The 57,671-nt window shown below is 56.0% G+C and carries 53 protein-coding genes, 1 rRNA gene and 1 pseudogene (1 of these 55 running past the window's edge); 22 read left to right on the plus strand and 33 right to left on the minus strand.

Annotated features, from left to right (window positions below; translation table 11 throughout):
* Positions 1–5 precede the first annotated feature (5 nt).
* Positions 6–121, plus strand: a 5S ribosomal RNA gene (rrf, locus tag ACOTXC_RS17725).
* A 99-nt stretch (positions 122–220) separates the two neighbouring features.
* Here the strand turns inward: rrf and mobB are convergent.
* On the minus strand, positions 221–724 hold the full coding sequence (gene mobB, locus ACOTXC_RS17730; protein ID WP_022649861.1) for a molybdopterin-guanine dinucleotide biosynthesis protein MobB: 504 nt from the start codon (positions 722–724) through the stop codon (positions 221–223).
* Positions 721–1,305, minus strand: a complete 585-nt coding sequence (gene mobA, locus ACOTXC_RS17735; RefSeq protein WP_022649860.1) for a molybdenum cofactor guanylyltransferase MobA — start codon at positions 1,303–1,305, stop codon at positions 721–723. The genes mobB and mobA overlap by 4 nt, the downstream gene beginning before the upstream one ends.
* 68 nt (positions 1,306–1,373) lie before the next feature.
* Between mobA and ACOTXC_RS17740 the strand changes: the two genes are divergently transcribed.
* The 3 genes from ACOTXC_RS17740 to dsbA all read left to right on the plus strand — a co-directional run bounded on the left by ACOTXC_RS17740 (position 1,374) and on the right by dsbA (position 3,356).
* Positions 1,374–1,643 carry a YihD family protein gene (locus tag ACOTXC_RS17740; protein WP_003861904.1) on the plus strand — a complete coding sequence of 90 codons (270 nt, stop codon included), beginning with the start codon at positions 1,374–1,376 and terminating at the stop codon, positions 1,641–1,643.
* 75 nt (positions 1,644–1,718) lie between these two features.
* Entirely contained in the window at positions 1,719–2,705 is a 987-nt protein-coding gene (locus ACOTXC_RS17745) for a serine/threonine protein kinase (RefSeq protein WP_421767866.1), read from the plus strand.
* A 27-nt stretch (positions 2,706–2,732) separates the two neighbouring features.
* A complete protein-coding gene (dsbA, locus tag ACOTXC_RS17750; RefSeq protein WP_022649858.1) occupies positions 2,733–3,356 on the plus strand; it encodes a thiol:disulfide interchange protein DsbA in 624 nt (207 codons plus the stop codon).
* 21 nt (positions 3,357–3,377) lie between these two features.
* Here the strand turns inward: dsbA and ACOTXC_RS17755 are convergent, their stop codons facing one another.
* A complete protein-coding gene (locus ACOTXC_RS17755) occupies positions 3,378–4,286 on the minus strand; it encodes an acyltransferase (protein WP_022649857.1) in 909 nt (302 codons plus the stop codon).
* A 439-nt stretch (positions 4,287–4,725) separates the two neighbouring features.
* On the opposite strand from ACOTXC_RS17755, the gene polA reads away from it, so the two are divergent.
* Positions 4,726–7,518, plus strand: coding sequence for a DNA polymerase I (polA, locus tag ACOTXC_RS17760; RefSeq protein WP_045308732.1), 2,793 nt, complete (start codon positions 4,726–4,728; stop codon positions 7,516–7,518).
* 311 nt (positions 7,519–7,829) lie between these two features.
* On the opposite strand, the gene yihA is transcribed toward polA, so the two are convergent.
* Entirely contained in the window at positions 7,830–8,459 is a 630-nt protein-coding gene (gene yihA, locus ACOTXC_RS17765; protein ID WP_003861913.1) for a ribosome biogenesis GTP-binding protein YihA/YsxC, read from the minus strand.
* 580 nt (positions 8,460–9,039) lie between these two features.
* Between yihA and yihI the strand changes: the two genes are divergently transcribed.
* Positions 9,040–9,555 (plus strand): Der GTPase-activating protein YihI, encoded by a 516-nt coding sequence (yihI, locus tag ACOTXC_RS17770; RefSeq protein WP_022649854.1) that lies wholly within the window; start codon positions 9,040–9,042, stop codon positions 9,553–9,555.
* Positions 9,556–9,743: 188 nt separating this feature from the next.
* Entirely contained in the window at positions 9,744–11,117 is a 1,374-nt protein-coding gene (gene hemN / locus ACOTXC_RS17775) for an oxygen-independent coproporphyrinogen III oxidase (RefSeq protein ID WP_108367991.1), read from the plus strand.
* Between the two features lie 100 nt (positions 11,118–11,217).
* Here the strand turns inward: hemN and ACOTXC_RS17780 are convergent, their stop codons facing one another.
* The 4 genes from ACOTXC_RS17780 to glnA form a co-directional block, all read right to left on the minus strand.
* Positions 11,218–11,328 carry a YshB family small membrane protein gene (locus tag ACOTXC_RS17780; protein WP_017382667.1) on the minus strand — a complete coding sequence of 37 codons (111 nt, stop codon included), beginning with the start codon at positions 11,326–11,328 and terminating at the stop codon, positions 11,218–11,220.
* Between the two features lie 111 nt (positions 11,329–11,439).
* The gene (gene glnG / locus ACOTXC_RS17785) at positions 11,440–12,852 is read right to left on the minus strand and encodes a nitrogen regulation protein NR(I) (protein ID WP_022649852.1); all 1,413 of its coding nucleotides are present in this window, start codon (positions 12,850–12,852) and stop codon (positions 11,440–11,442) included.
* Positions 12,853–12,863: 11 nt separating this feature from the next.
* Positions 12,864–13,913 (minus strand): nitrogen regulation protein NR(II), encoded by a 1,050-nt coding sequence (gene glnL / locus ACOTXC_RS17790; RefSeq protein ID WP_003861923.1) that lies wholly within the window; start codon positions 13,911–13,913, stop codon positions 12,864–12,866.
* 167 nt (positions 13,914–14,080) lie between these two features.
* Complete coding sequence (glnA, locus tag ACOTXC_RS17795; protein ID WP_003861925.1) at positions 14,081–15,490, minus strand: glutamate--ammonia ligase; 1,410 nt, start codon at positions 15,488–15,490, stop codon at positions 14,081–14,083.
* A 377-nt stretch (positions 15,491–15,867) separates the two neighbouring features.
* Here glnA and typA point away from each other — a divergent pair, with 377 nt between their 5' ends.
* Entirely contained in the window at positions 15,868–17,691 is a 1,824-nt protein-coding gene (gene typA / locus ACOTXC_RS17800) for a ribosome-dependent GTPase TypA (RefSeq protein ID WP_022649851.1), read from the plus strand.
* 79 nt (positions 17,692–17,770) lie between these two features.
* Here typA and ompL read toward each other — a convergent pair whose 3' ends face one another.
* From ompL to yihU, 7 genes are all read right to left on the minus strand, one after another.
* Positions 17,771–18,457, minus strand: coding sequence for a porin OmpL (gene ompL, locus ACOTXC_RS17805; protein WP_421767867.1), 687 nt, complete (start codon positions 18,455–18,457; stop codon positions 17,771–17,773).
* Between the two features lie 74 nt (positions 18,458–18,531).
* Positions 18,532–19,956, minus strand: coding sequence for an MFS transporter (locus ACOTXC_RS17810; protein WP_022649849.1), 1,425 nt, complete (start codon positions 19,954–19,956; stop codon positions 18,532–18,534).
* A 43-nt stretch (positions 19,957–19,999) separates the two neighbouring features.
* A complete protein-coding gene (locus ACOTXC_RS17815) occupies positions 20,000–21,382 on the minus strand; it encodes an MFS transporter (RefSeq protein ID WP_022649848.1) in 1,383 nt (460 codons plus the stop codon).
* Between the two features lie 45 nt (positions 21,383–21,427).
* Complete coding sequence (locus tag ACOTXC_RS17820; RefSeq protein ID WP_421767868.1) at positions 21,428–23,452, minus strand: alpha-glucosidase; 2,025 nt, start codon at positions 23,450–23,452, stop codon at positions 21,428–21,430.
* A gap of 16 nt (positions 23,453–23,468) precedes the next feature.
* A complete protein-coding gene (yihS, locus tag ACOTXC_RS17825; protein ID WP_022649846.1) occupies positions 23,469–24,710 on the minus strand; it encodes a sulfoquinovose isomerase in 1,242 nt (413 codons plus the stop codon).
* 14 nt (positions 24,711–24,724) lie between these two features.
* Positions 24,725–25,600, minus strand: a complete 876-nt coding sequence (gene yihT, locus ACOTXC_RS17830; protein ID WP_048966002.1) for a sulfofructosephosphate aldolase — start codon at positions 25,598–25,600, stop codon at positions 24,725–24,727.
* A 17-nt stretch (positions 25,601–25,617) separates the two neighbouring features.
* Complete coding sequence (gene yihU / locus ACOTXC_RS17835) at positions 25,618–26,508, minus strand: sulfolactaldehyde 3-reductase (RefSeq protein ID WP_022649844.1); 891 nt, start codon at positions 26,506–26,508, stop codon at positions 25,618–25,620.
* A gap of 155 nt (positions 26,509–26,663) precedes the next feature.
* Between yihU and ACOTXC_RS17840 the strand changes: the two genes are divergently transcribed.
* The 8 genes from ACOTXC_RS17840 to nadS all read left to right on the plus strand — a co-directional run bounded on the left by ACOTXC_RS17840 (position 26,664) and on the right by nadS (position 32,159).
* Positions 26,664–27,560, plus strand: a complete 897-nt coding sequence (locus tag ACOTXC_RS17840; RefSeq protein WP_063163772.1) for a sugar kinase — start codon at positions 26,664–26,666, stop codon at positions 27,558–27,560.
* Between the two features lie 34 nt (positions 27,561–27,594).
* Positions 27,595–28,395, plus strand: coding sequence for a DeoR/GlpR family DNA-binding transcription regulator (locus ACOTXC_RS17845; protein ID WP_022649842.1), 801 nt, complete (start codon positions 27,595–27,597; stop codon positions 28,393–28,395).
* A gap of 118 nt (positions 28,396–28,513) precedes the next feature.
* Positions 28,514–29,113: a glucose-1-phosphatase gene (yihX, locus tag ACOTXC_RS17850; protein WP_003861947.1), complete on the plus strand. Its 600-nt coding sequence runs from the start codon at positions 28,514–28,516 to the stop codon at positions 29,111–29,113.
* A complete protein-coding gene (locus ACOTXC_RS17855) occupies positions 29,107–29,988 on the plus strand; it encodes a virulence factor BrkB family protein (protein WP_023298923.1) in 882 nt (293 codons plus the stop codon). Before yihX ends, ACOTXC_RS17855 begins: the two co-directional genes overlap by 7 nt.
* Positions 29,985–30,422 (plus strand): D-aminoacyl-tRNA deacylase, encoded by a 438-nt coding sequence (gene dtd / locus ACOTXC_RS17860; RefSeq protein ID WP_015569909.1) that lies wholly within the window; start codon positions 29,985–29,987, stop codon positions 30,420–30,422. Before ACOTXC_RS17855 ends, dtd begins: the two co-directional genes overlap by 4 nt.
* 44 nt (positions 30,423–30,466) lie before the next feature.
* Complete coding sequence (gene fabY / locus ACOTXC_RS17865) at positions 30,467–31,408, plus strand: fatty acid biosynthesis protein FabY (protein ID WP_022649838.1); 942 nt, start codon at positions 30,467–30,469, stop codon at positions 31,406–31,408.
* 148 nt (positions 31,409–31,556) lie between these two features.
* The gene (locus ACOTXC_RS17870; RefSeq protein WP_022649837.1) at positions 31,557–31,868 is read left to right on the plus strand and encodes a hypothetical protein; all 312 of its coding nucleotides are present in this window, start codon (positions 31,557–31,559) and stop codon (positions 31,866–31,868) included.
* Positions 31,869–32,159 carry a NadS family protein gene (gene nadS / locus ACOTXC_RS17875; protein WP_032626927.1) on the plus strand — a complete coding sequence of 97 codons (291 nt, stop codon included), beginning with the start codon at positions 31,869–31,871 and terminating at the stop codon, positions 32,157–32,159. It abuts the gene before it with no gap.
* Between the two features lie 41 nt (positions 32,160–32,200).
* Here nadS and fdhE read toward each other — a convergent pair whose 3' ends face one another.
* From fdhE to fdnG, 4 genes are read right to left on the minus strand one after another with little or no spacing between them, the layout of a single operon-like run.
* Positions 32,201–33,130, minus strand: a complete 930-nt coding sequence (fdhE, locus tag ACOTXC_RS17880) for a formate dehydrogenase accessory protein FdhE (RefSeq protein ID WP_022649835.1) — start codon at positions 33,128–33,130, stop codon at positions 32,201–32,203.
* The gene (gene fdoI, locus ACOTXC_RS17885; protein ID WP_006808711.1) at positions 33,127–33,762 is read right to left on the minus strand and encodes a formate dehydrogenase cytochrome b556 subunit; all 636 of its coding nucleotides are present in this window, start codon (positions 33,760–33,762) and stop codon (positions 33,127–33,129) included. Before fdoI ends, fdhE begins: the two co-directional genes overlap by 4 nt.
* Positions 33,759–34,661, minus strand: a complete 903-nt coding sequence (gene fdxH / locus ACOTXC_RS17890) for a formate dehydrogenase subunit beta (protein ID WP_421767869.1) — start codon at positions 34,659–34,661, stop codon at positions 33,759–33,761. Before fdxH ends, fdoI begins: the two co-directional genes overlap by 4 nt.
* A gap of 12 nt (positions 34,662–34,673) precedes the next feature.
* The gene (fdnG, locus tag ACOTXC_RS17895; protein WP_100248971.1) at positions 34,674–37,724 is read right to left on the minus strand and encodes a formate dehydrogenase-N subunit alpha; all 3,051 of its coding nucleotides are present in this window, start codon (positions 37,722–37,724) and stop codon (positions 34,674–34,676) included.
* A 371-nt stretch (positions 37,725–38,095) separates the two neighbouring features.
* Here fdnG and fdhD point away from each other — a divergent pair, with 371 nt between their 5' ends.
* Positions 38,096–38,932: a formate dehydrogenase accessory sulfurtransferase FdhD gene (gene fdhD / locus ACOTXC_RS17900; protein ID WP_045308722.1), complete on the plus strand. Its 837-nt coding sequence runs from the start codon at positions 38,096–38,098 to the stop codon at positions 38,930–38,932.
* Positions 38,933–39,046: 114 nt separating this feature from the next.
* Positions 39,047–39,259, plus strand: coding sequence for a DUF1471 domain-containing protein (locus ACOTXC_RS17905; RefSeq protein ID WP_003861966.1), 213 nt, complete (start codon positions 39,047–39,049; stop codon positions 39,257–39,259).
* Between the two features lie 40 nt (positions 39,260–39,299).
* Here the strand turns inward: ACOTXC_RS17905 and ACOTXC_RS17910 are convergent, their stop codons facing one another.
* Together ACOTXC_RS17910 and ACOTXC_RS17915 are read right to left on the minus strand one after the other, a co-directional pair.
* On the minus strand, positions 39,300–39,623 hold the full coding sequence (locus tag ACOTXC_RS17910; protein ID WP_022649832.1) for an AzlD domain-containing protein: 324 nt from the start codon (positions 39,621–39,623) through the stop codon (positions 39,300–39,302).
* Entirely contained in the window at positions 39,623–40,282 is a 660-nt protein-coding gene (locus ACOTXC_RS17915; RefSeq protein WP_003861971.1) for an AzlC family ABC transporter permease, read from the minus strand. The genes ACOTXC_RS17910 and ACOTXC_RS17915 overlap by 1 nt, the downstream gene beginning before the upstream one ends.
* 103 nt (positions 40,283–40,385) lie before the next feature.
* Between ACOTXC_RS17915 and ACOTXC_RS17920 the strand changes: the two genes are divergently transcribed.
* The 4 genes from ACOTXC_RS17920 (at position 40,386) to ACOTXC_RS17935 (ending at position 45,486) form a co-directional block, all read left to right on the plus strand.
* Positions 40,386–40,934, plus strand: coding sequence for a helix-turn-helix domain-containing protein (locus ACOTXC_RS17920; protein WP_023305101.1), 549 nt, complete (start codon positions 40,386–40,388; stop codon positions 40,932–40,934).
* A 17-nt stretch (positions 40,935–40,951) separates the two neighbouring features.
* On the plus strand, positions 40,952–41,947 hold the full coding sequence (locus ACOTXC_RS17925) for a LacI family DNA-binding transcriptional regulator (protein WP_023305100.1): 996 nt from the start codon (positions 40,952–40,954) through the stop codon (positions 41,945–41,947).
* A gap of 105 nt (positions 41,948–42,052) precedes the next feature.
* Positions 42,053–44,176, plus strand: a complete 2,124-nt coding sequence (locus tag ACOTXC_RS17930) for an alpha-galactosidase (RefSeq protein WP_421767870.1) — start codon at positions 42,053–42,055, stop codon at positions 44,174–44,176.
* A gap of 44 nt (positions 44,177–44,220) precedes the next feature.
* A complete protein-coding gene (locus ACOTXC_RS17935) occupies positions 44,221–45,486 on the plus strand; it encodes an MFS transporter (RefSeq protein ID WP_337258604.1) in 1,266 nt (421 codons plus the stop codon).
* 33 nt (positions 45,487–45,519) lie between these two features.
* Here the strand turns inward: ACOTXC_RS17935 and ACOTXC_RS17940 are convergent, their stop codons facing one another.
* The 12 genes and pseudogenes from ACOTXC_RS17940 to rhaB form a co-directional block, all read right to left on the minus strand.
* Positions 45,520–47,304, minus strand: coding sequence for a hypothetical protein (locus tag ACOTXC_RS17940; RefSeq protein WP_337258605.1), 1,785 nt, complete (start codon positions 47,302–47,304; stop codon positions 45,520–45,522).
* Positions 47,304–47,822 (minus strand): DUF3304 domain-containing protein, encoded by a 519-nt coding sequence (locus tag ACOTXC_RS17945; protein ID WP_421767871.1) that lies wholly within the window; start codon positions 47,820–47,822, stop codon positions 47,304–47,306. Before ACOTXC_RS17945 ends, ACOTXC_RS17940 begins: the two co-directional genes overlap by 1 nt.
* Positions 47,822–48,333 (minus strand): annotated as a pseudogene (locus ACOTXC_RS17950) (DUF3304 domain-containing protein). The gene ACOTXC_RS17945 and the pseudogene ACOTXC_RS17950 overlap by 1 nt, the downstream one beginning before the upstream one ends.
* A gap of 352 nt (positions 48,334–48,685) precedes the next feature.
* Positions 48,686–49,003: an L-rhamnose mutarotase gene (rhaM, locus tag ACOTXC_RS17955; protein WP_337258574.1), complete on the minus strand. Its 318-nt coding sequence runs from the start codon at positions 49,001–49,003 to the stop codon at positions 48,686–48,688.
* Positions 49,000–50,148: a lactaldehyde reductase gene (fucO, locus tag ACOTXC_RS17960; protein WP_048965901.1), complete on the minus strand. Its 1,149-nt coding sequence runs from the start codon at positions 50,146–50,148 to the stop codon at positions 49,000–49,002. Before fucO ends, rhaM begins: the two co-directional genes overlap by 4 nt.
* A gap of 135 nt (positions 50,149–50,283) precedes the next feature.
* On the minus strand, positions 50,284–51,285 hold the full coding sequence (locus tag ACOTXC_RS17965; protein WP_421767872.1) for an ABC transporter permease: 1,002 nt from the start codon (positions 51,283–51,285) through the stop codon (positions 50,284–50,286).
* Positions 51,282–52,286: an ABC transporter permease gene (locus ACOTXC_RS17970; protein ID WP_023305096.1), complete on the minus strand. Its 1,005-nt coding sequence runs from the start codon at positions 52,284–52,286 to the stop codon at positions 51,282–51,284. Before ACOTXC_RS17970 ends, ACOTXC_RS17965 begins: the two co-directional genes overlap by 4 nt.
* Entirely contained in the window at positions 52,286–53,788 is a 1,503-nt protein-coding gene (locus ACOTXC_RS17975) for a sugar ABC transporter ATP-binding protein (protein WP_421767873.1), read from the minus strand. The genes ACOTXC_RS17970 and ACOTXC_RS17975 overlap by 1 nt, the downstream gene beginning before the upstream one ends.
* 99 nt (positions 53,789–53,887) lie before the next feature.
* A complete protein-coding gene (gene rhaS / locus ACOTXC_RS17980) occupies positions 53,888–54,874 on the minus strand; it encodes a rhamnose ABC transporter substrate-binding protein (protein WP_023298909.1) in 987 nt (328 codons plus the stop codon).
* A gap of 82 nt (positions 54,875–54,956) precedes the next feature.
* The gene (gene rhaD, locus ACOTXC_RS17985; protein WP_150312678.1) at positions 54,957–55,787 is read right to left on the minus strand and encodes a rhamnulose-1-phosphate aldolase; all 831 of its coding nucleotides are present in this window, start codon (positions 55,785–55,787) and stop codon (positions 54,957–54,959) included.
* A 121-nt stretch (positions 55,788–55,908) separates the two neighbouring features.
* Positions 55,909–57,168, minus strand: coding sequence for an L-rhamnose isomerase (rhaA, locus tag ACOTXC_RS17990; RefSeq protein WP_421767874.1), 1,260 nt, complete (start codon positions 57,166–57,168; stop codon positions 55,909–55,911).
* Positions 57,165–57,671 carry the end of a rhamnulokinase gene (gene rhaB / locus ACOTXC_RS17995; protein WP_421767875.1) on the minus strand. Its footprint extends 963 nt past the window's final position, so the window shows 507 of its 1,470 coding nt (coding positions 964–1,470); its start codon lies beyond the right edge, outside the window; it ends in the stop codon at positions 57,165–57,167. The genes rhaA and rhaB overlap by 4 nt, the downstream gene beginning before the upstream one ends.

Here is a 57,671-nt window from a genome sequence, read left to right on the forward strand (position 1 = left end):
ATTTGCCTGGCGGCTTTAGCGCGGTGGTCCCACCTGACCCCATGCCGAACTCAGAAGTGAAACGCCGTAGCGCCGATGGTAGTGTGGGGTCTCCCCATGTGAGAGTAGGGAACTGCCAGGCATCAAACAAGTGAAGAGGCCATCCGCAAGGATGGCCTTTTTGCGTTTGTACGTCGAAAAACGATAGGCCGGGTCAGGCGAAGCCGTCACCCGGCAGATTTCAGACTGCACACCACGCCAAAATAAACTCTGCAATCCCCTCCACATTATTCAAATCCAGAACCGGTACTTCCAGCGTCAACGCAGCGTCACTGGCCACAGCAATCACATGTTCATCCAGCGTTAACTCACTTACATCATGCCCGGCACCGTTTCTGAACAGCAGGATCTTCGCAACAGCCTCGTGCTTAAACCCCTCAACCAGCACCAGATCCAGCGTGGAATGATCCATCCGGCTGACAAGATAAGCGAGATCCAGCGGTGCTTCATCCGGAGTTTCTGTCATTAACGCCCAGCGCTGGTTACTCGCCACCATCGTTTGTGCAGCGCCAGCCTTACGCAGCTCATAGCTATCTTTCCCCGGCTTATCGACATCCATGTTATGGTGCGTGTGCTTAATCAATCCGGGACGAATACCTTTAGCGCAAAGTGCAGGTATCAGCTTTTTTAGCAGCGTAGTCTTCCCGGTGCCGCTCCAGGCAGAGATCGCTAATACGGGTATCATTTCTTCTCCTGCATCATCTGCAAATCTTCCGTCGTGTTTACATTCACAAACGCCGATTTCATGTCGCTGAAATCAACGGAATGCCCTCCTGACTGGCGCATAAATACCATGACGCGTCGCTCTCCTGCGGCCAGGTAATCTTCCAGCGCAGATATTAACGAGCGATTAATCAAGGCGATCGTCGGATGGTCGCGTTCGCCGTCGTGTACCCAGACGACGGGAGCACCCTCGCACCGCTGCACCAGACGTTCAACCAGACAGGACGGGATGAAGGGCGTATCACATGAACAAAAGAGAAACCACTCTCCATGCGACTGCTGCATAACGGAAAGCATTCCCGCCAGCGGGCCGGGGTAGTCCACAAGCTTATCCTGATAAACCGGATATCCACTGCGCTGGTAAATATCAACATGTCGGTTAGCGCTGATCGCCATCGACGACACCTGATTTGCCAGGGTATCAGCAACATGCTGCCATAAGGGGGTGTTGTTCAGGAGCTGAAGACCTTTATCTTTTCCGCCCATTCGCGTTGCCCTGCCTCCGGCAAGAACGACCCCGATGATTTCCTGGCATTGATTCACGAATATCGCCTCTTTTATTGTGGGATTGACCCTGCTAACGTGTCTCTCTAAATGAAAGGAGCACTACCATGAAATGTAAACGTCTTAATGAAGTCATTGAGCTTCTCCAGCCGGCCTGGCAAAAAGAGCCAGAGCTGAATCTGATGCAATTTTTACAGAAACTGGCGAAAGAGTCAGGTTTTGATGGCGAACTGGCAGACCTTTCTGATGACATCCTGATCTACCACCTCAAAATGCGTGACTCGGCTAAAGATGCTGTTATTCCTGGTATTCAGAAAGATTATGAAGAGGATTTTAAAACCGCATTACTGCGCGCCCGAGGCGTAATTAAAGAGTAAAAGCTTGTAAGCGGAGCCACCGAAATCGCCACAAGATGATATCCTGAATCATTCGTATAATTTCCGGATGATCGGATGAACGACCAGGCTTTTACTTTCCAGACACTACACCCGGATACCATTATGGATGCGCTGTTCGAGCAGGGTATTCGGGTGGATTCCGGGTTAACCCCTTTAAACAGCTACGAAAACCGTGTCTACCAATTTCAGGACGAAGAGCGGCAGCGCTTTGTCGTAAAGTTTTACCGGCCACAGCGCTGGTCCGCAGAACAAATTCAGGAAGAGCATCAGTTTGCCCACGATCTGCTGGATGACGATGTTCCCGTTGCGGCACCGCTCAAATTTAATAACCAAACGCTGCTGACCCATCAGGGTTTTTACTACGCGGTATTTCCGAGCCTGGGCGGAAGACAGTTTGAGGCAGATAATATCGATCAGATGGAATGGGTTGCCCGTTATCTGGGGCGCATTCATCAGACGGGACGTAAAAAATCGTTTGTTGCCCGACCGACGATTAGTGTTCAGGAATATCTTATTGAGCCGCGAGAGGTATTCGAAACATCGGCGCTGATCCCAAAGGCGCTTAAGGATAATTTCCTCACGGCGACCGATAAGCTTATTGATGCTGTAAAAGCCTGCTGGCGGGATGATATTACCGCTCTACGCCTGCACGGTGACTGCCACGCCGGGAATATTCTCTGGCGCGACGGCCCGCTATTTGTCGATCTTGATGACGCTCGTATGGGACCTGCGGTGCAGGATCTGTGGATGCTGCTCAACGGTGATAAAGCCGAGCAGCGCATGCAGCTTGAGACCATAATTGAAGCTTATGAAGAATTTAGCCCCTTTAATTCAGACGAAATTGCCCTGATAGAGCCTTTACGTGCGATGCGATTTGTTTATTATCTCGCGTGGTTAATCAGGCGTTGGGAAGACCCGGCTTTTCCCCGAAATTTCCCCTGGCTTACCGGGGAGGATTACTGGCGCAACCAGATATCCACATTTACCGAGCAGGTTAAGGTTCTACAGGAACCCCCTCTGCAATTAACGCCGATGTATTAATTGGACACACCCAGGAGAGAGTTAATCATGAAAAAAATTTGGCTGGCGCTGGCTGGTATGATTCTGGCATTTAGCGCAACTGCTGCGCAGTTTACCGACGGCAAGCAGTACATTACGCTGGACAAGCCTGTAGCTGGCGAGCCTCAGGTGCTGGAGTTCTTCTCCTTCTACTGCCCGCACTGCTACGAGTTTGAGCAGGTACTTCATGTTTCTGACAACGTGAAGAAAAAGCTGCCGGAAGGCACCAAAATGACGAAATACCACGTTGAGTTCCTTGGCCCATTGGGTAAAGATCTGACTCAGGCATGGGCGGTTGCGATTGCGCTGGGTGTGGAAGATAAGATCACCGCGCCTATGTTTGAAGCCGTACAGAAAACCCAGACCGTACAAACTACGGCAGATATCCGTAAAGTGTTTGTTGATGCCGGTGTGAAAGGTGAAGACTACGACGCTGCCTGGAACAGTTTTGTGGTGAAATCTCTCGTGGCACAGCAGGAAAAAGCTGCCGCTGACTTCCAGTTGCAGGGCGTGCCGGCGATGTATGTTAACGGTAAATACCAGGTAAATATGCGTGGTATGGACACCACCAGTATGGATATCTTCGTACAACAGTACGCTGATACCGTGAAACACCTGGTTGAGATGAAGTAACAAACATAAAGAAAACGCCGGTCATTGACCGGCGTTTTTGTATGAAGATTTTAACTCCGCTATCTGTTCGTCTTTCTCTTTCCAGAGTGTATTGAGCCAAAGCTGGAAACGACGTTTGAAGTTTTTATCGTTAACGTAATCACCGTGCAGTTCCGTATCGATGGGCAACAGATCAACGCGGACTACGATACGCGTCAGCTTGCCGCTGAGCATATCGTAGAACGGCGTCCTGTCGTTTTCCGGATAGCAGAGCGTTACGTTCAACAATTTATCAAACTGCTCACCCAGCACGTTGAGGGCCATTGCGATACCCGCTGCCTTTGGCGGCAACAGGTGCTGATACGGAGAGCGAGTCTGCTGGCGCTTCTCTTCGGTAAAGCGCGAACCTTCGACGAAATTAACTATGGTGGTGGGATGCGCGCGAAACTTCTCGCAAGAACGGCGCGTAGTTTCCACGTCCATACCGCGGCGTTCCGGATGACGAATCAGATAGCTGCGTGAATAGCGTTTCATAAACGGCATATCCAGCGCCCAGCAGGCCAGACCAATGAAAGGCACCCATGCCAGTTGCTGTTTCAGAAAGTATTTGTTCATCGGAATATGTTTGCGAAACAGCACGCACAATACAACGATGTCGGCCCAGCTGTGATGATTGCAGATCAGCAGATACCAGTTCTTTTTATTCAGCTTCTCGAGGCCCTGAACGTCCCACTTTAACCAGGGGTTCAGATACAACAGGATCGCCAGCCCTTCACACCAGCAGTACATCATAAAATTACAAAAAGCAGACACTGCACGCCATACCGGAGGGACGGGCAGCAGGAGCTTAATTATTCCGGCAACGATGATTGGCACAGAACAGGCGATGGTAACCAGAATAGTTAAAATGACGCTTAGCAATAAGGTTATCGCAGCGAGTATTTTCGACATAATGAATTTTTTCAGATAGTTAGCTGTAATTAAGCAGCCGGCTATCCGGTGCTGGGCGCCGATCTTATCAGATATTGGCCCAGACCAGGGCGCTTTCGCACGAAGAGGCTGCGGCTTTTCCTGCCATGCAGCGAAATTTTCTATATAGACAGGGTGCTTACGTCTTATATCCACATAGACTAAATAACCATCAGCGGGGTGGGATCTTAAGTGATCTAATTTCAACTAATTGATTTTATTTGATAAATAAGTTTTCAGTATCAGTTTTATAGAACTGTTATTCACCTGTATTAAAAATATGCACAAACTTATCCACAGTTTGTTTTTGCGAGCGATCTTCACGATCGCAAAATCTTTTTCTGTATAAAGCGCTAAAACCTGATGTTTTCATCCTTCTGTGGCATCCTTTACCCATAAATTAATTAAAGGCACGGACATTATGGTTCAGATCCCAGAAAACCCACTTATACTCGTCGATGGCTCTTCTTACCTTTATCGGGCGTATCATGCGTTTCCTCCTCTGACCAACAGCGCAGGGGAACCTACCGGCGCAATGTACGGCGTGCTGAATATGCTGCGCAGCCTGATTCTGCAATACCACCCAACCCATGCGGCCGTGGTGTTTGATGCGAAGGGGAAAACCTTCCGCGATGAATTATTTGAGCATTACAAATCTCACCGTCCTCCCATGCCTGACGATCTGCGTGCGCAGATTGAACCGCTGCACGCTATGGTCAAAGCGATGGGGCTGCCTTTGCTGGCTGTCTCGGGCGTTGAGGCTGACGACGTTATTGGCACCCTGGCGCGCGAAGCTGAAAAGGCTGGCCGTCCGGTGCTGATCAGTACCGGTGATAAAGACATGGCGCAGCTGGTAACACCTGGGATCACGCTGATTAATACCATGACCAACACCATTCTTGGCCCGGAAGAAGTGGTTGCCAAATATGGCGTGCCGCCAGAACTCATTATTGATTTCCTCGCCCTGATGGGGGATTCCTCGGATAACATCCCTGGCGTGCCGGGCGTGGGCGAAAAAACAGCTCAGGCGCTGCTGCAAGGGTTAGGTGGGTTGGATACGCTGTACGCTGAGTCCGACAAAATTGCCGGACTTACCTTCCGTGGTGCAAAAACCATGGCCGGAAAGCTCGCCGATAACAAAGAGGTGGCTTACCTCTCTTATCAGTTAGCCACCATCAAAACCGACGTCGAGCTGGAGCTTACCTGCGACCAGCTTGAAGTGCAGGAACCCGCCGCAGAAGAACTGCTTGGCCTGTTCAGAAAATACGAATTTAAACGCTGGACCACGGATGTCGAAGCCGGGAAATGGCTTCAGGCGAAAGGGGCAAAAGCTGCGGCGAAGCCGAAAGAAACTATCGTTGTCGATGCCGAAGAGCAGGCAGAAGAAGAAGCGGCAGCGCTCTCATTCGATAACTATGAAACCATCCTTGAAGAGTCGCAGCTCGTCGCCTGGATTGAAAAGCTGAAAAAAGCACCGGTATTTGCGTTCGATACCGAAACGGACAGTCTCGATAACATATCTGCCAATATGGTAGGTCTGTCATTCGCGACGGAGCCGGGTATGGCAGCCTATGTTCCGGTAGCGCATGACTATCTGGATGCGCCGGAGCAGATCTCGCGCGAGCGCGCCTTAGAACTGCTGAAGCCGATTCTGGAAGACGAGAAAGCGCTGAAGGTCGGGCAAAACCTGAAGTACGACCGCGGTATTCTGCAAAACTACGGCATTGAACTGCGTGGTATCGCTTTTGACACCATGCTGGAATCTTACATTCTGGACAGCGTGGCGGGCCGCCATGATATGGATTCCTTATCCGATCGTTGGCTGAAACACAAAACCATCACCTTTGAAGAAATTGCCGGTAAGGGCAAAAATCAGCTGACCTTTAACCAGATCGCGCTGGAAGAAGCAGGCCGCTACGCCGCGGAAGACGCTGACGTCACGCTACAGCTCCATCTCAAAATGTGGCCGAAATTGCAGAAGCACGAAGGGCCGCTGAATGTTTTCCAGAACATTGAGATGCCGCTGGTGCCTGTGCTGTCCCGCATTGAGCGTAACGGCGTCAAAATCGACCCAACGGTGCTGCATAATCACTCTGGCGAGCTGGCGCAGCGCCTGACCGAGCTTGAACAGAAAGCGCATGAGCTTGCTGGAGAGGCATTTAACCTGTCGTCACCGAAACAGCTGCAAACCATCCTGTTTGAAAAGCAGGGTATTAAACCGCTGAAGAAAACGCCGGGCGGCGCGCCTTCAACCTCTGAAGAGGTGCTGGAAGAGCTGGCGCTGGACTATCCGCTGCCAAAAGTTATCCTGCAGTACCGTGGTCTGGCGAAGCTGAAATCGACCTATACCGACAAACTGCCGTTGATGATTAACCCGAAAACGGGCCGCGTACATACTTCCTATCACCAGGCTGTAGCGGCGACCGGGCGACTTTCGTCAACCGATCCTAACCTGCAAAACATTCCGGTGCGTAATGAAGAGGGCCGCCGTATACGCCAGGCTTTCATTGCGCCAGAGGATTATCTGATTGTCTCCGCAGACTACTCGCAAATCGAACTGCGTATTATGGCGCACCTGTCGCGTGACAAAGGCCTGCTGACGGCATTTGCCGAAGGGAAGGATATCCACCGGGCAACAGCTGCCGAAGTGTTTGGCCTGCCGCTGGACAGCGTGACAAACGAACAGCGTCGTAGCGCTAAAGCGATTAACTTTGGCCTTATTTACGGCATGAGCGCATTTGGCCTTTCACGCCAGCTCAACATTCCGCGTAAAGAGTCGCAGAAGTATATGGATCTCTACTTTGAGCGCTATCCGGGCGTGCTGGAATATATGGAGCGTACCCGCGCGCAGGCGAAAGAGAAAGGCTACGTTGAAACGCTGGATGGCCGTCGTCTTTACCTTCCGGACATCAAATCCAGCAACGCCGCGCGCCGTGCTGGCGCTGAACGTGCTGCTATCAATGCCCCGATGCAGGGCACTGCGGCAGACATCATCAAACGCGCGATGATCGCCGTTGATGCCTGGCTGGAAAAAGAGAAACCGCGCGTGAAAATGATCATGCAGGTACACGATGAACTGGTATTTGAAGTCCATAAAGACGACCTGGAAAAGGTCTCTCAGAAGATCCATGAACTGATGGAAAACAGCATGAAGCTGGACGTTCCGTTGCTGGTGGAAGTGGGTAGCGGCGAAAACTGGGATCAGGCTCACTAAGCGTTATCGGAATAACGCGCGTTTTATGTAAGTAAGCAACATAAGTACGCGCGTTTTGTGACGATCATTAGAATTCCCTATGTAAAGAATGAAAAAAAACTACAAAAAGTGCTTTTTCAAGAGACAAAAAAAGAGTAGAGTTAACGACGTAGGGTACAGAGGTAAGATGTTCTATCTTTCAGACCTTTTACTTCACGTAATCGGATTTGGCTGAATATTTTAGCCGCCCCAGTCAGTAATGACTGGGGCGTTTTTTATTGCGGGAAGGAAAGTTTCGGGCGAAAAAAACGCGGTCATCGCCGCGCCTGTTGTTACTCTGCTTCCGCTTCTGTCGCCGGTTCCAGATCGTTAAACCAGCTGTCTAGCTTCTGTCGCAGTTTGTCCACACCCTGCTTTTTCAGCGAGGAGAACGGTTCAACCTGTACATCACCGTTGAATGCCAGCACCGCTTCACGCACCTTGTTCACCTGCGCCTTGCGCGCGCCGCTCGCCAGCTTATCCGCTTTTGTCAGCAGCACCAGCACCGCAATATCGCTTGCCACCGCCCAGTCAATCATCTGCTGGTCGAGATCTTTTAGCGGGTGTCGAATATCCATCAGCACCACCAGACCTTTCAGACACATGCGTTTTTCCAGGTATTCACCCAGCGCACGCTGCCATTTGATCTTCATCTCTTCCGGTACCTGCGCGTAACCGTAGCCCGGTAAATCGACCAGGCGTTTGCCTTCAGCCACTTCAAACAGGTTAATCAGCTGAGTACGGCCAGGTGTTTTTGAGGTACGCGCCAGGTTTTTCTGATTGGTCAGCGTATTCAGGGCGCTGGATTTTCCCGCATTGGAGCGGCCAGCAAATGCCACTTCAATCCCTGTGTCTGAGGGCAGGTGGCGAATATCGGGCGCACTGGTGACAAAATGCGTCTGTTGGTAGTTCCAGGTAGTCACGTGGTCGTCTCCAAAAATCGTAATCTGCGGGGGATTATACCTGAATGCGGGCAAAAGGCTTTTCCCTTCGTCATTGACGTGTAAGTGAAAGCCCTACGGAATGTAAGAGATCTGCCCTTAAGCTTATGAGAAATTTAAGAGAAATCGCAGGCGCTAAAAAACTCAAAATATTAAAATTCAAAGAGTTATTAATGAGTAATTATCTGAAAATCCGGTTTAGTACCTTTTCGTTGCTTGTTAGTTTAAGAGAACAAGGTAAAGTGTGCGTCAAGGCGAGGATGCCAGCAGGAAAACGACTTAAGGATAAGGGTCAGGAGCGCCAGGAGGCGAAGACTCAGGATTGTCAGGACGACCGGCGCCTGGAGGCGTTTTTAACAGGAAACGGAACCGTATCACGGACGGTAGTAGCCAAGGGATAAACAGGGTTTGTTGAAGGCAAACAGGGAATGTCTGACCCGTTAAGGGTTGTGAGTCAGGAAAAAAGGCGACAGATTGCTCTGTCGCCTTTTTTCTTTGCTTGCTTTCTGCTAGATTTCGCCGCAATTCTATACTGAAGAAAACGACTTAAAGATAAAACATCATGAAAAAACCGACCTCCGCTGCGGGCGCGAAACGCCCTGCAAAAGCACGCCGCAAAACGCGCGAAGAACTGAATCAGGAAGCGCGCGATCGCAAACGCGATAAAAAGCATCGTGGCCATACTGCGGGTAGCCGTGCTAATGGTGGCGGTGCCGCAGGCGCTTCTGCAAAAGGCAAACAGCAGAAAGATCCTCGTATCGGCAGTAAAACTCCCATTCCACTGGGCGTGACAGACACGCCGGTCACTAAGCAGCACAAACCAAAGAGCGAGAAACCTATGCTTTCACCGCAGGCTGAGCTGGATATGCTGGAGAACGATGAGCGCCTGGATGCGCTGCTGGAACGTCTTGAAGAGGGTGAAACCCTGACCGCTGAAGAGCAGTCCTGGGTAGATGCCAAACTGGATCGCATTGATGAACTGATGCAGAAGCTGGGTCTGTCCTACGATGATGAAGAAGACGAAGAGGAAGACGAAAAGCAGGAAGATATGATGCGTCTGCTGAAAGGTGGAAACTAACATTTGCACCCGGCAGGTACACTCGTCCTGCTTATAACCCTTCCGGTTATATGTTATCTGGTGTGGTTATTCGTTAAACTACGGCGGTTGTCGCGGCGACAGAAGTGGCTGCGCACCCGAATGATGGCCCGCAACGGGACCAGAACGGGCCGCCGTATACGAACGCGACACCAACGGAAGGAGTGAGTATGTCTGTACCATCTATCGACTGGGATTTGGCCCTGATCCAGAAATATAACTATTCCGGGCCGCGTTATACCTCATACCCCACCGCGCTGGAGTTTTCTGACGCTTTCGGCGAGGCGGATTTTCAGCATGCTGTGGCGCGCTATCCCGAGCGCCCGCTGTCGCTCTACGTCCATATTCCGTTCTGCCACAAGCTCTGCTACTTCTGCGGCTGCAATAAAATCGTTACCCGCCAGCAGCACAAAGCCGATCAATACCTCGATGCGCTTGAACAGGAAATTCTGCACCGCGCACCGCTGTTTAAAGGCCGTCACGTCAGCCAGCTTCATTGGGGCGGCGGTACGCCAACTTATCTGAACAAAGCGCAGATCAGCCGCCTGATGGCGCTACTGCGCGGCAATTTCATTTTTAACGACGACGCTGAAATTTCGATCGAGGTCGATCCGCGTGAAATCGAGCTGGATGTGCTGGATCATTTACGCGCCGAAGGCTTCAACCGCCTGAGTATGGGTGTACAAGACTTCAACAAAGAAGTACAGCGCCTGGTCAACCGCGAGCAGGATGAAGCGTTTATCTTTGCCTTACTCAACCATGCGCGTGAAATCGGCTTTACCTCAACGAATATAGACCTGATTTACGGCCTGCCGAAGCAGACGCCGGAGAGCTTCGCCTACACGCTTAAACGCGTGGCTGAGCTCAACCCGGACCGTCTGAGCGTCTTTAACTATGCGCACCTGCCGACGCTGTTCGCCGCGCAGCGCAAAATCAAAGATGCGGATCTGCCTTCCGCCCAGCAGAAGCTGGACATTTTGCAGGAGACCATCGCCTCGCTGACCGAAACCGGCTATCAGTTTATCGGGATGGATCACTTTGCCCGCCCTGACGACGAACTGGCGATTGCTCAGCGCGAAGGTGTTCTCCATCGTAACTTCCAGGGATACACCACCCAGGGAGATACCGATCTGCTCGGAATGGGTGTCTCCGCTATCAGCATGATTGGCGACTGCTACGCCCAGAACCAAAAAGAGCTGAAGCTGTATTACCAGCAGGTTGATGAAACGGGCAACGCGCTGTGGCGCGGCATTGCGTTAACGCGCGACGACTGCATCCGTCGTGATGTGATTAAGGCGCTTATCTGCAACTTCCGTCTCGAATTCCGCGAGGTGGAGTCGCAATGGGATCTGCAATTCAGCGATTACTTTGCCGAAGACCTGAAGCTTCTGGCGCCGCTGGCGAAGGACGGGCTGGTGGATGTGTCGGAGAGCGCGGTGGTCGTCACGCCGAAGGGGCGTCTGTTGATTCGTAATATCTGCATGTGCTTCGATGCCTATCTGCGCCAGAAAGCGCGTTTACAGCAGTTCTCGCGCGTGATTTAAGTTGCAATGTCGGGAGGCGCTTCGCTTACCCGGCCTACAACTCGCACTTATGTAGGCCGGGTAAGGCGAAGCCGCCACCCGGCTTTTCATCGACAGCTCGTTAGCTAAACAGCCCAACCAGTGCCGCACACAATACCGCCGCAACGGCAGTTTGTGGCGTGTGGCTTTCTGCTGCACCGCTCGAAAGCAAGGTCACTAATGATTCCAGCATGATGCACCCCTCCAGTTTCCGGGCACGATCATACAAAACTCATCGGAACAGTAAAGCGCAAAATAACGGCACTTTGCGCTCAATTAGTAACCTTTACACAGCGGAGTAAGATCACTCCATTCCCAGCTCTTTCAGCTTGCGCGTCAGGGTGTTTCGACCCCATCCCAACAGGCGAGCCGCTTCCTGTTTGTGGCCCTGGGTATGACGAAGCGCGGTGGTCAACAGCGTGCGCTCCATTTCAGGCTGTGCTTCAGAAAGCAAGTTTTGATGACCGGAACGCAGCGCGCGATCTGCCCACTGCGCCAGCAGCGTTGCCCAGCTGTCCGGCAGCGTATGTCCTGCGGTGCTCTCGGGCACGGTGGCTTCAAACAGTTCTGCCGGTAAATCCTGAATCAGCACTTCCTGGCCGGCGGCCATCACCGTCAGCCAGCGACAGGTGTTTTCCAGCTGACGCACGTTGCCCGGCCACGCCAGACGGGTGAGGGCGGCATCCGTTTCCGGATGAAGCTGCTTGGCTTCCACGCCCAGCTCGCGGGCCGCCACCTGCAGGAAATGGCGCGCCAGACGCGGGATATCTTCCCGACGCTCGCGCAGCGGCGGCAGGTGGACGCGGATCACGTTCAGACGATGGAATAAATCCTCACGGAATTTCCCCTCCTGTACGCGCAGCTCCAGGTTCTGGTGCGTCGCGGCGATAATGCGTACGTCCACCTTCACCGGCGCATACCCGCCCACGCGGTAAAACTGTCCATCTGCCAGCACGCGCAACAGTCGGGTCTGTACATCCAGCGGCATATCGCCGATTTCATCCAGGAAAAGCGTGCCGCCGTCAGCCTGTTCAAAGCGTCCCTGACGAATGGTATTGGCTCCGGTAAATGCCCCTTTTTCGTGGCCGAACAGCTCAGATTCAATTAAATCCTTAGGGATCGCTGCCATGTTCAGGGCGATAAAGGGGGCTTTCGCCCGCGGGCTGTGGCGATGCAGGGCGTGTGCGACCAACTCTTTACCGGTCCCTGATTCACCGTTAATCAAGACGCTGATAGACGAACGCGACAGACGCCCGATGATGCGAAACACGTCCTGCATGGCTGGCGCTTCACCGATGATGTCCGTCGTTGGTCCAAAGTCGGGGGCATTGCGGGGCTGCTGTTGCTCCTGATAGTGGCTGATAGCGCGCTCAACCAGCGCAACGGCTTCGTCGATATCAAACGGTTTTGGCAGGTAATCAAACGCGCCCTGCTGGTACGCGCTGACGGCAGCATCCAGGTCGGAGTGGGCGGTCATTATGATGACCGGAAGCATAGGGTGGCGCTGTTTGATCTGCTTTAAGAGCGCCAGTCCGTCCATACCCGGCATGCGAATATCCGAGAGCAGAACGTCCGGCGTTTTGGTGGTGAGTGCGTCGAGCACCTCGCTGCCACTCTCAAACGTCGTGCAGCTTAATCCCGCTCCTGTGAGCGCGCGTTCAAGCACCCAACGGATGGAGCTATCGTCATCGACTACCCAGACTATCCCTCGTTGCATAAACGTCACCTTTATTTTTTAATCGGCAGGAAAACCGAAAACTCGGTATGTCCCGGCCAACTGGTAAATTCAATTTTGCCGGAGTGTTGGTCAATCAAATTTCGGGCTATGGATAACCCCAGCCCGGTGCCGCCTTCGCGACCGCTGACCATCGGGTAGAACAGGGTGTCCTGGAGATGCGGCGGGATCCCCGGTCCGTTATCTTCCACATCAATACGTGCTGCCAGACGATAACGTACGCCGTGCAGCGTCAGCTGGAACGCGGTGCGGGTACGCAGAATAATTTCGCCACCCTCCGGGCCCAGCGCCTGCAACGCGTTACGCACAATGTTCAACAGCACCTGTTCAATCTGGTCCGGATCGTGCGCCAGCTCCGGCAGGCTTGGGTCATAGTCACGCACCAGCGTGACGTTATCCGGCAGCTCCATCGAGACGAGTTTCACCACCCGCTCCGCGACCTTGTGAATGCTTTCTGAAACGTGCATCCCTGGCTGCTGCGGCCCGAGCAGGCGATCGACCAGATTACGCAGACGGTCCGCCTGCTCAATAATGACGTTGGTATACTCCGCCAGGGCAGGGTCAGGCAGCGCTTTGGTCAAAAGCTGTGCCGCACCGCGTAAGCCGCCCAGCGGGTTTTTGATCTCATGGGCCAGCCCGCGCACCAGGTCGCGCGCCGCAATCTGCTGCGCATGCTGAAGCTGCTCCTGGCTGAGACGACGCTGGTTATCCATCGGCGCCATTTCCAGCAGAATCATGCCATCTGGCAGACGCTGTGCGGTGAGGGACAAAATATGCGAGCGTCCGTCAATCACCAGCGTCACTTCGTTATCGGTGAAGCCCTGACCCGCCTGCAAACTCTCCTGCATCAGGCCAATATTCAGCGAGAAATAGCTCAGCAGTTCTGGCAGCGGCGTGCCAAACAGTTTACGGGCGCTTTGGGCGAGCAGCTGCTGCGCCGCCGGGTTGGCGTAATGCACCGCCAGCTCGTCGTCGACCAGCAAAATACTGTTAATTAAAGAATTGAGGATCTGCCCAGCATCGGGCAGCGTGCCAGTTGCCATTCAGCAGTCTCCTGGAGTCGTTGCACTATTTTAGTGCAGTATAGCGTTTTAGAGGTAAAAAGCGCGTGAGATCAGGTTGTTGGTGGAGAAAAAAGCCCATCCGAAGATGGGCTAAAGTTTCCACGGCAACGACTCCCGACGCGTATGCGCCGGGTAAAACAAATCAATTAAACGCTGTAGTACAGTTCGAACTCAACCGGGTGCGGCGTCATGCGAACGCGGTCGTTTTCTTCGGTACGCAGCGCGATGTAAGCGTCGATAGCTTCATCGGTGAACACGCCGCCAGCGGTCAGGAACTCGCGGTCTGCGTCCAGCGCCTGGAGGGCTTCTTCCAGAGAGCCGGCAACCTGTGGGATCTCTTTCGCTTCTTCTGGCGGCAGGTCGTACAGGTTTTTGTCCATGGCTTCGCCCGGGTGGATCTTGTTCTTGATACCGTCCAGACCGGCCATCAGCAGTGCTGCGAAGCACAGGTATGGGTTAGCCGCCGGGTCCGGGAAGCGCACTTCGATACGACGCGCTTTCGGAGACGCAACCACCGGGATACGGATAGAAGCAGAACGGTTACGGGCAGAGTACGCCAGCATTACTGGTGCTTCGTAGCCAGGGACCAGACGCTTGTAGGAGTTAGTGGTTGGGTTCGCCAGGGCGTTGATCGCTTTAGCGTGTTTGATAACACCACCGATGTAGTGCAGCGCCTGCTCAGACAGACCCGCGTATTTGTCGCCAGAGAACAGGTTGGTGCCGTTCTTGGACAGGGACATGTGGCAGTGCATGCCGGAACCGTTGTCGCCAAACATTGGTTTTGGCATGAAGGTCGCGGTTTTACCGAAACGGTGCGCAACGTTGTGTACAACGTATTTGTAGATCTGAATCTCATCCGCTTTTTTGGTCATGGTGTTGAAGCGGGTAGCGATCTCGTTCTGGCCAGCCGTTGCCACTTCGTGGTGGTGCGCTTCAACAACCAGGCCCATCTCTTCCATGATCAGACACATGGTAGAACGGATGTCCTGAGAAGAATCGACCGGAGGAACCGGGAAGTAACCGCCTTTCACGCCCGGACGGTGACCTTTGTTACCACCTTCGTATTTGGTGGAAGAGTTCCATGCGCCTTCGATGTCATCGATAGCGACGTGGGAACCAGAAATGGAAGCACCAAAACGGATGTCATCGAACAGGAAGAACTCTGGCTCTGGCCCGAACAGAACGGTGTCTGCGATACCGGTAGAACGCAGGTACTCTTCAGCGCGTTTTGCGATGGAGCGTGGGTCACGGTCATAGCCTTGCAGCGTGCCAGGTTCCAGGATATCGCAGCGGATGATCAGCGTAGGTTCTTCGTAGAACGGGTCAATGAGCGCAGTGGTTGCATCTGGCATCAGAACCATGTCGGATTCGTTAATGCCTTTCCAGCCGCCAATGGAGGAGCCGTCAAACATTTTGCCTTCTTCAAAGAATTCGGCGTTCACCTGATGAGCAGGGATCGTGACGTGCTGTTCTTTACCTTTGGTATCGGTGAAGCGCAGATCAACAAACTTCACTTCATGTTCGTTCAGCATCGTCAAAACGTGTTCAGCGGACATACTTAACTCTCCAGATTGGTCATTGTCGTCGTGGTAACGAGGTCTTCAAATCGGCTGGGCTGCCATATTTTTACTGTATTTCTGTAAAGCGAAATCTGTGCCAACTTTTAAAACACCCCAAAAAGGCGTTATCATGCGCACCATAGTGCAGAAGGGCTGCACCACATTGGATTCGTTGCACCATTATAGTGCTTCAGTGTGAACATTGAGCACCATATTGGTGCAATTTACGTTAAAGTGCCCTTTTACCGCTCCGTGAAAGCGATCACAAAGCATCTCTGCAATACTTGTTTGCGGGGGATGTTTGTGATCCTGTTTTGTAGTGCGATTAATCCGTGTACAATAACGCGCTATTTCTAAATGCCTGAGGCAAAGTTGTGATCGAAAAATTGCGTAATATCGCCATCATCGCGCACGTCGACCATGGTAAAACTACCCTGGTTGATAAGCTGCTACAGCAGTCCGGTACGTTTGATGCTCGTGCCGAAACTCAAGAGCGTGTGATGGACTCCAACGATTTGGAGAAAGAGCGTGGGATTACCATCCTCGCCAAAAACACCGCTATCAAATGGAATGACTACCGTATCAACATCGTTGATACCCCAGGGCACGCCGACTTCGGTGGTGAAGTTGAGCGCGTGATGTCCATGGTGGATTCCGTGCTGCTGGTGGTTGACGCATTTGATGGCCCTATGCCGCAAACGCGCTTCGTGACCAAAAAAGCATTTGCCCACGGCCTGAAACCTATCGTTGTGATCAACAAGGTTGACCGTCCTGGCGCGCGTCCTGACTGGGTTGTTGACCAGGTCTTCGACCTGTTCGTTAACCTCGACGCGACTGACGAACAGCTGGACTTCCCTATCGTTTATGCGTCTGCGCTGAACGGTATCGCCGGTCTGGATCACGAAGACATGGCGGAAGACATGACTCCGCTGTACCAGACGATTGTTGACCGCGTTCCTGCGCCAAACGTTGACCTGGAAGGCACCCTGCAAATGCAGATCTCCCAGCTCGACTACAACAACTATGTTGGCGTAATCGGCATTGGTCGTATCAAGCGCGGTAAAGTGAAGCCTAACCAGCAGGTCACTATCATCGATAGCGAAGGCAAAACCCGTAACGGTAAAGTCGGTAAAGTTCTGACTCACCTGGGTCTTGAGCGTATCGAGAGCGACATCGCTGAAGCGGGCGACATCATCGCTATTACCGGTCTGGGTGAACTGAACATCTCCGATACCATCTGCGATCCGCAGAACGTCGAAGCGCTGCCAGCCCTGTCCGTTGATGAACCAACCGTATCCATGTTCTTCAACGTCAACACCTCTCCGTTCTGTGGTAAAGAAGGTAAGTTCGTTACCTCTCGTCAGATCCTTGACCGCCTGAACAAAGAGCTGGTGCACAACGTTGCGCTGCGCGTTGAAGAAACCGAAGACGCTGATGCATTCCGCGTTTCCGGTCGTGGTGAGCTGCACCTGTCTGTTCTGATTGAGAACATGCGTCGTGAAGGTTTCGAGATGGCGGTATCCCGTCCGAAAGTTATCTTCCGCGAAATCGATGGCCGTAAACAAGAGCCGTTCGAAAACGTCACGCTGGACGTTGAAGAGCAGCACCAGGGTTCTGTCATGCAGGCACTGGGTGAGCGTAAAGGCGACCTGAAAAACATGAATCCAGATGGCAAAGGCCGCGTACGTCTCGACTACGTGATCCCAAGCCGTGGCCTGATCGGCTTCCGTTCTGAGTTCATGACCATGACCTCTGGTACCGGCCTGCTGTACTCCACCTTCAGCCACTATGACGACATCCGTCCGGGCGAAGTGGGCCAGCGTAACAACGGCGTACTGATCTCCAACGGTCAGGGTAAAGCGGTTGCGTTTGCGCTGTTCGGTCTGCAGGATCGCGGTAAGCTGTTCTTGGGTCACGGTGCTGAAGTTTACGAAGGCCAGATCATCGGTATTCACAGCCGTTCTAACGACCTGACAGTAAACTGCCTGACCGGTAAGAAACTGACCAACATGCGTGCGTCCGGTACTGACGAAGCAACGGTTCTGGTTCCACCGATCAAGATGACGCTGGAGCAGGCTCTGGAATTCATCGATGATGACGAACTGGTAGAAGTGACGCCTCAGTCAATTCGTATCCGTAAACGTCACCTGACCGAGAACGATCGTAAACGTGCTATGCGCGGTGCGAAAGAAGAGTAATTCGGTTATGCCGTAGGCCGGGTAAAGCGCAAGCGCCACCCGGCAACGAAAAGCCGCTGAGCGATCAGCGGCTTTTTTATTAGAAGGAATAACGTAACCCTAACCGAATCCGGTACTGCTCGCGGTTGTAATCATTCCATCGGTCCAGCCACTGGAGTTCGAGGTACGGCAGCCAGTTTCTGTCGATTTTATAGCTGAACTTGTTGGTAATTTCCCAGTGATGATCTTTGCCATTTTTGCTGTGGTAATCATTCACCCGCTGGAAAAAGTGCGGCTCAAAGGTGTAGAAAAACGCATCCGTCACTTTGAAATTCCAGTAGTTGGCGAATTCGTGCGTGTCGTTTTTATCCATCTGCCCGTTATAGTCCGGCGTATCGTAATTGTTATGGTTATAGCGATAGCGGAACGTCAGATTGAACCAGTCCGTAAATTTATAGTTAGTATCTAAATAGAGTGCTCCACCCGATCCTGCGCTGCTGTCATTGATCAAGCCGCCGGGCTGGAAGGTGAGTTTGTCGGTCGGTTTGAAGAGCGGATACCAACCCTCGATTTCGTCATAGCTGTGCTTCAGTTCGTCCCATTTCCCCACGTTATAAGCGTTGGTGAACATCAGCCCCGCGCCCATATCGAAGTTATAGCCCGCACGCAGGATCACCTCGTGCAGCTCAGAGGCCGTATTGTACGCTTCGCGCGTTTCGACATAGGCCCCGGCAAAAACCGGGCAGGACACAGACGACACGATCAGTACGGTGATGATTCTATTCATAATTTGTCCATGTATCAGGTACAGAAAGGCCTCCCTCCTGATTAACAGGAAGGACATATTGGCCGGATTTATAGTTATAAAGTGACTGCTGACGCTTTATTGTTGGTGGTTATCTCAGGGGTATTTGCTGTCTGTTTTTTCCGTTTTCCAATCTCCTCGATAATAAAGGCGAAGCGCGCTTCGTTGAGTTTATAAAACAGCCCCATGGTCACGGCAGCAACGATCGCCAGGCCGCACGGCCAGAGGAAAATCAGCTGACGCAAACCCAGCAGCGTGCCCGCGCTCTGCACGGCATGGGGAACGTAGCCAATCTGGGTCAGCATGATGCCGGGCAGAAAACCGGCGAGCGCCGCGGAGATTTTGCGCGAGAAGGTATAGCCGGTATACACCGACCCTTCGGCGCGAATCCCGGTTTTCCACTCGCCGTAATCAACCGTATCCGGCACCAGCGCCCAGTTCAGGCTGTTCACAAACGCCGTGCCAAAGAAGGCCATGCAGGAAAAGAGCACGAACAGCAGGGAGCTGGTCCCCCAGAAGAAATTCAGCACGTCGCCCACCGCCCACAGCGCCAGCCCGCCCAGATAGACCGGTTTCTTGCCAAAGCGCTTTACCGCACCGGGCACCAGAAACACGCCAATCAGAATGCAGCCCATGCTGAAAAAGCCCATCCACGACAGGAGATGCAGATCGTTCAGCACATACTGGGTGTAATAGACCTGAATCGCCAGCTTGATGTTAAACGCGGCGAGGGTACAGAGGTTGGCGATGCACAGCACCAGCAGCGGCGGATTGCGGAAAATTGCGCAGAATGATTTCAGAATGCCGGGCTTATGGTGATCGGGCGTAAGCTCGACGTAGCGCTCTTTCACCCCGCTGTAGCACCACCACATGCAGAACAGCCCTCCGGTGACGAACACCAGCGCGGCCACCAGATAGCCGAGTGAGGGCTGGCTGACGAACAGCGCCTGAATCGGCATAAAGCCGACGGTGCAGAGCAACAGTCCTACCGTTGCGCCGCCCTGACGCCACGCCGCAAGCTGCGCGCGCTCGTTCGGGTTTTTGGTGATGGCCGGAACCATTGCACCGTAGGCGCAGTTCATCAGGCTGTAGCAGAGGCCAAACATCATGAAGAGCACGGTGGCGAGGGCCGTTTTCACCGTCAGGCTAAAGTCGTTGGCCATAAACTGCGCCGTGGCCACCAGCGCCACCGGGACGGAGGCGTAGAGAATGAATGGCCGGAATTTCCCCCGCGCGCCGATATTACGCCGGGAGTCCAGCAGCACCCCGGTCAGCATGTCGGTAAACGCGGTAAAGAACTTGGCGACCAGAAAAATGATGCCGCCGTAGAACGCGGGCATGCCCAGCTCGTCCGTGTAAAACTTCAGCAGATACAGCGTGCCAATACAGAGCATCAGGTTCGAGCCAAAATCGCCCATCCCGTAGGCGCACTTCTCTCGCAGGCTCAATTTCAGGGTTAACGGATCAGTATTGTGTGTCATGGTCGATCCTCAAAGCGCCCCGCAGGGCGCTCAATCACGTCATTTATGCCGTACGTTTGCGCAGCTCAATTTCTTCCACGATGCGCACATACATCTTCTCGTTGAGGTTGTAGAAGCAGCCCATCGCCACGATGGTGATGACCGCCAGCAGGCTCGGGTAGATAAATATCAGCTGCCGCAGCCCTTCAACCGTGCCGGCGGATTGCACCACGTTGGGCACATAGCCAATCTGCGTAAGCATGATCCCCGGGAAGAAGCCCGCCAGCGCCTGCGATACCTTGCGGAAGAAGGTAAAGCCGGTATAGACCGTCCCCTCGGAGCGTACGCCGGTGCGCCACTCGCCGTACTCCACGGTATCGGAGACCAGCGCCCAGTTCAGGCTGTTCACGAACGCGGAACCGAAGAACGCCAGACAGGAGAACGCCACAAAGCTCACCGAGCCGCCGCCGAAGAAGTAGTTAAGCAGATCGCCTGCCACCCAAATTGCCAGCCCGCTGATGTAGACCTTTTTCTTACCAAAGCGCCGCACCGCGCCGGGCATCATAAAGACGCCAATAAAAATACAACCCATGCTGAAGAAGCCCATGTACGACAGCAGGATCGGGTCGTTCAGCACGTACTGCGTGTAGTAGACCTGAATGGCGAGTTTGACGTTAAAGGCACCCAGCGTGCACAGGTTAGCGATGCACAGGATAAACAGCGGACGGTTCCCGGCGATGGCGCGAAACGACTGCAACAGCCCCGGTTTCTGCGCCGGGTTAGCAGGTTGCGTCTCAACGTAACGCTCGGTTACGCCCTTATAGCACCACCACATAAAGAATAACCCGAACAGCGAGAAGAGGGTGGCGGCAAAGATGTAGCCAAGCTGGTCATTGCCCTCAATGAGGTTCATCACCGGTACAAAGCCCACCGTACAGAGCAGCAGGCCGAGCGTGGCGCCGCCCTGACGCCAGGCCGCCAGCGAGGCTCGCTCGTCCGGGTTTTTGGTAATGGCGGGCACCATCGCGCCGTAAGAGCAGTTCATCATGCTGAAGAACAGGCCGTACAGCATGAACAGCACCGTTGCCATCACCGTTTTGCCGGTCATCTCAAACGGTGTGCCGACGAAGTTGGCAATCGCCAGCAGCGTCACAGGGAAGGCTGCATACAGCACGAACGGGCGGAATTTCCCTTTCGGGCCAATCTTGCGCCGGGAGTCGAGCATGATCCCGGTGCCCATATCGGTGAAGGCGGTAAAAAACTTCGCAATCAGGAAGATAATCCCCCCGTAGGTACCGGGCAGTCCCAGCACGTCGGTGTAGAACTTCAGCAGATACAGCGTGCCGATATCCAGCAGGATGTTAGAGCCGAGATCGCCCATCCCGTAGGCGAGTTTTTCTTTAAACGGCAGGCGCAGGGTTGCCGGGTCAGAAGTATGTTGACTCATTATTGTTCTCCGTCTGCCCGCAGGTTTCCCCGCGGGCGAGCCTTATCAGATATGACGTAAGGTGCTAAACAGATCTGCCCATTCGCTTTGCTGGCGATAGAAGACCGGCGGTTTGCCGAGCGGGGCATCAACGGTCACGTCACCGCCCTGGCAGGTTTCCCCCGTCCACGCATTGACCCAGCTGTCCTGCGGCAGATAGAGCGACCAGTCGCGGCGTCCCTCTTCATGAACCGGGGCCACCAGCAGATCGCGGCCAAACAGGTACTGGTATTTCAGCGTGTAGGCGCGCGCGTCGTCCTCGTAGTGCAGGAACAGCGGACGCATCACCGGCAGGCCGCTTTTCGCGTTCTGCGCAACCGCAGCTTTGATGTACGGCTTCAGAGTGGTGAACACGGTGGTCATGCGCGCGAAGTGCGCGATGGTTTCGGCGTCGCCGTCGAACTGCCAGTTGTCGCTAGGGCGATTGCCCTCGTGGGTACGCATCATCGGCGTAAAGGCGCTGAAATCGCACCAGCGCAGCAGCAGCTCTTTGCTGCGCTTCATCTCGAACAGCGTCGTATAGCCGCCAATGTCGCTGTGGTGCAACCCGTGCCCGGTCATCGCCAGAGACAGCGCCGCCGGTACGACGGACGCCAGACCGTCGTCCAGGCTCCAGTCGACGTTCTGATCCCCCGCCCACATCATCACCGAGTGCTTCTGGCTGCCGGTGTAGCCCGCGCGCATGAAGAACAGGATCTCCCCGAGCTTGCCGGTCTCCTCCAGTGCTTCGTAGTTACATTTCGCCCACAGGGCAGGCCAGGCGTTATGCATGATCTCCGCGCTAACGCCGTTGTGCAGGTAGGTATCGGTCGGCAGATATTCCCCGAAATCGGCCATCCAGCCGCCGCAGCCCAGTTCGATCAGGTTCTTTTTGATGACCTCTTTGTACCAGCCGTAGGCTGCCGGGTTGGTCAGGTCGATAACGCCTGCGTAGAACTCGCCGAACTCAACGTGGTAATCCTCGCCGTTGGCGTTTTTGGTCAGATAGCCGCGTTTCGCCGCCTCTTCGCAGAGATCTTTATCGCTGGCGACGTACGGGTTGATATAGGAGAGGAACTGCACGCCTTCCTGTTTCCACTGCGCAATCCGCTCATCAAGCTGCGGATAGAGCGCGCTGTTCCACTTCCAGTTCCACATCACGCGTTTGCCGAAGGAGGTCATGCGGATGCCGGACCAGTCCTGCGCCCAGATGCCGTTCACCTTCACGCCGCCCTCGCGCATGGCGTCGAGCTTCTGCTGACACACCTCGGTGCCACCCTGAATACCCAGCGTCACGCCGTCGTAAACCCAGTCCGGCAGTTCAGGCTGACGCCCCAGCAGGCCGGTCAGTTTTTCCAGCAGATCGACGTAGGTTTCTGCGCATTCGAAGCGCAGCGTGGCGTTATCTTCCCAGAACGCCAGCTCGTGGAAGTCCGGCGCGCTGAAGTCGAAGTTCATATAACAGCTGTTATCCACGTGGCAGTAGTACTTCTGGGTGCTCACGAAGGTAGGCTGCGGGAAGAAGGTCCAGTAGTAATCGCCGCCCGCGTTCTCTTTGCAGTCGGCCTGCCAGGTGACGTAGGTCTGCTTATTGCGGCCCACGCCCTGCTCGCTGGTCCACAGCGGAAACGGCTTGCCGCGCAGATCGAAATACGAGAACTGCTCTCCGCAGCCGTAGATATGATCGTCAGGCTGAGCTGCCAGCCGCAGCCAGATGCGGTTATGGCTGGCGGCGTCATTTTTCAGCTTCAGCTCCAGACGGCCTTCACCATCCACGCCCACCAACAACGTCGCGCTCACCGCGTCGCCGCGGGTAAAGCGGATTGCCCAGCCCGTGCTTTGCTGCGTAACGGTCGCGTTCGTCAGGGCAATCTTTTCGTTGAGCTTGTCTTTGATGCTGAAGTTGCCGCGAAACATCTCGATATCCGCCTCACCTGCGCCGATCCACAGGCAAGGGGCATCCGCAGAGTGGGATAAAATCAGACGGTCCTGCCAGCGCAGGGTAAAACCACTTTCGTTATTTTTCAGGTCAATATTGTGTAGGGTACGCATAAAAACTCCGTCTTTATTATTTGGCCAGGCTATCCAGTAATCCGGCGGCTACGGCAGGCGCTAAGCCCGGCGCCAGCGGCAGGCGGGGGATCACCAGGCAGTGCAGCAGATGGTAAATATCCTGCTTGCCGTCCCAGACTTTGGTGGTCACTTCGTTATTGGTGTCCAGCTCCTGCCACCATGAACCGTTTTCGTAATCCATCAGGTACTTGATGCAGTAATCCCACCACTTCTGATACCAGGCTTCGTACTGCGCCTCACCGGTGACGGTGTAGAGCGCGTAAGCCGTACCCATCGCTTCGACGATTGGCCAGCGCACGCGTTCGCGGACGATTGGCTTGCCGTCCCAGCCCACGGAGTAGACAAAGCCATCGGCCCCGTCGGGTGCCCAGGCGTCGCGGATAGTGGCGTGGAACAGGCCTTTCGCATCTTCCAGCAGCCATTCCGGCGGGGTTTCAAAGCGCGCTTCCAGGGCGGCGCGCAGGTGCAGCATCAGGCGACCCCACTCAATCCAGTGCCCCGGCGTGCCGCCGTAGGCGCGGAAGCGGTGGGCGGGGTTATCGATGTTGTAGTCGCGGATCGGGTTCCAGTTGGTGTCGAAATGCTCGTTAACGCGGTACTCCCCTTTGCGCGCCACGTCGTGAATAATCACCGAGGCGATGCGCAGGGCGCGGTCGAGCCATTTACGGTCGTGGGTCACGTCATAAACGATCAGGAAGGCTTCCACGGCGTGCATGTTGGCGTTACCGCCGCGGTAATCTTCCGTTTTGCTGAAGGCTTCGTCCCAGGACTCCAGGCACATCTGCTCCTGTTCGCTCCAGAAGTAGCGCTCAATCACCTCGATGGCGTCGTCCAGCAACTTGCGTGCCTGCGGATGGCCGGTGGTGACGGCGCTCGCCGCGCCCAGCAGGACGAAGAAATGCTGATAGCCCTGCTTGGACGCATCAATCACGCCTTCATCGTTTACGCAGGCGTACCAGCCACCGTGCTGCTTGTCGCGCAGCGGACCGTTCAGGGCATTAATGCCGTGCTCAACCAGGGCGTACGCACCAGGACGTCCCATGTTCGCCGCCACCGCGTAAACGTGCAGCATGCGGGCGGTGATCCACAGATGGGTGCCCATATCGCTACGCACCTGCCCGTTATTGCCCAGCCAGCCAAAGCCGGTCGGTACGGCGGCGTTTTTACCGAAATCAAGAATGCGGTCGGTCTCTTGTTCGAGCCAGCGGTTATGGCTCAGGGTATTAAACCATTTCATGTTCGGATCCTTTCTTAACGGCGAGCCATCATTTCGTCGACGATCTCACCCAGACGCTGAAGTTTTGGTACGGAAATATCACGCAGCATCAGCTCGGTGTCCGGCAGGCCAATCACAGAGGACCAGACGGCGCGACCGGCTAAAAAGCCCGATGCCCCCGCCTGCATCGCCACGCTCACCGCGCGCGGGAATAACTTATCGTCCACGCCGGAGGAGAGGATCACCCACGGCATGGCGATGTTCTCGTTCAGCTTCTGCGAGGCCGCCAGCAGCTCCTGCTGCGTGCCCTTACCAAACAGCGGCATTTCCACTTTGTAGAGGTCGGCACCGCTGTCGCCCAGCTCTTTGGCCGCATCGATAATCGACTGCTCGCGGTCAAACGCGGCGCCGCGGCGCGGTGGACGCACAACCGGCTCGATAATGCTCAACAGACCGTTATCGTGGCACAGCGTATTGAACGCTTTCACCATCTCCAGGCGCTGCTGCGGATCTTCATCGCTGCGCCACAGCACCAGCAGCTTCAGCGCCTTGCCGCCGTCGCGTTTGACCGCCTGCGCGTCAATGCTCTTGTCGATCACCACGCTGTCGACCGGAATACCGTTCCCCGGAATAAACTCGTCGGCTGCCACAATCATCGCGCAGCTTTTGGCCACGGCCCGCTGCTCGACAATCTGGCGATAGCAGAACTGCTGGTCGACGAGAATGGCAGAGGCGTACGGCGACAGAATTTTTGCCGCGTTGACTTTAAAATCCGTCAGGTGCTGGTCGATTACCGGTACCGGCGCGCCTGCCGCCGCAAACATCAGGCGCATCGCTTCGCGCTGATCCACGGCCAGCATCGCAAAACCGCCGGAAGGTCGGGTGATATCTTTCAGGGTGTACATCGTCATTCCTCAGTCCTTTCGTATCAGTGTGATTTTTTCAGCCCGGCAGATGCGCGAACCTGTTCAAGAATGGCTGTCCAGTCTTCGCGCCCGCGCCCGGCGGCGCGTGCCTGGTTGTAAACTTCGCGGGAAGCCGCGCCCAGCGGCATTGGGACATGCAGCTGGTTGGCCACGTCGAGGGCGATCCCCAGATCCTTATGCGCAAGGTCGATCATGAAGGCGGGTGAAAGATCCCCTTTCAGCACCTTGTTCGGCCATGACGTGGTGAAGTGGCCTTTGCCCGCAGGTGTGCCGCTCATCACCTTGAGCGCCACGTCAAAGGAGAGGCCAAGCGCTTCGCACAGTACGGCGGCCTCGGCGGAAAGGGCGTTCAGGGCGATGCTCATGTAGTTATTGATGAGCTTCACGCGGATGCCCATTCCCGGCCCGCCGGCGTTAATCAGTTCATTACCCATCGCCATTAAGACGGGGGTGGCGCGCTCAACCTGCTCTGCCGTGCCGCCTGCCAGCAGGAGTAGCGTACCGGCGATGGCATGATCAGAGGTGCGCCCGACGGGCACGTCCATCAGGCTGAAGCCTTGCTCAGCCATGTCGCGGATCAGCGCGTCGGTTTGCAGCGGGTGAATGGTGGACATATCAATGACCAGCGCGTCGCGGGACAACCCTTCGCACACGCCGTGCTCGCCGAACAGCACGCTGCGCACCAGGTCGCCGTTTGGCAGCATAGTGATCACGAATTCGGCATCCGTTGCTGCCTGTGCGGGCGTTGCCGCCGCCCGGGCGCCGCTCTCTACCAGCGCCTGAACCGCCTGCGGGTTCACATCAAAAACGTTAAGCTGGTGGCCCTGTTTCAACAGATTCTTCGCCATGGGCGCGCCCATCTGTCCTAAACCGATAAATGCGATTGCTGACATGCCTCTCTCCTGTCACATCGTGTCAATTTTTGCGCGTTTGTGGTGTCTGTTTTTGATCGTATTTGTAATTTATAGTCAAAAAATTGACACGGGTCACTTTTTAAACATTTGGTGAAATTAAAATGAAGGCATCAGAAATCGCAGAAGGAATCACCATGACTCGCATCGTTTGTGTCGGCATTACCGTGCTGGATCGCATCTGGTATCTCGATGATTTACCAAAAGAAGGTGGGAAATATGTCGCAAAAGACTACACGGAAGTGGGCGGCGGCCCGGCGGCAACGGCGGCAGTGGCAGCCGCGAAGCTGGGCGCGGAAGTGGATTTTATTGGTCGGGTGGGGGACGACGATACCGGCAGACGGTTGCTTGCGGAGCTGGAATCCCTGGGGGTGAACACTCGCTATATGCGCGTAGTTAAGGGGGCCCGATCGTCGCAATCGGCGGTGCTGGTGGATGCAGGTGGGGAAAGAGTGATTGCTAACTACCCCAGCCCCGATCTGCCCGCCGAGGCAGGCTGGCTGCATGAAATCGACTTCTCTCAGTGGGACATTGTCTTAGCCGACGTGCGCTGGCATGACGGGGCAAAACAGGCATTTACCCTGGCCCGTCAGCAGGGCGTTCCGACGTTGCTGGATGCGGATGTTACCCCGCAGGATATCGCGGAGCTGATCGCCTTAAGCGATCACGCGGCCTTCTCTGCGCCTGGGCTGCGGCGTTTAACGCAGTTGGATGAAACAGAAGACGCATTAAAAAAAGCACAAATGCTCACAAATGGACATGTGTATGTCACGCAGGGGCGAGACGGCTGTTTCTGGCTGGAAAACGGCGCGCGATGTCATCAGCCTGGATTTGAAGTGAAGGTCATTGATACCACCGGCGCGGGCGACGTGTTCCACGGTGCGCTGGCGGTCAGCCTGGGGCAGAAATTGCCCGCCGCAGACGCCGTGCGTTTTGCCAGCGCCGTCGCAGCACTGAAATGCACAAAGCCCGGCGGGCGCGCGGGTATACCCGACTGTGATCAAACCCGCTCTTTTTTGTCACTTTTTGTATAAAATGCGGGGCGTGATGGTTTTCAGAGGACAGCCCATGAGCCTTACCGAACTGACCGGCAACCCGCGTCACGATCAGCTGCTGACGCTGATTGCCGATCGCGGCTATATGAACATTGATGAACTGGCGCAGCTGCTGGATGTGTCGACGCAAACCGTGCGCCGGGATATACGTAAGCTTAGCGAGCAGGGGCTGATCACCCGTCATCACGGCGGTGCGGGCAGGGCATCCAGCGTGGTCAATACGGCGTTCGAACAGCGTGAAGTTTCGCTTACCGAAGAGAAACGGGCGATTGCCGAAGCGATTGCGGACTATATCCCGGATGGCTCGACCATCTTTATCACTATCGGGACGACCGTGGAGCACGTTGCCCGGGCACTGCTTAATCATAATCATCTGCGCATCATCACCAACAGCCTGCGGGTGGCGCACATTCTTTATAAGAACCCGCGTTTTGAGGTGATGGTACCTGGCGGTACGCTGCGCCCGCATAACGGCGGCATTATCGGGCCTGCGGCAACGGCGTTTGTGTCTGGCTTCCGGGCGGACTACCTCGTGACCAGCGTGGGGGCGATAGAGCACGACGGCGCGATGATGGAATTTGACGTTAACGAAGCCAGCGTGGTGAAAACCATGATTGCCCACTCCCGTCACATTTTACTGGCGGCCGATCATACGAAATACCACGCCTCCGCGGCGGTTGAAATTGGCAACGTGGCGCAGGTGACGGCGCTGTTCACCGATGAGCTGCCCGGCCCGGCGCTGCAAAGTCACCTAAAATCCAGCAAGGTTGAGGTTGTCGAAGTGAATTCCGGAGAAGAGCAGCAGGCTGGCTGATCGTCTTATGGCCCGATATTGCGATTCGGGCCTTTCCTTTCTCTAAGCTGAATCTGGCGCATAGCTAAACTTTCTCTTTCCCGCTACAGTTACTTTTCCACGGCGAAAGGAGATAAACATGCTTTATATCTTTGACTTAGGAAATGTAATCGTCGATATCGATTTTAACCGGGTGCTGGGCGCATGGAGCGATTTTAGCCGTGTTCCGCTGGCGACGTTAAAGCAGAATTTCGCGATGGGTGAGACTTTCCATTTGCACGAGCGCGGTGAGATCAGCGACGAAGCGTTCGCAGAGCGTTTCTGTCAGGAAATGGGTCTCTCGTTAAGCTACGAGCAATTTTCCCACGGTTGGCAGGCTATATTTGTCGCGATCCGCCCCGAAGTGATCGACATCATGCACAAGCTGCGCGAGCAGGGGCATCGCGTTGTCGTGCTGTCTAATACCAACCGTCTGCATACCACCTTCTGGCCGGATGAATACCCGGAAATTCACGCGGCGGCAGATAAAGTGTATCTCTCCCAGGAGATGGGGATGCGTAAACCTGAGGCGCGCATCTATCAGGCGGTATTGCAGGAAGAAGGATTCACGGCAGCGGATGCGGTCTTTTTTGACGACAACGCCGATAATATAGAAGGGGCTAATCAGTTAGGTATCACCTCCATTCTGGTGACCGGAAAAGAGACGATACCGAACTACTTTGCGAAGCAGTTATGCTAAAAACCGTTCATCAAAAAGCCAATCACCACACGCGCCCGCTGAGGGCGTGGCTGAAACTCCTCTGGCATCGCATTGATGAGGACAACATGACCACGCTGGCGGGCAATCTCGCTTACGTGTCCTTGCTCTCGCTGGTTCCGCTGGTGGCGGTAATTTTTGCGCTTTTTTCGGCGTTTCCGATGTTTGCCGATGTGAGCATGCAGCTTCGCCATTTTGTTTTCGCAAACTTTATTCCTGCCACCGGCGATGTGATCCAGAACTACATTGAACAGTTTGTCGCTAACTCCAGCAAGATGACGGCGGTGGGGGCGTGTGGGCTTATTGTTACCGCGCTGCTGCTGATGTACTCCATCGACAGTGCGCTCAACACTATCTGGCGGAGCAAAAAAGTCCGCCCAAAGGTCTATTCCTTTGCCGTCTACTGGATGATTTTAACCCTCGGCCCCTTGCTGGCGGGGGCGAGCCTGGCGATCAGCTCCTACCTTCTTTCGCTGCGCTGGGCGAGCGATTTAAACAGCGTGATCGATAACGTGCTGCGCATCTTCCCGCTGATTTTATCGTGGCTTTCGTTCTGGCTGCTTTATAGCGTGGTGCCAACTACGCGTGTACCCAACCGGGATGCCGTGGTGGGTGCGCTGGTCGCGGCGTTGCTCTTTGAGTTGGGCAAGAAAGGATTCGCGCTTTATATCACCATGTTCCCCTCTTATCAGCTGATTTACGGCGTACTGGCGGTGATCCCCATTTTGTTTGTCTGGGTCTACTGGACGTGGTGCATCGTCTTGCTTGGCGCCGAAATAACTGTCACTCTCGGGGTCTACCGCGAACTTAAAAAAGCAGCAGAAGCTGAAAAACAACAAGAAGCAGACCAACCATGATTGCATTGATTCAGCGCGTAACCCGTGCCAGCGTCACCGTGGCGGATGAGGTGACGGGTGAAATCGGCCCAGGACTTTTGGTGCTCCTGGGTGTCGAAAAGGATGACGACGAACAAAAAGCCAACCGCTTGTGTGAGCGCGTGCTGGGCTACCGCATTTTCAGCGATGCGGAAGGCAAGATGAACCTGAACGTTCAGCAGGCGGGCGGCAGCGTGCTGGTGGTGTCCCAGTTTACGCTGGCTGCGGATACCGAACGCGGCATGCGGCCGAGTTTTTCGAAGGGCGCGGCACCGGATCGCGCAGAAGCCCTTTACGAGTACTTTGTTGAGCGCTGTCGCCAACAGGACATGAATACACAAACCGGACGATTCGCTGCGGATATGCAGGTTTCGCTGGTGAACGATGGCCCCGTCACATTCTGGCTCCAGGTATGAGCCAACTGGCGGCCTGGCCGCGGGTAACAAGAGAGAGTACAGCTATGTATCACCTTCGAGTACCGCAAACGGAAGAAGAGTTAGAGGTTTATTACCATTTCCGCTGGGAAATGCTGCGCAAGCCACTGCATCAACCTAAAGGGTCTGAACGCGACGCCTGGGACGCGATGGCGCACCACCAGATGGTGGTTGATGAAGAGGGCAATCTGGTTGCCGTGGGGCGTTTGTATATCAATGCCGACAACGAAGCTTCAATCCGCTTTATGGCCGTTCACCCCTCCGTGCAGGACAAAGGCCTCGGAACGCTGATGGCAATGACGCTGGAATCCGTCGCCCGTCAGGAAGGGGTCAAGCGCGTCACCTGTAGCGCCCGTGAAGATGCCGTTGAGTTCTTTGCCAAGCTTGGTTTCGTGAATCAGGGGGAAATCACCGCCCCGCAAACTACGCCGATTCGTCACTTTTTGATGATCAAACCCATCGCCACCCTGGACGATATTCTCCATCGTGCCGACTGGTGCGGGCAGCTCCAGCAGGCGTGGTATCAGCACATTCCGCTCAGTGAAAAAATGGGCGTGCGTATTCAGCAATATACCGGGCAAAAATTTATTACCACCATGCCGGAAACCGGCAACCAGAACCCACACCATACCCTGTTTGCCGGTAGCCTGTTTTCACTCGCCACGCTCACCGGCTGGGGACTGATCTGGCTGATGCTGCGCGAACGTCATCTCGGCGGCACCATTATTCTGGCCGATGCCCATATCCGCTACAGCGCGCCGATCAGCGGCAAGCCGAGCGCGGTAGCTGACCTGGGCGCACTGGGCGGCGATCTCGACCGTCTGGCGCGTGGGCGTAAAGCACGCGTACAAATGCAGGTTGAGCTGTTCGGCGATGAAACGCCGGGCGCGGTGTTTGAAGGCACCTATATCGTTCTGCCTGCGAAGCCGTATGGCGCGTATGAAGAGGGCGGGAACGAGGAGGAGTAGCAGTCGTCTGGAAAGCGGCTCGCAAATACACAACGTAGCAGGAATTATACTTCGCTTTATTCAGCGTATCCCATTAACGTAATCAGCTAGGGGTACGTCATTGACGTACATTGGATGTTTGCTACTATAAGCCAATGGCGTATGATTTATGCTATTCATTGAAACGGATATTTTTACAGAAGACGTCAAAACGTTACTGGATGACGACGAATATCATAGGTTCCAAATATTCCTGGCAACGCAACCGGATTACGGCGATCTGATCCAGAATACGGGAGGCTTGCGAAAGATTCGCTGGCTTGCTGGCGGTAAGGGAAAGCGTAGTGGAGTCAGAGTTATCTATTTTCACCGTACGCGTGAGTGTGAAATCAGGTTGCTGCTCATCTATCGCAAAGGGATCAAAGATGACCTCTCCGCGGGTGAAAAAGCCATACTGAAAAAGATGATTGAGAGGTGGTAAATGGATAAGGCGCTGTTTGAGCGATTAACCCAAAGCATTGCGCAAATCAACGAAATTGCCGAGGGCCAACGAGAGCCGTCGCGTACGTTTCAAATTGATGCGATGAAAATAAAAGAAATTCGTCAGGCGTCCGGGTTGTCGCAGAGTAAATTCGCGAACTTAATCTCAGTTAGCGTTGATACGTTGCGTAACTGGGAACAAGGCAGACGCTCACCTACAGGCCCCGCTAAAGCGCTATTGCGCGCCATTGCTAACGACCCTCAACATGTCATCCCAGCCCTATCGCAGTAAATAGCCCGGTTGCACAGAGGCTCGCCGGGCTTTAGTGGAGATTACTCCCCTTCCCCCGGGAACAGGAACGGGTTGATCGAGCTACGGGCAAAGCCCTCCTGCTCCATCTTCGCGTCCAGGATCAGCGAGGCGAGATCGTCGGCTACCGCTTCGACTTTCGGGTCTTTTTCCTGATACAGAATCTTCAGGTAGGTCCCGCAGTCGCCGCAGCTTTCGGCTTTCACCGCCGCGTCTTCGTTTTCCAGCGACCAATAGTTCAGATCGCGGGTCTGTTCGCAGTTGCTGCACTTGATGCGCACCACGTGCCACTCGGTTTCACACAGGTTGCAGTGCAAGTAGCGCAGCCCCTGCGTCGTACCAATCTGTACCATGCTGGAGACCGGCATTGAGCCGCACACCGGGCAGAACTGGCGCGCTTCGCCATATTCAGCGCGGGCTTTACCCGGGATCAGGCTCGCCATTTGCGCCCAGTAGAGCGACAGCGCAGCCCAGATGAACGGCGCTTTATCGCTGCTCACCAGCGAGAAGTCGGAGGCAAACAGCGCGCTCGCCATCTCTTCCAGCTCTTGCTCTGAGGCTTTTTCCAGGTTCTCAATGACCGCCAGCGCCGTGCCGCTCATTTCGGGCTTCAGCTCGGCAATCAGCGAATGCAGCAGCTTATGCCAGTGCTTGTCGCGCGGCAGAACGTGAATGTCCAGCGGCGGCTTGCCCTGCGCGTTGGCTTCTTTGATGCGTGCGGTCAGATCCATTTGCAGCGGGTGGTCGTATAGCACCACTTCCTGCGCATGGGCGACCAGCGCGGCAAAACGCAGAAAATCGCCCAGCGGGTTGTTCTCTGCCAGCTCGCGCAGACGCTCTGCGCGGCGGTTGTAGAGGTTCTTGAGTCTGGGGAACAACAACGGCGGAATATAATCCGCCGTGCGTTTCTCGCTCGACCCCAGCTCATCTTGCGGGATTATGCGAATACTCATTCAGATGACTTTTCCTGTTTCTGGCGGACTTCACGGTACCAGCGCGGGTGATGTTTCTTCGCCCACGTACTGGTTACCCATCCTTCCACCATCGCGGTAATGGTGCCTTTCACCCAAAGGGCGGCGTAGATATGCACCATGATAACCACAATTAACGCCACTGCGGCAAATGAATGCAGCATCAGCGCAAATCGGATCACCGGGATTGAGAAAGCAGGCGCAAAGTACGGACGCCAGATGATCACGCCGCTCACCAGCAACAGGACCAGGAAGATAATCGCCGCCCAGAATACGCATTTCTGGCCGAAGTTATAACGCCCGGTATCACCCACTTCCTCGTTGACGACGATCTTACGAATATTCTTCGCCCAAAAGATATCATCCCGATTGATTAGGTTATGGTGCCAGTAGCGGAAAAACATGATGATAAACGAGGCAAACATCACCACACCCACGAACGGGTGCAGGATGCGCGCCAGCTGCGGCGTGCCCAGTATCTGCATCAGCCAGTTGAAGGAGGGGAAGAAGAACCCCAGCCCGCTTATCGCCGCCAGCATGAAGCAGAAGGCGGTGACCCAGTGGTTGATGCGTTCCGGCGCGGTGTAGCGCACGATGGTGTCACGTTTTCTCATTTGCGCACCTCGTCTTTCTCTTCATGCAGGTTATCGTCTTCCTCTTCCGCGCGGTTCGGACCAACGCCGACGTAGTGGAAGATGCTCGCTGCAAAGGTGGCCGCAAAACCGACCGCGGCCAGCGGTTTCCAGATACCTTTCCAGAACTTCACGGTGGCGCTGATTTCCGGGTTCTCCGGCAGGCCATGGTACAGATTCGGCTTGTCGGCGTGGTGCAGCACGTACATCACGTGCGTACCGCCAACCCCGGCCGGATCGTACAGGCCCGCTTTATCGTAACCACGGGTTTTCAGCTCGCCCACGCGCTCTGCCGCCAGCGTTTTCATATCCTCTTTAGAGCCAAAGTGGATAGCGCCGGTTGGGCAGGTCTTCACGCAGGCTGGCTCCTGACCGACATTTACGCGGTCAACGCACAGCGTACATTTGTAGACGCGGTTGTCTTCCGGGTTCATGCGCGGCACGTCGAACGGACAGCCCGCGATGCAGTAGCCGCAGCCAATACACTGCTCAGACTGGAAGTCGACGATGCCGTTGGCATACTGAATGATAGCCCCTTCTGACGGACACGCCTTCAGGCAGCCCGGATCCGCACAGTGCATACAGCCGTCTTTGCGGATAAGCCATTCCAGTTTGTCGTTCTGTTCCACTTCCGAGAAACGCATTACCGTCCAGGACTTGGCGGTCAGGTCCGCCGGGTTGTCGTACACCCCGACGTTGTGACCCACTTCGTCACGGATGTCGTTCCACTCTGAACAAGCCACCTGACAGGCTTTACAGCCGATACAGGTGGTCACGTCGATAAGCTTCGCCACTTCCTGCTGGTGGTCCCGCGCCTGAGGCGCGGGCGTGAAACCGTTAGTCGCGGAACGACGGATAATGTCTTGAGATTGATAAGCCATAAGTCGTCTCCGTTACACCTTTTCCACGTTCACGAGGAAGGCCTTAAACTCCGGCGTCTGCGTGTTCGCATCACCGACGAACGGCGTCAGGGTATTCGCAATGAACCCTTTCTTCGCCACGCCCTCATAACCCCAGTGAATTGGGATGCCGATGGTATCCACCTGCTGACCATGAACGTTCAGCGTGCGAATACGCTTGGTCACCACCGCCTTGGCTTTGATGTAGCCGCGGTTAGAGGAGACCTTCACGGTATCGCCATGGGCGATGCCGAGCTTGTCCGCCAGCTTCTCGCCGATCTCCACAAACTGTTCCGGCTGCGCGATGGCGTTAAGCAGCGCGTGCTTGGTCCAGTAGTGGAAGTGCTCGGTCAGACGGTAGGTGGTGCCAACATACGGGAACTTGTCCTTTTTACCCAGCGCTTCAAAATCACCCTTGAAGATACGGGCTGCCGGGTTAGAGACCACGTTCGGGTGCAGCGGGTTAGTACCCAGCGGCGTCTCAAACGGCTCATAGTGTTCCGGGAACGGACCTTCCGCCATCTTATCGATAGCAAACAGGCGCCCCATCCCTTCAGGCTGCATGATAAACGGCCCGACATCGCTGCCTGGTGCGGCAGTGCTGTAGTCCGGAATATCCACGCCGCCCCATTTCGCGCCGTCCCACTTGAGTAGCTGACGCTTCGGATCCCACGGGTTGCCCTGCGGGTCAGCAGAGGCACGGTTATAGAGGATGCGGCGGTTAAGCGGCCATGCCCATGCCCAGCCCAGCGTATTACCGAGGCCCGACGGGTCGGCGTTATCGCGGTTGGCCATCTGGTTGCCTTTCGGCGTCCAGCTACCGGCAAAGATCCAGCAGCCGCTTGACGTCGTACCGTCGTCACGCAGGTGTGCGAAGGTGCTGAGCTGATCGCCTTTCTTCGCCAGCACGGTGCCGGTCGCCGGGTCGATAACGTCCGCCAGCGCCTTACCGTTGCTCTCCATGGCCACTTCTTCCGGCGCAGGGTTTTCCGGCGTCGAATAGTTCCAGGTCATGTTCAGCACCGGCTCAGGCGTTGCGCCGCCTTCAGCCGCGTACATTTTACGCAGGCGTAAGAAGATACCGGCCAGGATCTCGCCGTCGTTCAGGGCGATGCCCGGGGCGTCCGCGCCTTTCCAGTGCCACTGTAACCAGCGGCCAGAGTTGACGATAGAGCCGTTCTCTTCCGCGAAGCAGGTGGACGGCAGGCGGAACACTTCGGTCTGAATCTTCGACGGGTCGACATCGTTCGACTCACCGTGGTTCTGCCAGAACGTCGAGGTTTCGGTATTGAGCGGGTCAATTGTCACCAGATACTTCAGTTTCGACAGAGACTCGACAACCTTGTTCTTGTTCGGGAACGACGCCACCGGGTTAAAGCCCTGGCAGATATAGCCGTTGACCTGGCCCTGGTGCATCATTTCGAAGTACTGGAGGACGTCGTACCCTTTGTCCCACTTCGGCAGCCAGTCAAAGCCCCAGCTGTTTTCCGCCGTCGCCTTGTCGCCGTAGAAAGCTTTCATCAGCGAGACGAAGAACTTCGGATAGTTGCCCCAGTAGTTTACCTGGCCTTCGAGCAGCGGTTTTGGCGTGCTGGCCGTCAGGTAGGTTTGCAGGTCGGTCTGTTTCTCGCTCGGCAGGTTCATGTAACCCGTCAGGCTCTGAGACAGCAGGCCGAGGTCGGTCAGACCCTGAATGTTGGAGTGACCGCGCAGGGCGTTCACGCCGCCGCCTGCCATCCCCATGTTGCCGAGGAGCAGCTGAACCATCGCCATGGTGCGGATGTTCTGCGCGCCGATGGAGTGCTGCGTCCAGCCGAGCGCATACAGGAACGACGCGGTTTTATCTTTCGCGCTGGTTTCCGCAATCAACTCGCACACCTTCAGGAAGTCCGCCTTCGGCGTCCCACAGATGTTTTCGACAACCTCTGGCGTATAGCGGGACACGTGCTCTTTCAGCAGGTTCCACACGCAGCGCGGGTGTTGCAGGGTGGTGTCGCGCTTCGCAAAGCCGTTTTCGTCCAGCTCGTAGTTCCAGCTGGTTTTGTCGTACCTGCGTTTTTCGGCGTCATAACCGCTGAACAGGCCATCTTCGAAGTGGTAATCCTCACGCACGATCAGGCTGGCGTTGGTATAGGCTTCGGTGTACTCGCGGTTATATTTTTCGTTGGTCATCAGGTACAGCAATACGCCTGACAGGAAAGTGATGTCAGTACCTGAACGAATAGGGGTGTAGAAATCCGCCACTGACGCTGTACGCGTAAAGCGGGGATCGATCACAATCAGCTTCGCGCCGTTGTGGATTTTGGCTTCCATCGCCCAGCGGAACCCGACAGGGTGCGCTTCAGCGGCGTTACCGCCCATCACCACAATAAGGTTGGCGTTCTTGATGTCGACCCAGTGGTTGGTCATCGCACCGCGACCAAATGTTGGAGCAAGACTTGCTACCGTTGGTCCGTGTCAGACACGCGCCTGGTTGTCGACCGCGAGCATACCGAGTGCGCGCGTAAATTTCTGGGTTAAATAGCCGGTTTCGTTACTGGACGCTGAAGCACACAGCATGCCGGTGGAGAGCCAGCGGTTAACGGTGGTGCCTTCGGCATTCTTCGCAATAAAGTTGGCATCGCGGTCTTCTTTCATCAGCTTAGCGATGCGATCGAACGCCTCTTCCCAGCTGATTTGTTGCCATTTGTCAGAGCCGGGAGCACGGTACTCAGGAAACTTCAGGCGGCTTTCGGAGTGGATAAAATCTACCAGACCGGCCCCTTTCGGACACAGCGCACCACGGTTGACCGGATGATCCGGATCGCCTTCGATGTGGAAAATAGATGCTTTGGCGTTTTTCGCACCGTCGCCGAGGCTATACATTAACAGCCCACAGCCGACGGAGCAGTACGTACAGGTGTTACGGGTTTCGCGGGTGCGCAGCAGTTTATACTGCCGAGTTTCCGCCAGCGCTACGCCGGGCGCAAAGCCCAGTGCCGCCGCCGTGGTGCCTGCCATACCGCCAGCGCAGATCTTAAAGAACTGCCTTCTGCTGACCTGCATGGGTCACTCCTTGGTTCATTACGACATTGCTATGTAGTTTTACTTTGCGGTTGAGAATTAACCGCAAAGGAGAAAAATTTGCGTTAATCCCTCATTTCTCCGAGGGATAAGCCCAGAATACCACAATGTCGGTACGCCTGTTCCAACGGCGTTAAAACAAAGTGAACGTATTATCACGGCATTGATTATAAAGTGTGATATCAATCACATTTCTCTCTGCGGATGTTAAGGGTGTGTAGCAGATGACCGGTTGCACCCCTCCGAATTGAGTAGGAGAATGGATGCTGAAAAGTTGATCCATACTATGCGTAAGGTCCGCTGTTTGTGGTGCAATAGCAGGCTCACTTCCGTGGTTGTTCAGGAATACCGTCGTGTTTAAACAAAACCGTGCTACCCACGCGTCGCCACTGCCTGCGGGCATTGTGGAACTGTCGGTACACAGACCGCCTCACATTTCACATGCCACGCCGGATTTTCTGGCGGAAGAGGTCCCCGTTGCCCTTGTTTACAACGGGATTTCGCATGTGGTGATGATGGCCTCGCCGAAAGATCTCGAGCTGTTCGCCATCGGTTTCTCCCTCTCGGAAGGCATCATTGCGCATCCGCAGGAGATCTACGGCATGGACGTCGTACCGGCCTGTAACGGTCTCGAAGTGCAAATCGAACTCTCCAGCCGCCGCTTTATGGGGCTGAAAGAGCGCCGCCGGGCGCTGGCCGGACGTACCGGCTGCGGCGTGTGCGGTGTTGAACAGCTTAACGATATCGGCAAACCCATTATCCCGCTGCCGTTCACCCAGACGTTCAATCTGGCGCATCTTGATCGGGCGCTTGTGCACCTGAATGACGTTCAGCCCATCGGCCAGCTCAGCGGTTGTACGCATGCGGCGGCGTGGGTATTGCCGTCGGGGAGCATTGCAGGCGGGCATGAAGATGTTGGCCGCCACGTCGCGCTGGATAAGCTGCTGGGCCGTCGCGCTCGGGAAAACAACGTCTGGCAGCAAGGGGCCGCGCTCGTTTCCAGCCGCGCCAGCTACGAGATGGTGCAAAAATCCGCCATGTGCGGCGTGGAAATTTTGTTTGCGGTGTCAGCGGCAACCACGCTGGCGGTTGAAGTGGCGGAGCGCTGCAACCTGACGCTGGTGGGGTTCTGCAAGCCAGGCAGGGCGACAATTTACACCCATCCGCAGCGATTAATTGTTAATCAGTAATTTTGAATGAGTATAGCAAATCCTTCCGCTTTCAGTTGTTCATGATGAGGTCTAGTATTTATCTCATCAAGGCACGGTGCCTTATCTAAACAACTTAACGAAAGGGTTTATCTCATGAAAAGCATCAAAACTTTTGTCGCGGTAATCGCTCTGGCTACATCTTTCGGTTCTTTCGCTGCGCAGACTGTGACCGCATCCGCCTCTACGCTGGACGGTGCAGAAGCTAAAATCGCCGCACAGGCTCAGGAAGCGGGCGCGTCATCCTACAAAATTACTCAGGCATTCACCGGTAACCGCGTACACATGACCGCTGAACTGAACAAATAATTTCGCAGTACCGTCGAAAGAGCGCCCCTGGGGCGCTTTTTTAGTTTATGCCCGCCAGACGCAGTAGCGCCGTCACCACCGCCGCCGCGACGATCACCACAATTAACGGCATTTTGCGCCAGGCCAGAAACACCGCGAACCCCACCCCCAGCACGCGCGCCATCCCGGCAAAATGGTCCCCTTCATAAAACGTTGTCGCCAGCGCGACGGAGAACAACAAAACGGTAGCCGCATCTGAAAGCAGCGCCTGCGACCGTTCAGAAAGCGCCAGCCGGCTGCCGAGTTTTGCCCCGCCGAGACGCATCAGATAGGTTCCGGCAGAAAGAATGGCGATGCCGAGAATAAAGACCGTCATGTTTTCCATTATTTTTTCCTCGCGGCAAGACCAAGCAAAGAGAGCAGCACCGGCAGGCCAACCGGCGCAAACGGTACGGCGGCCAGCGACAACACTGCGCCGCTACAGGCGCGGATCAGCGTGGTACGGTTTTTAAATGCCGGCACCACTAACGCCAGCAGGATCGCCGGGAACACCGCGTCCAGCCCGATGGTTTCCGGGTCTGGCAGTAGCTTGCCGACCATCGCCCCCAGCACCGCGCCCAGCGGCCAGATGATTGCCACGCCTAACCCGCACAGCCAGTAGGCCGCTTTACGCTGCTCGGCGGTTTTTTGCGACAGGCCAAACACCACGCTTTCATCGTTCATGATATGACAGCCCAGAAAGCTCAGGCCGCGCTTGCCCACCAGGTCACGCACCGTCACGCCGAACGGCACATGGCGCGCGTTTACCAGTAAACCGGCTGCGGCCGCCGCCAGCGGATTGCCGCCGCTCGCCACGATGCCGATAAACATAAACTCGGATGCGCCTGCCAGCACCGTGAGGGAGAGGACAAATGGCACCCACAGCGGGAAGCCGTAGGCCATCGCCAGCGAGCCGTAGGACATGCCGACCACGCCCACCGCGAGGCAGACCAGGACGATCGCTTTTATCGTGTCGCCTTTCAGGCAAGAGAGGTGATTCTTCATACCATTTTAGCCATATCGAACGTATTTCCATTATAATGAACGCATCAAAAACGTTTTACAAGACGAACGATTCGTTCGTTATAGAGAGAATGAGGCCGTTATTATGACGCAGCCAATCAGCGTAATCGCCAGAAGCCTGGTGCGAGAACGCCTGCGAACCGGACTTTCGCTGGCGGAGATCGCCCGCCGTGCCGGGATCGCCAAATCCACGCTTTCACAACTGGAGTCTGGCAACGGCAACCCTAGCCTGGAAACGCTCTGGTCGCTTTGCGTGGCGCTGGATATTCCGTTTGCCCGATTACTGGAGCCACAGCAGCCCGTCACGCAGGTGATCCGCCGCGGCGAGGGCACAAAAGTTGTCGCCGGGCAGGCGAACTACGAGGCGATTTTGCTCGCGGCGTGTCCGCCGGGGGCGCGTCGTGATATCTACCTGCTGCTGACTCAGCCGGGGGCAGACCGTATTTCCCAGCCGCATCCGCCTGGGTCGGTTGAGCATATTATCGTGACCCAGGGGCGGGCGATGGTCGGCCTGATCGATGCGGCAGAAGAGCTCGGCCCGGGAGATTACATTTGCTATCCCGCTGACCAGCCGCATATCTTTAAGGCGCTGGAGCCAGATACGCACGCGCTGCTGGTGGCGGAACAAAACTAACGAAGATACGGAAAATCATGTCGCTTAAAGCCATTGCCAAAGAACTAGGGCTGTCTGTTACCACCGTCAGCCGCGCCCTCAACGGGTATGACGACGTTTCTGCTGAGACGCGCGCCCGCGTGGAAGCGGAGGCCCAGCGCCGTGGCTACCGACCAAATACCTTTGCCCGTCGCCTGAAGATGGGCAAAATCGACGCCGTCGGGTTGGTGTTTCCGGTGCATCCTGTTCCGCTCAATAACAGCGTTTTTATGGACATGGTCGGCGAAATTAGCCACGAACTGGCGCGACATGAGATTGACCTGCTGCTCATCGCTGACGACGATCTGGCGGACAAACACAGCTATATGCGCATGGTGCAGAGCCGACGCGTGGATGCGCTGATAGTGGCGCATACGCTGGATCACGATCCGCGTCTTGAGCAGCTTCAGGCCGCCGGGTTCCCGTTCCTGGCGCTCGGCCGCAGCCAGCTGCCGCAGCCGTACGCGTGGTTCGATTTCGACAACTATGCCGGTACGTATCAGGCCACCCGCTGGCTGATCGAGAAAGGCCATCAGCGCATTGCGCTGCTGGGCGAAAGCAACAACCAGGCATTCATCACCCAGCGTCGCCAGGGCTTCCTGGACGCGCTGCGGGAAGCCGGTCTTTCCAGCGAATGGCTGCGCGCCTTGCCCCCTTCGCGCCGCGTGGGGTATGCCACCACGCAAGAACTTCTCTCCCTGCCGCAGCCGCCCACGGCCATCATTACCGACTGCAACACTCACGGCGACGGCGCAGCGATGGCTCTGGCGCAGATGGGGCGCTTAACCGGTGAAAATGCCGTCTCGCTGGTGGTCTATGACGGTTTACCGCAGGACAGCATTGTCGATATCGACGTCGCGGCGGTGATCCAGTCTACCCGTCAGGGTGTCGGGAAACAGATTGCCGATATGGTGCGCCAGCTGATTAACGGCGACGACATTGATACGCTTCAGGTGCTCTGGCAGCCGGAATTTTCCCCAGGCCAGACGGCCTGATTACACCAAAAACTCAAAACTCGATCACAGATCCGAAACGTTGTGGTTTATATCCGAAACGTTTCGGATCAACACTCAGGACATCCCGATGACAGGAGATGTCCGATGCAAGATGCCATTTTTCGACTTGAAAGCAATACGGTTGACGTGGTGCTAAAAACCCACCCGTTCGCCGAAATTCTCTACTGGGGGCCGCACCTTCAGCACTTCTCGCCGCAGGATGTCCTGAGTATTGCGCGCCCGGTTGCTAACGGCAGGCTGGACGTCGACTCCCCCGTCACGCTGATGGCAGAGCTGGGGCACGGCCTGTTTGGTTCGCCCGGCATCGATGGGCATCGTCAGGGGCTGGACGGATCGCCTGTCTTCACCACCACAGGCGTACAACAGCAGGGGCAAACCCTGACGGTAACGGCGGAAGATAAACAGGCGGGCCTGCGCCTGACCAGTGAATTAACGCTGGATGCCAGCGGCGTACTGGTGGTGCGCCATGGGTTAACCAACCTGAAAACGCAGGCGTGGCAGGTGGATCGCTTTGCCGTGACGCTCCCGATTGCCGAGCGCGCGCAGGAGGTGATGGCCTTCCACGGACGCTGGATCAGGGAGTTTCAGCCGCACCGCGTGATGCTTGAACATGACAGCTTTGTGATTGAAAACCGCCGGGGTAAAACCTCCCACGAACATTTCCCGGCGCTGATCGCCGGTACGCCATCGTTCAGCGAAATGCAGGGTGACGTCTGGGGTGTGCATCTGGGCTGGAGCGGCAACCACCGCCTGCGCGCAGAGGTGAAAACCGATGGCCGCCGCTATATGCAGGCCGAAGCGCTCTACCTGCCGGGTGAAATGGCGATTGAAGAGGGGGAAACGCTCTGGACGCCGCGCCTGTATGCCAGCCACTCCCCGCACGGGCTGAATGGCATGAGCCAGCAGTTCCACCGCTACCTGCGCGATAACGTTATCCGCTTCCCGGAAGATAAACCGCGCCCGGTGCATCTCAACACCTGGGAGGGGATCTACTTCGACCACGATCCGGACTACATCATGCGCATGGCCGACGAGGCCGCAGCGCTGGGCGTGGAGCGCTTTATCATTGACGACGGCTGGTTCAAAGGCCGCAACGACGACCACGCCGCGCTGGGCGACTGGTATCTGGACGAGAAAAAATACCCGAACGGCCTTAAGCCGGTGATCGATCACGTTAAACAGCTCGGCATGGAGTTTGGTATCTGGGTTGAGCCGGAGATGATTAACCCGGATTCCGATCTGTACCGCGCGCACCCTGACTGGGTGCTGGCGCTGCCGGGCTACGCCCAGGCGACCGGGCGACATCAGCTGGTCCTCAATCTCAATATTCCGCAGGCCTTTGAATATCTGGTCGAACGCATGAGCTGGCTGCTGGGCGAACACGCGGTCGACTACGTGAAATGGGATATGAACCGCGAGCTGGTGCAGCCAGGGCACAAGGGCAAAGCCGCCGCCGACGCCCAGACGCGCCAGTTTTATCGCCTGCTGGACGTGCTGGGCGAGCGCTTCCCGCACATTGAGTTTGAATCCTGCTCCTCCGGCGGCGGGCGAATCGATTATGAAGTGCTGACCCGCTGCCACCGCTTCTGGGCGTCCGACAATAACGACGCGCTGGAGCGCAACACTATCCAGCGCGGCATGAGCTACTTCTTCCCGGCGGAGGTGATGGGGGCGCATATCGGTCATCATAAATGTCACGCTACCTTCCGCCAGCACAGCATTCAGTTCCGCGGGCTGACGGCGCTGTTTGGTCACATGGGGCTGGAGCTGGATCCGCTCACCGTCGACGCGCAGGAGCGTGAAGGCTATCGACATTACGCCGCGCTGTATAAGCGGTGGCGCGAGGTCATTCATCACGGCACCCAGTGGCGCGTGGATATGCCGGACACCACCACCCTGGCGCAGGGTATAGTGAGCGAAGACAAGACGCAGGGGCTGTTTTTGGTCAGCCAGCTCGCGATGCCGGATTACACCCTGATGATGCCGCTGCGCATGCCGGGGTTAGACGCCAGCGCGCAGTACCGCATCACGCTGCTCGATCACCCGAACATTCAGATTACGGGCGAGGGCGGGCACACCATGCGCAAGCTGCCGGCGTGGATGGACGCGCCGCAAACGGTAAGCGGTGAATGGCTGATGCAGGCGGGTATTGCGCTGCCAATTCTGGATCCGGAAACCGCCATTCTGATTGGTGTGGAACGCGTGTAAGGGTGACGGGCCGGGCAACCGGCCCTCCGTTGAGGATAAAAATAATGAACACAACAACCTGTACCCACAAAGACAACCCTAACTTCTGGATCTTCGGGCTGTTCTTCTTTCTCTACTTCTTCATCATGGCCACCTGTTTTCCGTTCCTGCCGATCTGGCTGTCGGACATCATCGGCCTGAACAAAACCCATACGGGGATTGTTTTCTCCTGCATCTCGCTGTCGGCCATTGCCTTCCAGCCGGTGCTGGGCGTCATTTCGGACAAGCTGGGGCTGAAAAAACACCTGCTGTGGATAATCTCGGTGCTGCTGTTTTTGTTCGCGCCGTTTTTCCTGTACGTCTTTGCACCACTGCTGAAAGCCAATATCTGGCTGGGGGCGCTGAGCGGTGGGTTGTATATCGGCTTTGTCTTCTCAGCGGGTTCGGGGGCGATTGAGGCCTACATTGAACGCGTGAGCCGCAACAGCTTTTTTGAGTACGGCAAGGCGCGCATGTTCGGCTGTCTCGGCTGGGGGCTGTGCGCCTCAACGGGCGGCATCCTGTTCGGCATCGATCCGTCGTATGTTTTCTGGATGGGATCGGCGGCGGCGCTGTTGCTGATGCTGCTGCTGATGGTCGCGAAACCGAAGCCCAACCAGACGGCGCAGGTGATGAATGCCCTGGGCGCCAATCAGCCGCAGATCACCGCTAAAACCGTCTTCAACCTGTTCCGCCAGCGCAGAATGTGGATGTTCATCCTGTACGTGATTGGCGTGGCCTGCGTATATGACGTCTTCGACCAGCAGTTTGCTACCTTCTTCAAAACCTTCTTCGCCACGCCGCAGGAGGGGACCCGCGCCTTTGGTTTCGCCACTACAGCGGGGGAAATCTGTAACGCGATCATCATGTTCTGCTCGCCGTGGATCATTAACCGCATCGGTGCGAAAAACACGCTGTTGATTGCCGGGGTAATCATGGCGACGCGCATTATCGGCTCGTCGTTTGCCACAACCGCCGTGGAGGTGATTGCCCTGAAGATGCTGCACGCGCTGGAAGTCCCTTTCCTGCTGGTGGGGGCATTCAAGTACATCACCGGGGTGTTTGATACGCGCCTGTCGGCCACCATCTACCTGATTGGCTTCCAGTTTGCCAAACAGTCGGCGGCGATCTTCCTCTCCGCCTTTGCCGGAAATATGTATGACCGGGTCGGCTTCCAGGAGACGTACCTGATGCTGGGCTGCTTCGTGCTGGCGATTACGGTTGTGTCGGCGTTTACGCTGAGTGGCAGGCGGGAGATAGCTGCTAGCAGGGGCGCGGTGGAGGTGAATTAGGGAAGGGTGCTGCCGCGAATGCGGCAGCATGACTTAGGCTTCAGGCATCTCCATTGAGCGGATCGCAAAAAAGTCCTGCGAAATACCCGCCCCTTTGTCGACCGTCTGCAGATCGTGAACGAACCATGCGTACATTTCTGGCGGTGCGGTATCCAGGGGTAATGGCCGGGGCTTACCGAGATTTGCCGCGTGGAAGTATTCCAGAAACCGCTTCGCACGCCACAGCGCGGGTCCATATACGTTTGGAACGATATCCCTGCGTTTGTCCCTGGGGTCCTGCTCCATACTGTTTCGCATCCTTATGGCGGCATCCTTCACGTCATCAAGCCAGCCCCAGTTTTGCTGCAATACGGCCAGTTCATTTGCATACTGCCCGGCGGTCTCTTTCGCCTCCTGCGTGATGCCTGCAAATCCCGCAGATGCGCCAGCAGAGGCCAGCACATCGCCGCGCTGTTTTTCATATTTCATGCATTCCGTGCGGTACTGATAGTACTGACGGCCCAGCCAGTCGATATAGCTGTCCAGATGACGGTTCTGGCATGCGGTGCTTAATGAAGTAAAGGGTAGTGCGCTCTGGTACGCCTCTGCCCACTGCAGGACGGACTGGTTTTTGACGTTGTCCTGGACGATGAAATAAGCAGCCACATCAGTATCTATTTTATCGAGCGACTGAAAATCAGGAAAAGGCACGCCCGCCATGGTCGCCTCACGGTACATCCTGTGGAGCGCCACGCGGCAGAGTTCCGCACTGGGCTTTTGTTCGTCCGGTTTCAGGCCCCCGCCGATATCCTCCGCGCATCCGGGATAGAGTTCTTCCTTGTGCGCCGGGTTATTGCCGGTGCGGTACAGGCAGCGCCAGACGCGGGTTTCATGGGCGGCAACCAGATGCAGGCTTTTCTTTACCGACTCAGGCAAGGGGGTATCCTGGTCGATGGACTTGTCTCCCAGCAACACGCTAATCCCTTTTATCGGCCCGCCAAACGCAGAGATAAAGTAATCCACGCCGTTGTTGTTGCTGGCCGACGTGCGTCGCGAGCAGTCAAACAGGCCGGTAAAGACGATATCGACGGGTATGCCCTGGTAGGTGTATTTATCCCCCTCTTTCTTACAGATATCTTTCAGCAGACTGTCTAGGAATTTACGTGCCAGGGTAGCGCCGAGGTCAAAACCGAAAAGGGAGACAGAAATGAGTTTAATGGGCACCGGGCTGGCTGATTTTGCTCTCTCATAAAATCGCTCGAAGCGCATTTTCGCCGAGGCGATACGCGTATCAACGCCTGTTACCAGCATATCTGCGACAGCAGGGTTATCACGTATCCAGGGGGTAGCTTCGATGCTGGCTTTTTTAAGTGCATTCGTGGCTATATTTTTCCCCAGCTTTCTCCACTCTGCGGGTTTAAGCAGCTTTGCACCTTCGTTTTTCAGGATTTCATACCAGTTTCTGCCTTTAAGTAATTCTCCGCCTGCTTCCTTCGCCATTTCAGCAGGCTGAGATTTGAGATCATCCTGCACATTACTTCTGGTACCATCTATTAATGCAGTGAGTTTGGTAGAAAGATCCTCGTTAAAGGGGGTACCAAGACCTGATATGTAGACCGTATCGTACGCTTCTCTTGACGTATTTTGTCTTTCGTCAGGAAATGCACGAAACAAACGGGCAATATTACTGAGTCGTTGCTCTGGCGCATCCTGTTCAATATTCCTGTGAATACCATCGAAAAAGAAACCCACATGCCAGATGCGTGAACAATTGTGTATGCCGTAATCTTCAGCCTGCTGTGCCCGGTTTGCCGCAGAAATGAGGCTTTCTATATCCATTAGTTATTGTCCATTGTATTTAAGTGTGCCGCTTCTGGCCGTTTTTCATAAGGCGACCATGCGTTATCACTCCATCCCAAAAGTACTTTATCGCCAGGCAGAAAATGAACGTGTAAATCATTTTCGCCCTGCTTCCGTACTGGCATAGGCATTTCTGTACGACGAGTTTCTTTACGGAGTCCTGCGTTGTATTGATCTCGCGTCGTACTTAGAGTCCATATTATTTCGGCAGTATCACCGCTAATACTGCCGCAGCAGGTGGCTTTACCCCCGCCATGCGCAAAGGCATTCGCCCCCGCCACGCCATTTACGCTAAACCCCAGGATAGGCCTGTCAATTTCACTGTGAATAATCAGCGTCACCGGCCCCGACGGTGGTCCCCAGGCCGCAGCCCATACCGACCAACCAAGATAAATCACCACCGGCAGTATCAGTGCTCCCCAGAGCCACTTTCCCCAGCGGGCATAACCGCGATTCACGGCGCTGTCTATTTTTTGATATTTACCGAACCATCCCATTATTTTGTTTCCCTGTTATTAGCATTCTCCTGATGCGTTTCATAAGGCGACCATGCGTTATCACTCCATCCTAACAGGACTTTATCGCCCGGGAGGAAATGAACGTGTAAATCATTTTCGCCCTGCTTCCGTATTGGCATAGGCATTTCTGTGCGACGAGTTTCGAGACGCATACCTTTAAGATATTGTTCATGAGTAATATCCAGCGTCCAGATTATTTCAGCCTTATCCCCGCTAATATTCCCACAGCAGGTTGCCCCTCCCCCCCTTGCGCAAAGGCATTCGCCCCCGCCACGCCATTCACGCTAAACCCCAGAATGGGCCTGTCAATTTCACTGTGAATAATCAGCGTTACCGGCCCTGAGGGTGGTCCCCAGACCGCAGCCCACACCGACCAGCCAAGATAAACCACTACTGGCAGCATCAGTGCACCCCAAATCCATTTCCCCCAGCGGGCATGACCCCGGTTATTTCCATTGTCAATTTTCTTATAAGCTTTGAAAAATCCCATGTTATGTATTCATCCATGATGTTGAGGGTTGTTAATCAAGAAGTCGTAAAGCAGTGTCATACGCTATCTCAGTACCACCCTGTAATGGGGCTGCCCGGAAAAATGTATGGTTCATCTAAAGGCAAGTGGCAGGGTTACCCTGCCACAAAATGCGGAGAATCTGACGTGATCGGATAATTTAGTCACGCGGGGTTGTCCGTTGAAATGCTTTCGCCAGTAATCCATCACCAAAACCTGACTTATCTTAAGGTTAATCAGGATGGTTACATGAAGAAGAGATGCTGTAAACGGATGAAATGCATGTCTAATTCTGAAAAATGCCTCCCCGTAGAGCGGCCTCCAGGGGGAGTATTCATCGGTCCAGGTAAAACACCTCGTTCAGCTCCGCACTCACCGGGCTGTTGTCCGGGTTAGACGGCATAACGTCAGCCATATGTTTCCACCAGCGCTGGCAGACGTCGGTGTTTGCCACCGCGTTCCAGCGCTCTTCCGATTCAATCTCCACTGTCGCAAACAGCAGGTTGCGGGCTTTGTCGAGGTAAATGGCGTAGTGGTGCGCGCCGTGGGCTTTCAGCACCGCTTCCAGCTCAGGCCAGATCGGGTTGTGGCGGCGCGCATACTCCTCGTGCGCATCCGGGTTTACCTGCATCACAAACGCTTTGCGGATCATAATGCCTCCAGGTACAGCTCGCGGACCTCATCGCGGCTGGCGGTACGTGGGTTGCACGGCGCGCACGGGTCAGCGAGCGCTTTATCCAGCCAGCCTTCAATATCGGCTTTGGTCACGCCGAGCTGGCTAAATCCGGACGGAATGCCGACCCGGGCGCTCAGATCGCGAATCGCCTGAATGGCGGACATGCTGGCCGCTTCGTCGCTCATGCTGCGCGTGTCAACGCCCATCGCCTGTGCCACACGGGCGAATCGGGCGACCGCGTTCGGGCGGTTAAAGTTTTCGATGATCGGCAGCAGGATGGCGTTGCAGACGCCGTGCGGCAGGTTGTGCGTCGCGCCCGGCTGGTGCGCCAGAGCATGCACCAGCCCCAGCCCGGCGCTGTTAAACGCCATGCCCGCCAGATACTGCCCAAAAGCCATCTGCTCGCGCGCTTCCAGGTTGTGACCGTCGTCGACCGCTTTCGGCAGCCAGAGGTTGATCAGACGAATGGCTTCCAGCGCGTTGGCATCGGTCAGCGGGTGTGCACCTACGGACACGTAAGCTTCAATGGCGTGGGTTAGCGCGTCCATGCCGGTTGCGGCGGTTACGGAGGCCGGAATATCGAGCATCACGCTGGCATCGTCCACGGCGATATCCGGGATGATGTTCGGGTCGATGATCACCTCTTTCACCTGACGCGCGGCGTCGATGATCACCGCGTTGCTGGTCATCTCCGCTGCCGTGCCTGCGGTGGTGTTGATCGCCACCAGCGGCACGCCCGCGTTTTTCACCTTGCCGACGCCGGAATAATCGGTTGACGGACCGGGGTTGGCGGTGAGGATTTTGATTGCCTTGGCGGTATCAATCGGGCTGCCGCCGCCAAAGGCAATCAGGTAATCACACTCTGCATCCTGATATGCCGCATAGCCTTTTTGCACCAGCGCTTCCGTTGGGTTTGGGAAGACCTCATCGAACAGGTGATACGACATCTGATGGGCGTCGAGCGCGGAAAACAAACTGTCGAGCAGGCCCAGCTTCACCAGCTGGCCGTCGGTGACAATCAGCGCTTTTCCCCACTGTTTGTTTGCCACCAGATTGACCATATCGCCGATCGCGCCCGCGCCGTGCAGGCTGATTTTGGGGAGTGCCAACATAAAGCTCATGATAATTCTCCTTAATATGCTTTTGAGGTAATCCGTTCCCCTCACCCTAACCCTCTCCCCGGAGGGGAGAGGGGACTGCTCGGTGCGGCTTTTCACCCTCTCCCCTCAGGGGAGAGGGCAGGGGTGAGGGGTAATTTAATTCCGTCTTCGCTGCATCATCAGGCGGGTAATAATCGGCAGTGAAATCACCACGATCAGCATCGCGCCGATAATCACCGACATCACAATGCCGGGCACGTTGAGCAGGCTCAGGCCGAAGGTCACCAGCCCCATCAGGAAGGCGGCGATAATCACGCCCACCATGCTGCCGGACCCACCGAGAATATTGACGCCGCCGAGCACCGCCATCGTCACCACCGCCAGCTCCCAGCCCATCGCGATGGTCGGGCGGGTGCTGCCCAGACGCGAGGTAAGCAGCACCGACGCCAGGCCGGACATCAGCCCAACCAGCGCGAAGAGGATCAGGTTGTGGCGCTTCACGTTGATGCCGGAGTACCACGCGCCGGTCGGGTTGTTGCCGATGGCGTAGGTGCGGCGGCCAAAGTTCGTGCGGTGCAGCACAAAGGCAAACAGAGCGGCCAGCACGATAAACAGCGCAAACTCAAACGACAACGCGCCCCAGACGTAGCCCTGGCCGAACCAGGCGAAGCTCTCCGGGTAGCTGTTCAGCGCCTGGTCCCCGAGCAGGATGTAGGTGATCCCGCGGTACAGGCTCATGGTGCCGATGGTGATGACGATGGACGACAGGTTAAAGCGCGTCACCAGAATGCCGTTGAACAGCCCGCACAGTAGCCCGACGCCTAATCCGACGCAGACCAGCAGCGGCGTATCGACGCCCGCCGCAGCGCAAAAGCCCATCACCGTGGAGCTGAGCGCGATGGTGGAGGCTACCGACAGGTCAATTTCCCTGGCGATAATCAGCATCGCCATCGGCAACACGATGATCGCTTTTTCGGTGAAGTTGAACGTCGCGTCGGAGAGGTTCCAGATATTGAGGAAGTAGGGTGAGGCGAGCGCGTTCACCACAAACACCGCCAGCGTCACCGCCAGCAGGAACCCCTCCCAGCACAGCAGACGCTGGAAGATGCCCGGCGCAGAAGTGGGTTTGATTGCTTCAGATGTCATCATTTTGCTCATGATTTCACCGCCAGTTTCTGACGTGCCAGCGCCGCATCGCGTAGTATCAATCGGCCTTTACGTTTATTGCCGCGCTCGTTCAGCAGCACTGCTATCACAATTACCGTGCCGGAAATCGCCATCTGCCAGAACGGGGAGACGCCGATCACCGGCAGGGCGTTGTTAATCACCCCGAGGAACAGTGCGCCAAACAGACAGCCGAGCACGCGCCCGGTACCGCCCATGGTGCTGATCCCCCCAATCACACAGGCTGCCACCACCTGCAATTCAAAACCGTTAGCGACGTCAACATACGCAACGGCAAAGCGCGATATCCACAGGTAGCCGCAGAACCCGGCCAGCAGACCGGAAAGGCAGAAGCTAATGAACTGCATTTTTCCGGCGTTGATCCCGGTGTAGTACGCTGCCGTGGCATTACCGCCTGCGGTGTAGAGCGCTCGTCCGGTGCGGCTGTAGCGCAGGAAGTAGCCCACCAGCAGCAGCGCGGCGATGGCGCACCAGCTCAGCACCGGCAAGCCCAGCACTGACGCACGTGGCAGGCCGAGGAAATCTGTACCCATCTGGTTTGAGTTCACCCAGCCGCCGCCGGAGAGCAAAAAGATCATTCCGCGGTAGATGCTCATAGTGCCGAGCGTTACCACAATCGCCGGAATGCCCAGCTTCCACACCAGCAGGCCGTTTATCGCGCCCATCAGCAGCCCAAGCACGCTGGCAAGGATCAGCAGCGCCCAGACGGGCACGTCCGGGTAATGGAAATTAATCAGGGCGACAATCATCCCGGTCAGGGCCAGATTGGCCGCCATCGACAGGTCGATGCCTTTCGTGAGCAGCACCATCATCTGCCCGAGCGCGAGGACGATCAGAATGGCGGTGTCGTTAAACATCTCCACCAGGTTGCCCGGCGCGATAAACGATGGCACGCGGCTGCCAATGGCGACGATCATCAGGATAATCACCGCGCCCAGCAGGGCTTCGCGGTGTTTTAAGAGTGAGCTAAGCATTATGCCGCCTCCTGTTTTGCACCGCTGGCGGCGCTGACGATGGTTTCCGCCGTCGCGTCTCCCGCCTGGTACTCGGCCACCATCAGCCCCTCGTGCATGACGATAATGCGATCCGCCATGCCCATCACTTCCGGCAGTTCGGACGAGACCATAATTACCGCCAGCCCCTGACTGACCAGCTCGGACATAAACTGATGCACGGCTGCTTTTGAGCCGATATCGATGCCTTTTGTCGGCTCATCGAGGATAATCACGTCAGGGTGCGTCGCCAGCCATTTGCCGATCACGACCTTTTGCTGGTTGCCGCCAGAGAGGGTCTCCACCGCCTGCTTCCAGCTGAAGGCTTTCACTTGCAGGCGTTTGGCGTACTCGTCCGCCAGCTTCCATTCACGGTCGTCATGCAGCACACCGTTCGGATTGAGCTTGCTGAGCTGAGGCAGGCTGATGTTCTGGGCAATCGGCAGGGCGATAATCGCCCCCTGTTTCTGTCTTTCTTCCGGCACGCAGACGATACCGGCTTTGATCGCATCCCCAGGCTGGCGGAAGCGCCGGGGCTGTCCGTTGAGGATAATTTCCCCGGACGATGGCCGCGTGACGCCGGAAAGCGCCTGCATCAGCTCGGTACGCCCGGCCCCCACCAGCCCGTAAAAGCCGAGGATTTCCCCTTTACGCAGGGAGAACGAGATATGCGCAAACTCGGTCGGATGGCAGAGGTTTTTCACCTCCAGCACCGTCTCGCCTTTTTCGCAGTCGATTTTAGGGAAAGTTTGGGTAATGGCGCGCCCGACCATCATCGACACCATGCGCTCCTCGGTGATCTCATTTATTGCACCTGCGCCGACGAACGCGCCGTCGCGCAAAATAGTGTAGTGATCGGCCAGCTCAAAAATCTCGTCGAACTTGTGGGAGATAAACAGGATGGCTTTGCCCTCCTGCTTTAAGCGCTCCACAATCTGGTAAAACTCGAGGATTTCATGCTGCGACAGCGCCGCCGTCGGTTCATCGAGGATCACCACCTGCGCCTCAAACGACAGCGCGCGGGCAATCGCCACCATGTGACGCTGGGCGATGCTCAGGGTTTTCAGCGTCGCGCGCGGGTCGATTTGCACTTCCAGCCGCATGAGGATCGCCTGCGCCCGGCTGTGCATTTCCGGCCAGTCGAGCTTTTTCAGGAAGCCTTTGTGAAGGTACTGACCGACAAAGATATTCTCGGTGACCGAGAGTTCATCAAACAGCACGGTTTCCTGGTGAATGGCGGTGATGCCCATTTTATGCGCCGACTCCGGCGTCGGAAGGTGAACGGGGATCGCCTTGTAGAGAATTTCTCCCTCGTCGGGCTGGTAAATGCCGGTCATCACTTTGACCAGCGTCGACTTGCCCGCGCCGTTTTCGCCTATCAGGGCGGTCACTTTGCCGGGCCACAGCGCAAGCTGCACGTTCTCAAGAGCACGCACGCCGGGGAACACCTTGGTGATGCCAGAAAGCTGTAGCAATGGGGTCATGATAGTTCTCCTGGACAGAGGAATTTGTAGGGAGGGTAAGCGGCAGCGCCACCCGCCTTTTGCCGGATGGCGCTACGCTTATCCGGCCTACAAATTGCATCAAAAGATTTTCGAGAACTTATCAATATTGCTGGCATCGTAGACGAACGGCTCGGCCATCGCGCCGTTGCCGTCAGCATCCAGCTTCACTTTGCCCAGTCTGCCCATGCTGGCCTCACCTTTCGTGGCCGTGCCTTTCACCAGGTCATCCGCCAGGTAGGTTGCCGCATAGCCGAGGTCAATCGGGTTCCAGATGGCAAAGCTCTTGCTCGCGCCGGACTTCACCGCGCCCGCCATCTCGGACGGCAGGCCTAAACCGGTGACGTACACTTTGCCAATCTTGCCCTGGTCCTTCACCGCCTGCGCAGCGGCCACGATGCCCACGGACGATGGCGAAACAATCACTTTCAGTTCGGGGTAGGTTTTCAGCAAGCCGACCGCTTCGCGGTAGCTTTTGTCAGAGAGATCGTCTCCGTAGGCCACGGTCACCAGATTGACGGACGGGTACTTCGGCAGCACCTTTTTCATCTCCGCAATCCATGTATTCTGGTTGGTGGAGGTTGGCGTGGCGCTCAGCACCGCCACGTCGCCCTTCTCCACGTTCAGCGCTTTCAGCGCGTCGGCGGCGAGCTTCACGTTGGTTTCGCCAATCAGGGCATTATTGGACGGGTTGAGGTGGATCTGGCGTCCGGCTTTCGCCACCCCGGAGTCCCACGACACAACCTTAATGCCGCGCTGCATCGCTTTTTTCAGCACCGGCACGACGGCGTCCGGATCGTTCGCGGAAATCGCGATCGCATCCACGCCCTGGGCGATCAACCCGTTCAGCACCTCGATCTGCGCTTCCGCCGTGGTGGTAGTCGGGCCGGTATAAATCACTTTTACATCGCCTAACTCTTTGGCCGCCTCCTGCGCGCCGACGTTCGCTGCCTCGAAGAATCCATTTCCTAAGGACTTCGCCACCAGGGCGATTTTCACTTCTGCTAAAGCGGAACCGGACAACGCCAGAGCGGCAACGGTGAGGATCAAGCTTGCTTTTATTTTCATTGCTTTTACTCCACTGACTTGAGTTAGTTGTAGGGATTGCAGGTGGTTTTCGCCCCGTCTCAATGAGCGGGGCGCGATGTTGTTATTGGTACAGATCTAACGCCGACTGCATGGGGGTGACGCTAAAGCGTTTGCCCAGGGCGATCAGCTCTTCCCGGGTGATGGTCTGCTTCATGCCGCCCATGGAATAGACCTTCACCAGCACTTCCGCGGATTTCTCGGCGGTGTCGATCAGGCCGAAGGTTTCATCCAGCGTCGGGCCGCTGCCGAAGACGCCGTGGAACGGCCACAGCACCAGTGAGTGCTTCTGCATGTCCGTTGCGGTTGCCTGACCGATTTCGTCGGTGCCCGGCACCATCCACGGCAGAATGCCGACGCCGTCCGGGAACACCACCAGACACTCGGTACTGCCTTCCCACAGTTTGCGGGTGAAGAAATCAGAATTATTTTCCAGCACGTAGGTCAGGGCGATCAGGTTGGTGGCGTGGCAGTGCATGATCACGCGGTCCTTGCCATTGGTCGCCTTGATGCGCTCGCAGTGGGAGAGGAAGTGCGCCGGCAGTTCAGAGGTAGGCACCGCGTCGTCCGTTAGCCCCCACAGAATGTGGTAGCCCGCGCCGTCGCTGTCCACTTTCACCACGCCAAGGTTGGCCTGCGGGTCGAGCTGGACGTTGCGGAAGAACTTCCCGGAACCGGTGACGATAAACGGCGTGTTGGCGAGCAGCGGCATCGGCTGGCTCAGGGCGATATAGCGCGGCTTCTGGTGGAAATCGGCGGCAAATGGCTCGATATCCGCGTCGTCCAGGCGTAGCGTCAGGTTGCCGCCGTTGCGCTCATCCCAGCCTTTGAGCCAGGCGTCAGAGGTGGCTTTGATCATGCCCTGGACGAACCAGGAAGTGGTGATGGTCTGCATAGTTTTCATTTCCAGTTATCGCGGTGAGGTTGAACCCCTCACCCTAACCCTCTCCCCAAAGGGGAGAGGGGATGGTTTGCTCCCTCTCCCCTTTGGGGAGAGGGCAGGGGTGAGGGGGCAGTTACCCGCGCTGACTCAACACTTCTTCCTCATATGCCCGCACGTTGTCCAGCCACTGGCTGCCCGCAGGCGCATCGTGACGCTGGCAGTACATCTCCCACACCGCCTGCCACGGCAGGGATTTCTGCTCTTCCAGCAGCGCCAGGCGCGCGGTGTAGTCGCCGTTTTCTTCCAGCTGTTTCAGGGCGGCGACAGGCTCCAGCAGCGCGCGCAGCAGGGCTTTCTTCATGTTGCGGGTGCCGATAACCCACGCCGCGATGCGGTTGATGGAGGCGTCGAAGAAGTCGAGGCCAATATGTACGCGGTCAAAGAGGTCGTGGCGGATGATTTCGCTGGCAATGGCCTGGGTTTCGTCATCCAGCAGCACCACGTGGTCGCTGTCCCAGCGAACCGGGCGGCTGACGTGCAGCAGCAGACGCGGCACGTAGAGCATGGCGGCGGAGATTTTGTCGGAGATCACCTCGGTTGGGTGGAAGTGGCCGGCATCCAGGCACAGCGCGGTCTGGCGGCTGGTGGCGTAACCCATGTAGAACTCGTTTGAGCCCACGGTGTAGCTCTCTGCGCCAATGCCGAACAGCTTGCTCTCGACGGCGTCGATGTGGTGCGCCGGGTCCAGTTTTTCGCTGATAGCTTCATCCAGCGCGGCCAGCAGACGCTGACGCGGGGCCAGTCGGTCTACGGTGATGTCCTTCATGCCGTCCGGGATCCAGATATTCATTACCGATGGCGTGCCAAGCTGCTCGCCGAAATACGCCGAGACGCGGCGGCTGGCTTTGACATGGTCGATCCAGAACTGGCGGATTTCGTCGTTGGCGTGCGCAAGGGTAAACCCGTCCGCGCTCAGCGGGTGCGAGAAGCAGGACGGGTTAAAATCCAGACCCAGCCGGTTGGCCTTCGCCCACTCCACCCAGTTCTTAAAGTGTTCCGGTTTGATTTCGTTACGCGCGACCGGCTCGTCGGATTCGAGATAAATGGCGTGCAGGTTCAGGCGCTTTGGCCCGGGGATCAGGCTCAGCGCCAGCTCCAGATCCGCACGCAGTTCGGTGGCGTTGCGCGCTTTGCCCGGGTAGTTACCCGTGGCCTGAATACCCCCCGTCAGGGAACCGCCCGGGTTCTCGAAACCGGCGACGTCATCACCCTGCCAGCAGTGCATGGAGACGGGCAGACGGTCGAGCTGGCGCAGCGCCTCTTCGACATCCACGCCGACGGCGGCGAAACGCTGTTTAGCCAGATCCCAGGCTTGTTCAAGTTGAGTGGTCATGCGCAAAGCTCCTTAGTCAGTCGTTTTTGCTGAAACTGCGCCCGGTAGCGGGCAATTTCATGGCAGGGATGGGGGGTGAAGGTGGTCAGGCTGTTATTCGCCGTCACCACCGAACGGAAATCGTCGACGTTTGAAAGTTCGTCCAGGGTCATCAGCTGAATGCCGATATTGCCGAGCGTGGAGGCTTCAATCGGACCTGCCACCACGGTAATGCCGCAGGCATCCGCGCAGAGCTGGTTCAGCAGCTGGTTCTGGCAGCCGCCGCCCACGATATGCAGTTGTGTGAACGGTTTGCCGCGAAGGTCAGCCAGCTCGCTCAGGATGTCGGCATACAGCAGGGCGAGGCTGTCAAAAATGCAGCGTGCCAGCTCGGCGGGGCGGGAAGGTACCGGCTGCCCCGCTCCAAAACAGGCGGCCTGGATTTCGGCGCTCATGTGCACCGGGTTGATAAAGCGATCGTCGTTCGGGTTGATCAGAAAGGTGCAGGCCTTCAGCGTTTCGGT

This window comes from Enterobacter cloacae complex sp. IR5428 (genome assembly GCF_049238585.1).
Classification (GTDB): Bacteria; Pseudomonadota; Gammaproteobacteria; order Enterobacterales; family Enterobacteriaceae; genus Enterobacter; species Enterobacter intestinihominis.

Excerpts from the sequence above, each read along its gene's own strand:
- mobB (WP_022649861.1), bottom strand. The coding sequence starts at position 724 with ATGATACCCGTATTAGCGATCTCTGCCTGGAGCGGCACCGGGAAGACT.
- ACOTXC_RS17740 (WP_003861904.1), top strand. The coding sequence starts at position 1,374 with ATGAAATGTAAACGTCTTAATGAAGTCATTGAGCTTCTCCAGCCGGCC.
- ACOTXC_RS17745 (WP_421767866.1), top strand. The coding sequence starts at position 1,719 with ATGAACGACCAGGCTTTTACTTTCCAGACACTACACCCGGATACCATT.
- dsbA (WP_022649858.1), top strand. The coding sequence starts at position 2,733 with ATGAAAAAAATTTGGCTGGCGCTGGCTGGTATGATTCTGGCATTTAGC.
- ACOTXC_RS17755 (WP_022649857.1), bottom strand. The coding sequence starts at position 4,286 with ATGTCGAAAATACTCGCTGCGATAACCTTATTGCTAAGCGTCATTTTA.
- polA (WP_045308732.1), top strand. The coding sequence starts at position 4,726 with ATGGTTCAGATCCCAGAAAACCCACTTATACTCGTCGATGGCTCTTCT.
- yihI (WP_022649854.1), top strand. The coding sequence starts at position 9,040 with ATGAAAAAACCGACCTCCGCTGCGGGCGCGAAACGCCCTGCAAAAGCA.
- hemN (WP_108367991.1), top strand. The coding sequence starts at position 9,744 with ATGTCTGTACCATCTATCGACTGGGATTTGGCCCTGATCCAGAAATAT.
- ACOTXC_RS17780 (WP_017382667.1), bottom strand. The coding sequence starts at position 11,328 with ATGCTGGAATCATTAGTGACCTTGCTTTCGAGCGGTGCAGCAGAAAGC.
- glnG (WP_022649852.1), bottom strand. The coding sequence starts at position 12,852 with ATGCAACGAGGGATAGTCTGGGTAGTCGATGACGATAGCTCCATCCGT.
- glnL (WP_003861923.1), bottom strand. The coding sequence starts at position 13,913 with ATGGCAACTGGCACGCTGCCCGATGCTGGGCAGATCCTCAATTCTTTA.
- glnA (WP_003861925.1), bottom strand. The coding sequence starts at position 15,490 with ATGTCCGCTGAACACGTTTTGACGATGCTGAACGAACATGAAGTGAAG.
- ompL (WP_421767867.1), bottom strand. The coding sequence starts at position 18,457 with ATGAATAGAATCATCACCGTACTGATCGTGTCGTCTGTGTCCTGCCCG.
- ACOTXC_RS17810 (WP_022649849.1), bottom strand. The coding sequence starts at position 19,956 with ATGACACACAATACTGATCCGTTAACCCTGAAATTGAGCCTGCGAGAG.
- ACOTXC_RS17815 (WP_022649848.1), bottom strand. The coding sequence starts at position 21,382 with ATGAGTCAACATACTTCTGACCCGGCAACCCTGCGCCTGCCGTTTAAA.
- ACOTXC_RS17820 (WP_421767868.1), bottom strand. The coding sequence starts at position 23,452 with ATGCGTACCCTACACAATATTGACCTGAAAAATAACGAAAGTGGTTTT.
- yihS (WP_022649846.1), bottom strand. The coding sequence starts at position 24,710 with ATGAAATGGTTTAATACCCTGAGCCATAACCGCTGGCTCGAACAAGAG.
- yihT (WP_048966002.1), bottom strand. The coding sequence starts at position 25,600 with ATGACGATGTACACCCTGAAAGATATCACCCGACCTTCCGGCGGTTTT.
- yihU (WP_022649844.1), bottom strand. The coding sequence starts at position 26,508 with ATGTCAGCAATCGCATTTATCGGTTTAGGACAGATGGGCGCGCCCATG.
- ACOTXC_RS17840 (WP_063163772.1), top strand. The coding sequence starts at position 26,664 with ATGACTCGCATCGTTTGTGTCGGCATTACCGTGCTGGATCGCATCTGG.
- ACOTXC_RS17845 (WP_022649842.1), top strand. The coding sequence starts at position 27,595 with ATGAGCCTTACCGAACTGACCGGCAACCCGCGTCACGATCAGCTGCTG.
- yihX (WP_003861947.1), top strand. The coding sequence starts at position 28,514 with ATGCTTTATATCTTTGACTTAGGAAATGTAATCGTCGATATCGATTTT.
- ACOTXC_RS17855 (WP_023298923.1), top strand. The coding sequence starts at position 29,107 with ATGCTAAAAACCGTTCATCAAAAAGCCAATCACCACACGCGCCCGCTG.
- dtd (WP_015569909.1), top strand. The coding sequence starts at position 29,985 with ATGATTGCATTGATTCAGCGCGTAACCCGTGCCAGCGTCACCGTGGCG.
- fabY (WP_022649838.1), top strand. The coding sequence starts at position 30,467 with ATGTATCACCTTCGAGTACCGCAAACGGAAGAAGAGTTAGAGGTTTAT.
- ACOTXC_RS17870 (WP_022649837.1), top strand. The coding sequence starts at position 31,557 with ATGCTATTCATTGAAACGGATATTTTTACAGAAGACGTCAAAACGTTA.
- nadS (WP_032626927.1), top strand. The coding sequence starts at position 31,869 with ATGGATAAGGCGCTGTTTGAGCGATTAACCCAAAGCATTGCGCAAATC.
- fdhE (WP_022649835.1), bottom strand. The coding sequence starts at position 33,130 with ATGAGTATTCGCATAATCCCGCAAGATGAGCTGGGGTCGAGCGAGAAA.
- fdoI (WP_006808711.1), bottom strand. The coding sequence starts at position 33,762 with ATGAGAAAACGTGACACCATCGTGCGCTACACCGCGCCGGAACGCATC.
- fdxH (WP_421767869.1), bottom strand. The coding sequence starts at position 34,661 with ATGGCTTATCAATCTCAAGACATTATCCGTCGTTCCGCGACTAACGGT.
- ACOTXC_RS17905 (WP_003861966.1), top strand. The coding sequence starts at position 39,047 with ATGAAAAGCATCAAAACTTTTGTCGCGGTAATCGCTCTGGCTACATCT.
- ACOTXC_RS17910 (WP_022649832.1), bottom strand. The coding sequence starts at position 39,623 with ATGGAAAACATGACGGTCTTTATTCTCGGCATCGCCATTCTTTCTGCC.
- ACOTXC_RS17915 (WP_003861971.1), bottom strand. The coding sequence starts at position 40,282 with ATGAAGAATCACCTCTCTTGCCTGAAAGGCGACACGATAAAAGCGATC.
- ACOTXC_RS17920 (WP_023305101.1), top strand. The coding sequence starts at position 40,386 with ATGACGCAGCCAATCAGCGTAATCGCCAGAAGCCTGGTGCGAGAACGC.
- ACOTXC_RS17925 (WP_023305100.1), top strand. The coding sequence starts at position 40,952 with ATGTCGCTTAAAGCCATTGCCAAAGAACTAGGGCTGTCTGTTACCACC.
- ACOTXC_RS17930 (WP_421767870.1), top strand. The coding sequence starts at position 42,053 with ATGCAAGATGCCATTTTTCGACTTGAAAGCAATACGGTTGACGTGGTG.
- ACOTXC_RS17935 (WP_337258604.1), top strand. The coding sequence starts at position 44,221 with ATGAACACAACAACCTGTACCCACAAAGACAACCCTAACTTCTGGATC.
- ACOTXC_RS17940 (WP_337258605.1), bottom strand. The coding sequence starts at position 47,304 with ATGGATATAGAAAGCCTCATTTCTGCGGCAAACCGGGCACAGCAGGCT.
- ACOTXC_RS17945 (WP_421767871.1), bottom strand. The coding sequence starts at position 47,822 with ATGGGATGGTTCGGTAAATATCAAAAAATAGACAGCGCCGTGAATCGC.
- rhaM (WP_337258574.1), bottom strand. The coding sequence starts at position 49,003 with ATGATCCGCAAAGCGTTTGTGATGCAGGTAAACCCGGATGCGCACGAG.
- fucO (WP_048965901.1), bottom strand. The coding sequence starts at position 50,148 with ATGAGCTTTATGTTGGCACTCCCCAAAATCAGCCTGCACGGCGCGGGC.
- ACOTXC_RS17965 (WP_421767872.1), bottom strand. The coding sequence starts at position 51,285 with ATGAGCAAAATGATGACATCTGAAGCAATCAAACCCACTTCTGCGCCG.
- ACOTXC_RS17970 (WP_023305096.1), bottom strand. The coding sequence starts at position 52,286 with ATGCTTAGCTCACTCTTAAAACACCGCGAAGCCCTGCTGGGCGCGGTG.
- ACOTXC_RS17975 (WP_421767873.1), bottom strand. The coding sequence starts at position 53,788 with ATGACCCCATTGCTACAGCTTTCTGGCATCACCAAGGTGTTCCCCGGC.
- rhaS (WP_023298909.1), bottom strand. The coding sequence starts at position 54,874 with ATGAAAATAAAAGCAAGCTTGATCCTCACCGTTGCCGCTCTGGCGTTG.
- rhaD (WP_150312678.1), bottom strand. The coding sequence starts at position 55,787 with ATGCAGACCATCACCACTTCCTGGTTCGTCCAGGGCATGATCAAAGCC.
- rhaA (WP_421767874.1), bottom strand. The coding sequence starts at position 57,168 with ATGACCACTCAACTTGAACAAGCCTGGGATCTGGCTAAACAGCGTTTC.